The 57,671-nt window shown below is 53.7% G+C and carries 53 protein-coding genes and 2 pseudogenes (1 of these 55 cut by a window edge); 38 read left to right on the top strand and 17 right to left on the bottom strand.

Going from position 1 to position 57,671, the window contains the following annotated elements; translation table 11 throughout:
• The first annotated feature begins 30 nt into the window (after positions 1-30).
• The 7 genes and pseudogenes from C1J02_RS01040 to C1J02_RS01010 all read left to right on the top strand — a co-directional run.
• Positions 31-990: a homocysteine S-methyltransferase family protein gene (locus C1J02_RS01040; protein WP_114876752.1), complete on the top strand. Its 960-nt coding sequence runs from the start codon at positions 31-33 to the stop codon at positions 988-990.
• A 227-nt stretch (positions 991-1,217) separates the two neighbouring features.
• Positions 1,218-2,885 (top strand): ABC transporter substrate-binding protein, encoded by a 1,668-nt coding sequence (locus C1J02_RS01035; RefSeq protein ID WP_114876751.1) that lies wholly within the window; start codon positions 1,218-1,220, stop codon positions 2,883-2,885.
• Between the two features lie 359 nt (positions 2,886-3,244).
• Positions 3,245-4,540 carry an adenylate/guanylate cyclase domain-containing protein gene (locus C1J02_RS01030; RefSeq protein ID WP_114876750.1) on the top strand — a complete coding sequence of 432 codons (1,296 nt, stop codon included), beginning with the start codon at positions 3,245-3,247 and terminating at the stop codon, positions 4,538-4,540.
• Between the two features lie 373 nt (positions 4,541-4,913).
• Positions 4,914-5,039, top strand: a pseudogene (locus C1J02_RS01025) (IS5/IS1182 family transposase); the annotation flags it as partial.
• 145 nt (positions 5,040-5,184) lie between these two features.
• Positions 5,185-5,994, top strand: a complete 810-nt coding sequence (locus C1J02_RS01020; protein ID WP_114876749.1) for a replication-relaxation family protein — start codon at positions 5,185-5,187, stop codon at positions 5,992-5,994.
• Positions 5,995-6,179: 185 nt separating this feature from the next.
• Positions 6,180-6,935, top strand: a complete 756-nt coding sequence (locus C1J02_RS01015) for a glycosyltransferase family 2 protein (protein WP_114876748.1) — start codon at positions 6,180-6,182, stop codon at positions 6,933-6,935.
• Between the two features lie 177 nt (positions 6,936-7,112).
• Positions 7,113-7,398 (top strand): annotated as a pseudogene (locus C1J02_RS01010) (IS3 family transposase); the annotation flags it as partial.
• A gap of 8 nt (positions 7,399-7,406) precedes the next feature.
• On the opposite strand, the gene C1J02_RS01005 reads toward C1J02_RS01010, so the two are convergent.
• The gene (locus C1J02_RS01005; RefSeq protein WP_114876747.1) at positions 7,407-8,159 is read right to left on the bottom strand and encodes a bifunctional 2-polyprenyl-6-hydroxyphenol methylase/3-demethylubiquinol 3-O-methyltransferase UbiG; all 753 of its coding nucleotides are present in this window, start codon (positions 8,157-8,159) and stop codon (positions 7,407-7,409) included.
• A 230-nt stretch (positions 8,160-8,389) separates the two neighbouring features.
• On the opposite strand from C1J02_RS01005, the gene C1J02_RS01000 reads away from it, so the two are divergent.
• The 8 genes from C1J02_RS01000 (at position 8,390) to C1J02_RS00965 (ending at position 17,379) form a co-directional block, all read left to right on the top strand.
• A complete protein-coding gene (locus tag C1J02_RS01000; RefSeq protein WP_114876746.1) occupies positions 8,390-8,980 on the top strand; it encodes a formyltransferase family protein in 591 nt (196 codons plus the stop codon).
• A complete protein-coding gene (locus C1J02_RS00995) occupies positions 8,973-9,944 on the top strand; it encodes a glycosylase (RefSeq protein ID WP_114876745.1) in 972 nt (323 codons plus the stop codon). Before C1J02_RS01000 ends, C1J02_RS00995 begins: the two co-directional genes overlap by 8 nt.
• A complete protein-coding gene (locus C1J02_RS00990) occupies positions 9,944-10,897 on the top strand; it encodes a hypothetical protein (RefSeq protein ID WP_114876744.1) in 954 nt (317 codons plus the stop codon). Before C1J02_RS00995 ends, C1J02_RS00990 begins: the two co-directional genes overlap by 1 nt.
• 451 nt (positions 10,898-11,348) lie before the next feature.
• Positions 11,349-12,062, top strand: coding sequence for an FkbM family methyltransferase (locus C1J02_RS00985; RefSeq protein WP_114876743.1), 714 nt, complete (start codon positions 11,349-11,351; stop codon positions 12,060-12,062).
• Positions 12,063-12,084: 22 nt separating this feature from the next.
• Positions 12,085-13,014: a glycosyltransferase gene (locus tag C1J02_RS00980; protein WP_162798198.1), complete on the top strand. Its 930-nt coding sequence runs from the start codon at positions 12,085-12,087 to the stop codon at positions 13,012-13,014.
• A 206-nt stretch (positions 13,015-13,220) separates the two neighbouring features.
• Positions 13,221-14,330, top strand: coding sequence for a DegT/DnrJ/EryC1/StrS aminotransferase family protein (locus C1J02_RS00975; protein ID WP_114876741.1), 1,110 nt, complete (start codon positions 13,221-13,223; stop codon positions 14,328-14,330).
• 38 nt (positions 14,331-14,368) lie between these two features.
• Entirely contained in the window at positions 14,369-15,076 is a 708-nt protein-coding gene (locus tag C1J02_RS00970; protein ID WP_114876740.1) for a WbqC family protein, read from the top strand.
• Positions 15,077-15,435: 359 nt separating this feature from the next.
• Positions 15,436-17,379, top strand: a complete 1,944-nt coding sequence (locus C1J02_RS00965; protein ID WP_114876739.1) for an acyltransferase family protein — start codon at positions 15,436-15,438, stop codon at positions 17,377-17,379.
• Between the two features lie 29 nt (positions 17,380-17,408).
• Here C1J02_RS00965 and C1J02_RS00960 read toward each other — a convergent pair whose 3' ends face one another.
• Together C1J02_RS00960 and C1J02_RS00955 are read right to left on the bottom strand one after the other, a co-directional pair.
• Positions 17,409-18,428, bottom strand: a complete 1,020-nt coding sequence (locus tag C1J02_RS00960) for a glycosyltransferase (protein ID WP_114876738.1) — start codon at positions 18,426-18,428, stop codon at positions 17,409-17,411.
• 320 nt (positions 18,429-18,748) lie between these two features.
• Positions 18,749-18,937 (bottom strand): AlpA family transcriptional regulator, encoded by a 189-nt coding sequence (locus C1J02_RS00955; RefSeq protein ID WP_114880293.1) that lies wholly within the window; start codon positions 18,935-18,937, stop codon positions 18,749-18,751.
• A gap of 650 nt (positions 18,938-19,587) precedes the next feature.
• Between C1J02_RS00955 and C1J02_RS00950 the strand changes: the two genes are divergently transcribed.
• From C1J02_RS00950 to C1J02_RS00875, 16 genes are all read left to right on the top strand, one after another.
• Positions 19,588-20,679, top strand: coding sequence for a cupin domain-containing protein (locus C1J02_RS00950; protein ID WP_114880292.1), 1,092 nt, complete (start codon positions 19,588-19,590; stop codon positions 20,677-20,679).
• Positions 20,680-20,802: 123 nt separating this feature from the next.
• A complete protein-coding gene (pcaF, locus tag C1J02_RS00945) occupies positions 20,803-22,005 on the top strand; it encodes a 3-oxoadipyl-CoA thiolase (protein WP_114876737.1) in 1,203 nt (400 codons plus the stop codon).
• A 3-nt stretch (positions 22,006-22,008) separates the two neighbouring features.
• On the top strand, positions 22,009-23,001 hold the full coding sequence (gene paaA / locus C1J02_RS00940; protein WP_114876736.1) for a 1,2-phenylacetyl-CoA epoxidase subunit PaaA: 993 nt from the start codon (positions 22,009-22,011) through the stop codon (positions 22,999-23,001).
• Between the two features lie 4 nt (positions 23,002-23,005).
• Positions 23,006-23,350, top strand: a complete 345-nt coding sequence (gene paaB, locus C1J02_RS00935; RefSeq protein WP_254693176.1) for a 1,2-phenylacetyl-CoA epoxidase subunit PaaB — start codon at positions 23,006-23,008, stop codon at positions 23,348-23,350.
• Positions 23,351-23,379: 29 nt separating this feature from the next.
• Entirely contained in the window at positions 23,380-24,102 is a 723-nt protein-coding gene (gene paaC, locus C1J02_RS00930) for a 1,2-phenylacetyl-CoA epoxidase subunit PaaC (protein ID WP_114880290.1), read from the top strand.
• The gene (gene paaD, locus C1J02_RS00925) at positions 24,096-24,563 is read left to right on the top strand and encodes a 1,2-phenylacetyl-CoA epoxidase subunit PaaD (protein WP_114876735.1); all 468 of its coding nucleotides are present in this window, start codon (positions 24,096-24,098) and stop codon (positions 24,561-24,563) included. The genes paaC and paaD overlap by 7 nt, the downstream gene beginning before the upstream one ends.
• Positions 24,564-24,573: 10 nt before the next feature.
• A complete protein-coding gene (locus tag C1J02_RS00920) occupies positions 24,574-25,638 on the top strand; it encodes a ferredoxin--NADP reductase (protein WP_114876734.1) in 1,065 nt (354 codons plus the stop codon).
• Between the two features lie 10 nt (positions 25,639-25,648).
• Positions 25,649-27,673 (top strand): phenylacetic acid degradation bifunctional protein PaaZ, encoded by a 2,025-nt coding sequence (gene paaZ / locus C1J02_RS00915; protein WP_114876733.1) that lies wholly within the window; start codon positions 25,649-25,651, stop codon positions 27,671-27,673.
• Positions 27,663-28,454 (top strand): PaaX family transcriptional regulator C-terminal domain-containing protein, encoded by a 792-nt coding sequence (locus C1J02_RS00910; protein WP_114876732.1) that lies wholly within the window; start codon positions 27,663-27,665, stop codon positions 28,452-28,454. The genes paaZ and C1J02_RS00910 overlap by 11 nt, the downstream gene beginning before the upstream one ends.
• Before the next feature lie 54 nt (positions 28,455-28,508).
• Complete coding sequence (locus tag C1J02_RS00905) at positions 28,509-29,123, top strand: ribonuclease D (protein ID WP_114876731.1); 615 nt, start codon at positions 28,509-28,511, stop codon at positions 29,121-29,123.
• Entirely contained in the window at positions 29,120-30,082 is a 963-nt protein-coding gene (locus C1J02_RS00900) for an SIS domain-containing protein (RefSeq protein WP_114876730.1), read from the top strand. Before C1J02_RS00905 ends, C1J02_RS00900 begins: the two co-directional genes overlap by 4 nt.
• A gap of 7 nt (positions 30,083-30,089) precedes the next feature.
• Entirely contained in the window at positions 30,090-30,698 is a 609-nt protein-coding gene (lptC, locus tag C1J02_RS00895) for an LPS export ABC transporter periplasmic protein LptC (protein WP_114876729.1), read from the top strand.
• A 5-nt stretch (positions 30,699-30,703) separates the two neighbouring features.
• Positions 30,704-31,198: a lipopolysaccharide transport periplasmic protein LptA gene (lptA, locus tag C1J02_RS00890; protein ID WP_114880289.1), complete on the top strand. Its 495-nt coding sequence runs from the start codon at positions 30,704-30,706 to the stop codon at positions 31,196-31,198.
• Positions 31,198-31,959, top strand: a complete 762-nt coding sequence (gene lptB, locus C1J02_RS00885; RefSeq protein ID WP_114876728.1) for an LPS export ABC transporter ATP-binding protein — start codon at positions 31,198-31,200, stop codon at positions 31,957-31,959. The genes lptA and lptB overlap by 1 nt, the downstream gene beginning before the upstream one ends.
• A gap of 249 nt (positions 31,960-32,208) precedes the next feature.
• Entirely contained in the window at positions 32,209-32,775 is a 567-nt protein-coding gene (gene raiA, locus C1J02_RS00880; RefSeq protein ID WP_114876727.1) for a ribosome-associated translation inhibitor RaiA, read from the top strand.
• A 45-nt stretch (positions 32,776-32,820) separates the two neighbouring features.
• Complete coding sequence (locus C1J02_RS00875) at positions 32,821-33,285, top strand: PTS sugar transporter subunit IIA (RefSeq protein WP_114876726.1); 465 nt, start codon at positions 32,821-32,823, stop codon at positions 33,283-33,285.
• A 7-nt stretch (positions 33,286-33,292) separates the two neighbouring features.
• Here the strand turns inward: C1J02_RS00875 and C1J02_RS00870 are convergent, their stop codons facing one another.
• From C1J02_RS00870 to cysQ, 9 genes are all read right to left on the bottom strand, one after another.
• Positions 33,293-34,720 (bottom strand): nodulation protein NodH, encoded by a 1,428-nt coding sequence (locus tag C1J02_RS00870; protein ID WP_114876725.1) that lies wholly within the window; start codon positions 34,718-34,720, stop codon positions 33,293-33,295.
• A gap of 3 nt (positions 34,721-34,723) precedes the next feature.
• A complete protein-coding gene (locus C1J02_RS00865) occupies positions 34,724-36,421 on the bottom strand; it encodes a beta-1,6-N-acetylglucosaminyltransferase (RefSeq protein WP_114876724.1) in 1,698 nt (565 codons plus the stop codon).
• Complete coding sequence (locus tag C1J02_RS00860) at positions 36,418-37,428, bottom strand: glycosyltransferase family 2 protein (RefSeq protein WP_114876723.1); 1,011 nt, start codon at positions 37,426-37,428, stop codon at positions 36,418-36,420. The genes C1J02_RS00865 and C1J02_RS00860 overlap by 4 nt, the downstream gene beginning before the upstream one ends.
• A gap of 46 nt (positions 37,429-37,474) precedes the next feature.
• Positions 37,475-38,671: a glycosyltransferase gene (locus tag C1J02_RS00855; RefSeq protein ID WP_114876722.1), complete on the bottom strand. Its 1,197-nt coding sequence runs from the start codon at positions 38,669-38,671 to the stop codon at positions 37,475-37,477.
• Complete coding sequence (gene galE / locus C1J02_RS00850) at positions 38,672-39,655, bottom strand: UDP-glucose 4-epimerase GalE (protein ID WP_114880288.1); 984 nt, start codon at positions 39,653-39,655, stop codon at positions 38,672-38,674.
• 19 nt (positions 39,656-39,674) lie between these two features.
• Positions 39,675-40,568 (bottom strand): UTP--glucose-1-phosphate uridylyltransferase GalU, encoded by an 894-nt coding sequence (gene galU, locus C1J02_RS00845; RefSeq protein WP_114876721.1) that lies wholly within the window; start codon positions 40,566-40,568, stop codon positions 39,675-39,677.
• Positions 40,569-40,696: 128 nt separating this feature from the next.
• On the bottom strand, positions 40,697-41,932 hold the full coding sequence (locus C1J02_RS00840) for a glycosyltransferase family 2 protein (RefSeq protein WP_114876720.1): 1,236 nt from the start codon (positions 41,930-41,932) through the stop codon (positions 40,697-40,699).
• Positions 41,929-42,729 (bottom strand): manno-octulosonate cytidylyltransferase, encoded by an 801-nt coding sequence (locus C1J02_RS00835; RefSeq protein ID WP_114876719.1) that lies wholly within the window; start codon positions 42,727-42,729, stop codon positions 41,929-41,931. Before C1J02_RS00835 ends, C1J02_RS00840 begins: the two co-directional genes overlap by 4 nt.
• The gene (gene cysQ / locus C1J02_RS00830; RefSeq protein ID WP_114876718.1) at positions 42,729-43,526 is read right to left on the bottom strand and encodes a 3'(2'),5'-bisphosphate nucleotidase CysQ; all 798 of its coding nucleotides are present in this window, start codon (positions 43,524-43,526) and stop codon (positions 42,729-42,731) included. Before cysQ ends, C1J02_RS00835 begins: the two co-directional genes overlap by 1 nt.
• 116 nt (positions 43,527-43,642) lie before the next feature.
• Between cysQ and C1J02_RS00825 the strand changes: the two genes are divergently transcribed.
• Complete coding sequence (locus C1J02_RS00825; protein ID WP_114876717.1) at positions 43,643-44,467, top strand: ABC transporter permease; 825 nt, start codon at positions 43,643-43,645, stop codon at positions 44,465-44,467.
• 131 nt (positions 44,468-44,598) lie between these two features.
• On the opposite strand, the gene C1J02_RS00820 is transcribed toward C1J02_RS00825, so the two are convergent.
• Positions 44,599-45,201, bottom strand: a complete 603-nt coding sequence (locus C1J02_RS00820) for an alpha-ketoglutarate-dependent dioxygenase AlkB (RefSeq protein ID WP_114876716.1) — start codon at positions 45,199-45,201, stop codon at positions 44,599-44,601.
• 211 nt (positions 45,202-45,412) lie between these two features.
• Between C1J02_RS00820 and dnaK the strand changes: the two genes are divergently transcribed.
• Together dnaK and dnaJ are read left to right on the top strand one after the other, a co-directional pair.
• Entirely contained in the window at positions 45,413-47,320 is a 1,908-nt protein-coding gene (dnaK, locus tag C1J02_RS00815) for a molecular chaperone DnaK (RefSeq protein ID WP_114876715.1), read from the top strand.
• Positions 47,321-47,400: 80 nt separating this feature from the next.
• Positions 47,401-48,558 carry a molecular chaperone DnaJ gene (gene dnaJ / locus C1J02_RS00810; RefSeq protein ID WP_114876714.1) on the top strand — a complete coding sequence of 386 codons (1,158 nt, stop codon included), beginning with the start codon at positions 47,401-47,403 and terminating at the stop codon, positions 48,556-48,558.
• Positions 48,559-48,573: 15 nt separating this feature from the next.
• On the opposite strand, the gene C1J02_RS00805 is transcribed toward dnaJ, so the two are convergent.
• Entirely contained in the window at positions 48,574-48,990 is a 417-nt protein-coding gene (locus tag C1J02_RS00805; protein ID WP_114876713.1) for a VOC family protein, read from the bottom strand.
• Between the two features lie 210 nt (positions 48,991-49,200).
• Between C1J02_RS00805 and radC the strand changes: the two genes are divergently transcribed.
• Positions 49,201-49,962, top strand: a complete 762-nt coding sequence (radC, locus tag C1J02_RS00800; RefSeq protein ID WP_114876712.1) for a DNA repair protein RadC — start codon at positions 49,201-49,203, stop codon at positions 49,960-49,962.
• Between the two features lie 38 nt (positions 49,963-50,000).
• On the opposite strand, the gene C1J02_RS00795 is transcribed toward radC, so the two are convergent.
• The 3 genes from C1J02_RS00795 to secA all read right to left on the bottom strand — a co-directional run bounded on the left by C1J02_RS00795 (position 50,001) and on the right by secA (position 55,394).
• A complete protein-coding gene (locus tag C1J02_RS00795; RefSeq protein ID WP_114876711.1) occupies positions 50,001-51,560 on the bottom strand; it encodes a phosphate ABC transporter substrate-binding/OmpA family protein in 1,560 nt (519 codons plus the stop codon).
• Positions 51,561-51,578: 18 nt separating this feature from the next.
• Complete coding sequence (locus C1J02_RS00790; RefSeq protein ID WP_114876710.1) at positions 51,579-52,577, bottom strand: hypothetical protein; 999 nt, start codon at positions 52,575-52,577, stop codon at positions 51,579-51,581.
• Positions 52,578-52,694: 117 nt separating this feature from the next.
• A complete protein-coding gene (gene secA, locus C1J02_RS00785) occupies positions 52,695-55,394 on the bottom strand; it encodes a preprotein translocase subunit SecA (RefSeq protein ID WP_114880287.1) in 2,700 nt (899 codons plus the stop codon).
• A 175-nt stretch (positions 55,395-55,569) separates the two neighbouring features.
• On the opposite strand from secA, the gene C1J02_RS00780 reads away from it, so the two are divergent.
• The 3 genes in view from C1J02_RS00780 to C1J02_RS00770 are tightly spaced (at most 16 nt apart) and all read left to right on the top strand, a layout consistent with a single transcriptional unit that may run on beyond the window.
• Positions 55,570-56,418, top strand: coding sequence for a peptidylprolyl isomerase (locus tag C1J02_RS00780; RefSeq protein ID WP_114876709.1), 849 nt, complete (start codon positions 55,570-55,572; stop codon positions 56,416-56,418).
• A 3-nt stretch (positions 56,419-56,421) separates the two neighbouring features.
• Positions 56,422-57,648: a bifunctional glutamate N-acetyltransferase/amino-acid acetyltransferase ArgJ gene (gene argJ / locus C1J02_RS00775; RefSeq protein ID WP_114876708.1), complete on the top strand. Its 1,227-nt coding sequence runs from the start codon at positions 56,422-56,424 to the stop codon at positions 57,646-57,648.
• 16 nt (positions 57,649-57,664) lie between these two features.
• On the top strand, positions 57,665-57,671 hold the start of the coding sequence (locus C1J02_RS00770; RefSeq protein WP_114880286.1) for a (deoxy)nucleoside triphosphate pyrophosphohydrolase. Its footprint extends 392 nt past the window's final position; only the first 7 of its 399 coding nucleotides appear in the window; its start codon is at positions 57,665-57,667; its stop codon lies off the right edge, out of view.

The raw sequence follows: 57,671 nt of genomic DNA, 5'->3' as shown, positions 1-57,671 counted from the left end.
CCTGCCGGGAAAATCACGGAGGGAAGTGGAATGAGTGATCAGAGCGAACTGCCGCAACTGAACAACCAGCATATGACTTGCGGCGGGGGGTTCGAGACCTGGCTGCAATATGTCGATGGGTTCGAACTTCGCCACTTCTGCGCTTTCGAGCTTCTTAATGATGAGCGCGGCGTCGCTTGCTTAAGGGACTATCAACGCAAGCTTGTTGAGACGGCTGTTGCAAACAAGTTTGGTGTCATCAACGAGGGCCTTCACTACCGCGCCAGCCGGGACTGGGGCGAGCTTATCGGGTTTTCCAGCGAGGCTCTTGAGGAAATCAACATTCGCGGGATCGAGTTTTACAAGGATTTTGCTCGCGAATATGACAGCCCTGATACACCAATGCTCGTCGGCGGTGTCATCGGCCCCCGCGGTGACGCCTACAATGTTGGCCGGACGCCAGACGCGGCGGAAGCCGAAGATTACCATTCCGAACAGATACTGACCTTCAAAAAGGCTGGTGCCGATATTGTAAGCGCCTTGACGTTTTCGAGCACGGAAGAAGCGATCGGTATCGCTCGGGCCGCGAAGGCGGCGGACATTCCCGTCGTGATCTCTTTCTTCGTTGCGAAAGGTGGGAGACTTAACGGCGGAGAGACACTGGAAGAGGCGATCACAAAGGTTGATGTGGCGACTGAGAAAGCTCCTGCTTACTATATGATCAACTGCACTCATCCGACTGAGTTCGAGCCAGCACTCACCGATGGTGCCTGGACAGAGCGACTGGGTGGCTTCATGCCGAATGCCGTCGCTATGGAAACGCTCGACCTATGCAAGCTTGGGCATCTTGAGGACGGCGATCCCGAGGAACTCGGCGGTCAGATGGCCACTTTGGCCAGACGTTTTCCTCACGTCCACGTTTGGGGCGGGTGTTGCGGCACCGACGGACGCCATATTGACCAGATCACGCAACAGGTCCTAGACGTTCGAAACGGGATAGCCGCAGAATAACTTTGTCATCTCAAGCTGACGACGGATTTGTCCCGCGGACCTACGTTTTGGCCGCTAGAATGCTGCACGATCTACGAATGGCCGCTCTGGTGGAGGAGGGGGTTGATTTCAGGCTAGTCAACTACCTTAACATGAGATCAACTCCATCACCCACTGCGGCCTGGCAATAGTCCGGGAGATCGTGACCGCCCAAAACTTTGCTGGCACATCTAACTGAGAGGAAGATCATGAGTTTTTTTACACGCACCGGTAAGCCGCTGCCGCAGTCAATTCTGGGTTCTGCGGAGGCAGCGAAGAAGAATCCTTTGAACCGACGCGAGTTTCTGGCTCTCGCCAGCGCATTTGGTGCCACCGCCGCGACCGCCTACGGGATGCTGGGCATGGCAGCACCCGTCCAAGCCGCAGCCCACAAAGAAGGCGGCACCGTCCGCATGCAGATGGCAGTACGCGCCCTGAAAGACCCACGCACTTATGACTGGTCACAGATTGCAAACTTCAGCCGTGGCTGGCTGGAGTATCTGGCGATCTGGGAAAATGACGGTACATTCACGCCCGCCCTGCTGGAAAGTTGGGAACTCAATGACAACGCCACTGAATACACGCTGAATGTTCGCAAAGGCGTCAAGTGGAACAATGGCGACGACTTCACTGCTAATGACGTGGCTCGCAATATCACTGCATGGTGTGACAAGAACGTTGAAGGCAACTCAATGGCAGGCCGTTTTGCGACCCTGACCGATGAAGCGAGCGGCAAAGTTATCGATGGTGGGATCGTCGTGGTCGATGCCCACACCGTAAAGCTGATGCTGCAGCGTCCCGATATTACGTTAATCCCGGGAATGGCCGATTATCCTGCTGCTATCGTGCATTCGTCTTTTGATCCTGAGACAATGCTGGAAAACCCGATCGGCACTGGTCCTTATCTGCCTGAGTTGCTTGAGGTTGGCGTCAAGGGTGTGCTCGTTCGCAATTCCGACTTCAGGTGGTGGGGAACTGATGTTTACAGCGGTCCCTACATTGATCGGCTGGAATACATTGATTATGGCACAGACCCATCGGCGACTGTCGCAGCAGCCGACGCCGACGAGATCGACGCAACCTATGGCATCGATGGTGAATTCGTTGACATCTTCGGCACATTGGACGGTTGGAATGAAAACAGCATTGCAACCGCTGCAACCATCGTGATCCGGCCAAACCAGCTGGCCGAAGTTGATGGCAAGCGCCCCTACGAAGACCTGCGCGTGCGTCAGGCCATAAGCATGGCGGTGGACAACGCTGTGCTGCTTGAGCTTGGCTATGCTGGGCGCGGACTAGTTGCGGAAAACCACCATGTCGGTCCAATGCACCCGGAGTATGCCGAAATTGCCCCGCGCAAGAGTGATCCCGCTGCAGCTAAGGCACTGATGGAAGAAGCAGGCATGGGTGATTACGAGCATGAGCTGTTCTCCATCGACGACTCATACCGAAAGGACACCACTGATGCGGTGGCAGCCCAGTTGCGTGATGCAGGAATTAAGGTCAAGCGGACAGTCTTGCCTGGGTCGACTTTCTGGAACAACTGGACGAAATATCCGTTCTCCTCGACCAACTGGAATGCACGACCTTTGGGTGTGCAAATCTGGGCGCTAGCCTATCGTTCCGGCGCGGCGTGGAACGAATTTGGCTGGGCCAATCCAGACTTCGACGCGCTATTGGAAAGGGCGCTGGCAACACCTGATGTCGAAGCCCGTCGCAAGCTGATGATGGAAGGCGAAGCCATGATCCAGTCAGAGGGGGTTACGATCCAACCTTACTGGCGGTCGCTTTACAACCATACCAAAGAAGGATTGGTTGGCGCAGAGCACCATATCGGGTTCGAATACCACCCTGCACGGATGGCCTGGACCATGTAGTCTGACAAAATTCATGAAGAAAGGGCCGTGCATGTCGCCACCCTTTCTTGTCTGCTGCTTTTCAATGATGGTCTCGTCACAGCTTTCGGCGCGTGGGTCGGTGTGCCTTGAGATCGACAAGCGCCTCGGATTGTGCGCGGTGCTGACAGATGTCTCGGGGTATTGGGCCGATAGGCGTCACACTGACGGCGCACTTCGGGCCGGGGCCCAAAACAGAGCTGCTGGATCGCGGAAGGGGCGCGACGGGTCAGGCAATCTTACACAGGGGAATTGACGCCTTTTCCACGTCGAGAGCAAGATAGTCACACTTCTTCCGACCGTCTCTGTTTATAAAGGAAGAAGATATCGGAGCAGCGCGGATGCAGGACCGAACAACGGAAGACGAAAATGTCAGCCTGCGAGCTGAAGTCGATAGGTTGCGTGAGCGGGAAGCCGCAAGTCGGGAAATTCTTGCAGTTATCAGCCAGAACCGACACGACGAACAGCCGGTACTGGATGCTATAACTCAGAATTCCGTCAAATTGTGCGATGCAGCAGGCGCTGGATTATGGCTGTTGAATTCTGCAGGCGACGCCACGAGGCTGGCAAGCATTGCCCAAAACCAAGACCAAAAGGGCGAAGCTCTGGTCTCTGTTGGTTTAGAATTTCCGCGGGAAAACGTTTCGGCCATGGGTCAGTGTTATCGAGACTCGCGCACGATGAATATTGCCGACAATCGGGATGACCCATATTACTTGAATGGCGACCCCACAGCTAAAAAGTTGGTGGACAAGGTCGGAATGCGCAGTCGGTTGATTGTGCCGCTGCTGGAGAACGGAATTGCTTTTGGGTGTATCAGTCTGCACCGTAAAGAAGTGCGGGCGTTCTCCGACGAGGAAGTCACTTTGATCGAGTCTTTTGGCAGGCAAGCGGTGATCGCCATTGAGAACGTGCGACAGTTCAAAGCACTGGAAATCTTGAATGATGAACTCAGCGAGCGGGTCAGCGAACAGGTGGGCGAAATCGAACGTGTGGGACGGCTCAAGCAGTTCTTGCCAGCGGCCGTGGCAGAGACAGTGATAAGTCAGGGCGCGGACAAGATGTTGTCCAGCCATCGTGCGTTACTGGGCGTATTATTCTGCGACATCCGCGGCTTTACCGCCTTCTGCGAAACTGCCGAGCCCGAAGAAACCATCGAGGTGCTGCAAACCTACCACGAAGAAATGGGCAAGCTGATCAACGCCCATGGCGCAGGAGTCGATCACCGCATGGGCGACGGGATAATGGTACTTTTCAACGACCCTATCCCCTGCGACGACCCGGCAGGCGATGCCGTGCGCCTCGCCATCGCCATGCGCGCCCGCATGACCGAGCTTGGCAAGGACTGGAAGCGCATGGGCTTCCGACTGGGCTTTGGCGTTGGGGTAACATTGGGCTACGCCACCGTCGGCATCGTGGGCTACGAGGGCCGGTCTGACTATACCGCTTCCGGCACCGCCATCAACGTCGCCTCCCGCCTGTGCGAAATGGCTGAAGACGGTGAGATACTGCTCAGCACCCGCGCGGCTATCGCCGTCGAGGACGACTTCACCTCCGTCTCGACAGGAGAAGTCACGCTCAAGGGCATCCGCGAACCGGTGGAGGTCTTCAGATTGGCTGACGGCGCTACGGCATAGGAAGGAGACGTTGGTGATGACTACTGCAGCGGCTACTCCGGGCTCGAAGCCGCCTTGCGGCGGCGCAGTGGGTCGTGATTGAACCGCGCCCCGAAAGCACCGGCTGGGCGAAAATAACCGACCGGCCGCTTCGTCCACAATTTGGTCATAGGCCCTCAAGATTTCGCTGCGCCTTCAACGAATGGCCGCTTTTCTTTCTGCGACGCAGATAATGACACCGGACGTTTTCATGCTGCATCTGCTCGCTCGGCAATCGGGACATGTCTGCATCGGGCTCGGAGCGGTCATCTGACGATTTTTGTCGGATGACTGGTTCGCGATGGATAGCGGACCTTGTAAGGGCCGTTTCCATTCCCCCATCCCACATGTCACCAAGATTTATCGAAGCCGCCACAAGGTTGAGAACATGTTTGGACGGTTGAAGGATTGGCGCAGGGTCGCGACCCGCTATGATAGTTGCCCTGTCATCTTCATGTCTGCCATCGCCCTGGCGGCCAGCCGTGCGAGCTACGCCGAACCATGGGAGCGCACTGAAGAACATTGCGAAACACCTGAAACTGAACCAAAAGATCCAGCTGAAGAAACCGACCCAGAAGACCCAACTGCACCTTCGCCGGAGCTCTAAAAATGGCTAATTTGGAGCCATGTCTAGATCTGCGCCAACCATCAGAACAAACATTCGTCCAACTGCCCGCGAATTGCGCTGGTTTGCGCATATTGATCGGCATGGTCCGCAATCATCTGAATTCCTGATTGAGCTGACCCGTGACACCCACCGCTGCAAAGATACCGCCCTGCGCCGCCTACAGGCCCTCAGAGGGGCAGGGTACTTGTTCCTACCGCCGCAACAAAAGCAAATCGCCAAGGCTGACTTCCATCCGTTTGTCTATGATCTGACACCCATAGGTTCCGAGTATCTCAGCTATGAGCAACCACTGGAACGGCACTGCCGCCCAGCTGGTCACTGGTGGCATGGATTTTGGACCTCGTCTGTTTCCAGCGCGATTGAGATCAATGCGATGCAAACTGGGCTGGAATACATTCCAGCAGCGCGGATATTGAGCATCAAGGATAGCTCACTTGCCATCCCGCTCAGTACAGGTTCGGTGATTCCGGATCAGCTTTTTGCTATCAAGTATCTAGACGGTTATCGCGCGTATGCATTGGAGGTTGATCGAGGAACGGAGCCGATGCGCTCCAATGCTGCGCGGAAATCTTTGCAGCGGTCTTTGTTGCAGTATCGTGAGGTATTGGATCAGAAGCTGCATCAAAAGCACTATGGGCTGAAGTGTAATTTGATGGTGTCGTGGGTGTTTTTGAGCAAAGCTCGTGAGCGCCAGTTTGCCGAGCTTTTTGAAAATGTTGATAAGACCATGGTTTCAAAGATTTTCGAAAAGCAGTTCCCAGTAATCGACGCTTTAATCTCTACTATCACCGACAGCGATGTTCTTTGAAAAAGTGCTGAAAGTTTGATCTTCACTGTCGCATACAGGCAACTAACACAATTTTTCTTGAGGCGACACTACCTCCGGTAGTGTCGGATTGGAAACACTTCGTAATATCAGTTACTCAATGCTGCTTGGCACGTCGGTTCCCAGTCGCTTTGCGTCTTCGCCCCAGAAATATATCGGTAGTATAAATGGATAGCTCATTAAGTTTAAGTGTTTGTATCCCAGCATATTCTATGGATGGGATGGGTGCGAAATATTTACGAGTATCACTGGACATCCTTGCGAAACAAAACTTTCCTAATTTCGAAGTGGTTGTCGCCGATCAATCGGACGACAGGAACATTGCTGATCTCTGTTCGAGCTATGCCGATATGACTGTCCGCCATTTAGATACACGGCACCTGAAAAGACAAGGTTCCGCAAATACAAACGCTGCGATCAATGCCGCACAGAACGAGATTGTGAAAATCCTGTTTCAAGATGATTTCCTGAACGGTGATGATGCGCTCACAAAAATTGCTCATGCCTTTGGCGACCCTGAAGTTAAGTGGATCGTAACCGGATCTGAGCACACCCGCGACGGCCATACTCTGATCCGCCCCTTCGTCCCAAAGTTTCACGACCGTATCCAGTTCGGAAAGAACACAATCAGCAGCCCTTCTGTGCTGGCCTTGCACCGCGAGAATGCGCCTAGATTTGATGAAGATCTGATTTGGCTGATGGACGTCGATTATTACAAGCAGTGTTCGCTCCGCTTTGGACTGCCAAAAGTACTATGCGAGCCACTGGTCGTTAACAGGCAGCACTCCGGTCAAGTTAGCGAGAGCGTCCGCCGCGCGCGCGTACGTCAGGAACTGCGCCATGTTCGTCAGAAATACGCCACACATATGAGTTGGGGAGATTGGATGCACTATGTCGGTCGGCTGCGAAGAAGTTTTTTGTAATGTTAAAAACCCTCTGCTCTGCTCAGTTTGAGAATCGCCCGCCAGAAATAATATAGCCAGTAGCGACGATGTCGACTTATCTGACGCATAGAACATGAGCTCGTCTTTGTATCAAGTTGCCCTTTCTTGTTTCTTTCATAGCAAACATCGCTAGGAAGAGAACAGATCTAAGGCCGCATTCATCATACGGAACGCGGCAGCCCAGTATTGTTCGCATGAATATCAGAAGATCCTGCGCCAGCACGCGTTTAAAGCGTCGCTGAGTGGAAAAGGAAATTGCTATGATAATGCGGCGGTTAAGACGTTCTTTAAGACAATCAAGGCAGAACTGATCTGGCGGCGATCATGGAAAACGCGAAAACAAGCTGAGATGTCGATCTTTGAATATGTCAACGAGCTCTACAATCCACGGCGACGCCATTCAGCACTCGGCTGGAAAAGCCCGGTCGCCTTCGAACGGAAAGGGCTTTGTCAGCCCCTTCCTTCACCAGCCTCACAGACGAGGAATATGCTCGAGCACAGATCGGGGTATTGCTGGCCCAGCATGAAGCACCCATCGAGGTACTCATCCGAGATGATGTCGGTGTTCAGCAGCTGATCCCATTGAAAATTCGCCAATGCCTTGAAGAAAATACCGGAGCGGTGCACGATCTTGAGGCCTGCCGCCGCCGCATCGCGCTCCAATGTATCTAGGCTATAGGTAATTCGGTGGCCATGGGCCTCTTCGGCGGGGGTGATGGCCGCATTATGCGTGATCAGGCCCATCTTTACGGCAATTTGACGCGACGGCGCATTGGCGTTTGGACAGATCAGAAAGAATCGCCCCCCTGGTGCCAGCCATTCAGTATTGATGCGCTGCATGACATGGACAGGGTCGTCAAGATGCTCGAGGACATGGGTCAGTACGATATTGTCGTAGCGTCTTGGCAAGTCGATCGTTTCAAAAAGTCCCTGATGAAGTTCAACCGTGTCAGGCAGTGTAGCACGTGATTTTGTCACAGCCTCGCGTGAGGCTTCAACGCAGGTGACGTCATCGAAACGCGAGACCAGGCGGCGGGTAAAATCACCCATATAGCTGCCCAATTCCAACACGGACCCCGGCCTGAAAAACGGCTCACAGGAGCGCACCATGTATTTATGCATTACATCCAGATCAAAGTTATATGCGTAGCGATGATCTGCCGTGTCCTTGAGTTCTGCGTCATAGTCACGTTCTACGGCCATTTTCTTCTCCTTGGTAGTTAGGGCACGGCGATGTGCGGATGTTTCATTAAACTGTGCTTAACAACTCTTGGTGGTTTGAAAAACCCTCAAAAACGACCTGAAATGGCACAATCGACTGAACTCTTGCAGACGCATGAACAACGCGTTTAGTATTTCCGTTCATGTCGTGTCTGAGGTAGGAGACGTGGGTGCGTGCCTCTTCGGCACTCACGTTCAATTGAGAGTGGCGTATGGGAAAAACATTCAAAGTATGTGTGTGTTGTTCAGGTGGTGGTGGTAATTTCCAGGCACTTATCGACAGCCAGAAGAGTGTCGGTTTCACGATCACCAAGTTGATTGTGGATCGCGATTGCAAAGCTCTTGAACGCGCCCGAGATAATGACATTCCCCGGATCGTTCTTGAAAAGTCGCGCTTGCAGCGTAGCTTCTTTGAAGCCTTTGATCGCGAAGTTCCCGAAGATACGGATTTGATTGTGCTTGCGGGCTTCATGCCTGTAATCCCTCAGGACATTTGCGCCAAATATCACATGAAGATGATTAATACCCATCCATCGCTACTTCCAGCATACGGGGGCAAAGGCATGTATGGGGTGCGTGTTCAGGAAGCGGTGCTTACAAATCACGAAGAATTTGCTGGATGTTCGGTACATTTTGTATCGCCTGTCGTGGATGGTGGGGAATTAATCTTGCAGCATAAAATAAGAACCAGAAAGAACGAGACGGCTTGGGATTTGGGGGGGCGCGTCTTTCTGGCCGAGAACGCGCTTTTGCCACAAGCAATTGGAAAAATAATGCGCGAACGAGGATATCTTGATGTTTGAATGGGAAAAGCTGGGCCTGGTCATTGATGTGGAATCCCTGAAGGATCGCCCTGAATGGTTCTGGGAGTACGCCCAGGCTCCCAATGTGATCGTTCATGATGACTTCGTCCGAGTTTATTTCTGCTGCCGTCCCAAACCTGATGCCGAAGGACAGTTTGTCAGTTACGGCAATTACGCTGATTTGAATCGCAAAGACCTTTTTGAAATCGTTGAATTGGCCGAAAAACCGATCATGCTTCTCGGAGATCTGGGGACGTTCGATGAGTTCGGTACATATCCGATTTCAACAATCAGGGATGAGGATAGCACGGTTTATGCCTATTATGGGGGATGGTCGCGATGTGAATCCGTGCCCTTCAATGTTTCGATCGGTCGTTCCCGAAGTAATGATGGCGGCAAGACGTTCGAAAAAGAGGGCAAAGGGCCCGTTTTGGGTCACTCTCTGAACGATCCCTTCGTGGTCACCTCGCCCAAGATCCGGAAATATGATAATATTTGGTACCTTATATACACGGCTGGCGTGAAGTGGTTCATCTCGGAGGACCGCCCGGAGATCATCTATAAACTGCGGCTCGCCCGCTCGCAGGATGGGCTGAACTGGGACCGACTTGATCAAAACATCATTCCTGACAAACTGGGAGAGGATGAGGCCCAAGCCTGTGGTGATGTCTTGCTGAGAAACGGTGTATATCACATGTTCTTCTGCTATCGCGAAGCCACGGACTTCAGGTTTGCAAAAGATAGAACATACCGCATTGGCTACGCAAGATCAGAGGATATGGTTCACTGGGAGCGAGACGATTCAAAGGTAGGGATTGATGTGTCGACCACGGGTTGGGATGCCGATATGGTCGCGTACCCGACCGTTTTCGAGTTGGATGAGCAAATTTATATGCTCTATCTCGGAAATCAGGTGGGGCGCCATGGTATCGGGCTTGCCCGCCTGAAGGGGGATTTGACCTGATGCAATGGCGCAAGCTGGGACATCTCTTCAACCCGGATGAGTGGGATTTGGGTGATGAAATCATCGGGTTCGCCCAAGGTCCTCAGGCACTGGTTTTTGATGATTTTATCCGTGTATTCTTTTCTACGAGAAAGAGATCTCAAAATGGTAAATTCATCAGCACGATCAGATATGCCGATTTTGACGAGTCCTTCAGCCGGGTGCTGAGGGTGAAAAAAACGGACATTATTTCGGACGGGGCTCTGGGTGCTTTCGATGAGCATGGAATATTTCCGATGAATATCCTTCGTGTTGATGACCTAGTGTACGGTTACACCAGCGGGTGGAGCAGGAAAATCAGCGTCGACATCGACATGGCCATTGGCCTTGCCATCAGCAAGGATGATGGCGACAGCTTTGAGAGAACGGGCTCTGGTCCAGTTCTGGCAGCCGGGCTCCACGAACCCTTTCTGGTGGGCGATGCCTTCGTTCAGCGCTTCGCAAGCACTTATCACATGTGGTATATTTTCGGTACCAAATGGGAAAAATTCACTCCCGAGGATCCTCCGGACCGCGTCTATAAGATCGCGCATGCCACATCACGTGACGGCATCAACTGGCAGCGGGATGGCCGTCAGATCATCACGGATCGGCTCAACCCGGACGAATGTCAGGCTCTGCCAACAGTCATTGAGGTGAATGGCCGGTATCTCATGCTGTTCTGTTACCGGGAGGCTCACGGGTTTCGCACGGACAGTACGCGGGGGTACCGTATCGGCGCTGCCTGGTCTGATGATCTGGAGACTTGGGAGCGCGATGATATGGCCGCAATTGAGTCCTCAGCGCCCGGTGCCTGGGACAGTGAGATGCTGTGCTATCCTCATATGTTTCGCCTCATGGATACGGTATATTTGCTGTATAACGGCAATGCCTTTGGGCGCGAGGGGTTCGGCATCGCCGTGCTCGATCCCTGATCGGGCGGCTCAGTCCACCAGCTCGTATTCTGCAAGCATCCTGCATGCGGTAACGTCGCGCGCATCGTCAACTGGGACTGTTGCGTTTATCAGAGGCAGGATGGGCGTAGTCGTAGAATTCTATTGTTGAAATTAATTTCTCAAACCGTCTAGTATTTCGAGCATTTTCTAGCTAATTAATCTCCGATACGTTGGCCAAGGGGTAAGCTAATCGAAGCGTCAAACTAAAACGCTTTTGAGCGGATATTTTGCGCCGGAGATCAGATGAAATTCTTAATAAGATCGTTTTGCAAAGATTGAATGGTCAGTTTTTTGCATATTCCAGCGTTGGCGAAGGAAGTTTCCAACCCTTGACTTCACAACGCAACCACGACACTAGTTGCGGGCTTGTTCACTTACAAAGCCCGGCCCACATGCTGGCAACGGCACAACCAAAAATAGAACGAAATATATGGCTTTTCTCTTTAAACGCCGGAAACCCAAGAGTTTGATATCTGGGGCGTCGCCGACTGTACATTTGTTTAGCACACTCAAATCCTTGGGTTTTTCACCTGTTCACATTGTTGATGTGGGTGGTAATCACGGCAATTGGACACGTGCGGCAATGGTCGCATTTCCATCCGCCAAGTTTAGTATGTTTGAGCCACAGAAAAAACTTGCAGAAAAACACACCGATCTTGCTCAAAATGAGCATGTTGAGATCTACTACGATGGGGTCGGGGATTTCGACGGTACGGCACCTTTCACATTCCACGAACGCGACGACAGTTCCAGCTTTATCTACTCCGCACCTGAAGCGAAAGCACAGGGTTTAACGCAAGGTGAGGTCAAGATATGTAAGCTCGATACTGCTATGGCCGCCTCCGAATTCGGGATGCCTGATGTCGTAAAAATTGATGCAGAGGGTCTGGATCTGAAGGTCGTTGACGGCGCGCCTGAAACACTCTCCCATGCTCAAGTCGTTCTGATAGAGGCAACGGTTGCGTGCACAGAATATCCCAATACCGCGATCTCAGTCTTTCAGAAGATGGACGAACTGGGCTTCCGGCTTTTTGACGTTACTGACTTGAACAGAACGCCTGGAAGAGGTGTCCTCTGGCTGATCGAAGCGGTATTCGTTCGAAAAGGCTCACGGCTAGACGTGGCCTCATCTCTTCTTGATTGATCTTTCAGAAAAAGGGCCGCTGATGACACTCGCCCTGCGCGACAAAGAGTTTACAGATAGTGAAGCAGTAACCCTTTCCATTTGTTCGATTACATTCAATCATTCATTGTTCATTGAGGAATGCCTCGAAGGCTTCTTAGATCAGATATGTGATTTTCGCGTTGAAATTGTAATCCATGACGACGCATCGACAGATGACACAGCAAGCATTTTGCGAAAATATGCAAAACTTTATCCAACTATTTTTCGCCTAATTCTACAAACAGAAAACCAATTTTCGAAAGGCGTGAATCCTTATTACGCATATGTTATGCCAGCTGCTCGCGGTGACTACATCGCATTTTGTGACGGTGACGATTTCTGGAGTGACCCAGAGAAACTTGCACGTCAGGTGGCCATCCTTGAAGCAGAGCCAGACATCGCATTGACGTATGGCCGCGTTCGGGCAATTACTGAAACTGGGGTGATTTCGCAATACAGAGCGGGTGCTGAACATGACTTAACACCATCCGATCTAAAAAATGCCCCTTCGATCAACACGCTTACAGCTTGCTTCAGAAACGTTTTTCGTGACGGCTCGCCGTCTCTATTTGTGAGCACCTCTACCATCGGAGATCTAACGGTTTGGGGAATACTGGGATATCATGGTGGGGGTCGTTTTCTGCCGGATATGCCACCAGCAAATTATCGAATTCACGCAAACGGTCTACTTTCAATGCAGAGCCGCGAGCGCAAATTGCTTTTGACAGCGATTACACATTTTCACATGGCAGCGTTCCACGATGAGAACTCTGATAGAGCAGCATTTCGAGCGTCGATCAAATCAATGCTTCGATTCTACAATGAACTCGGTGTTCTGCCGCTCGCGGAGGCAAAATTGACTGATATGCCTTTCAAGACCGTGATGAAAAACTGGAGGCGCGCGATCAAGCGCTATCTGAAAAACCGATGAAAAGTAATATCTGCAACAGAATTTAGCGCAGATTGGATCGAACATGTGCATCGCTTAATCAAGCCAATGGCTGACCAATACAAAATTGACTTAGTAGGCACGTACAAAGTCCATGTACACTATCCAGAGAGCAATCTACATTATGGAGCCAGTACTTGGTAATATGAGGCCGGTACTTGGTAAACTTTGGAAAGTAGGATTTTGACATGAGCGATGATATTTTCGTCACCAAGCCGTTTCTGCCACCGCTCGAGGATTTTACCCCATACCTAAAGCAGATCTGGGATAGCGGAGTCCTTTCAAATTGCGGACCCTTTCACGTAGAGCTTGAGCGGCAACTGGCAGATTATCTGGAGGTCCCTTTTTTGTCCTTGTTCAACAACGGGACGATTGCCCTTGTGACTGCACTGCAAGCCCTTGAATTGGAGGGTGAGGTGATCACAACGCCGTTCTCTTTTGTTGCTACTTCCCACGCTGTTCTTTGGAACCGTCAAACGCCTGTCTTCGCAGATATAGCACCTGACAGCCTGAATTTGGACCCTGAAAGGGTTGAAGCGGCGATTACTAAGCGTACAACGGCAATTCTACCCGTCCACTGCTATGGAAACCCGGCCGACGTCGCTGCTTTTGGGGACATTGCGAAACGCCACAATCTCAAACTCATTTATGACGCCTCTCATTCTTTTGGCGTGCGGGATACGCAGGGCAGCATACTAAGGCATGGTGATCTGTCCACTCTCAGCCTGCACGCAACTAAGGTGTTCAATACGTTTGAAGGTGGAGCCATTATCAGCCAAAGCGCAAAAATGAAAGATCATATTGATAAGCTCAAAAACTTCGGACATGAGGGCGAAACTAGTGTTGTGGCCACAGGCATCAACGGCAAAATGAGCGAGATCAACTGTGCCTTTGGTCTATTACAGCTCAAGCATATTGATGATGCCATTCGAAGGCGTGGTGAGATCAGTCTAGCATATCGAACTGCAATCGATATGATTGATGGCCTTGACTACCTTGATCCGGCGTTAGGCGGAGCCCGAAAAAACTATGCCTACTTTCCGATACTGGTTCGTCCTGAATTTGCTGTCTCGCGGGATGATTTGTACCATAAGATGAAAGCCAAAGGAGTGCACCCCAGACGTTACTTTTATCCACTGATCACTGAGTTCGATATGTACAAGAATCTTCCGTCCGCAAATTCTACCCTGCTGCCCGTCGCAAAAAAACTGGCAGATCAGGTCCTATGCCTCCCCATCTATCCCGACCTTGATGAGGGTGGAGTTACGCGAGTCATTGACTTGCTGCGTCCAAAATAGGCTGTATGTCGAGCTCTAGAGAATCAATAGGTCAACCAATGAAAACCGCAATCATGCAACCCTACTTCCTGCCATACTTAGGTTATTTCCAGCTGATTGAGGCCGCTGATATCTTCGTTGTTTACGACACGGTCCAGTATACGAAAAAGGGGTGGATAAATCGCAACCGCATGTTGCGTAATGGTGAAGCGGTGATGTTCACTGTTCCACTAAAAAAAGAATCCGACTACTTGAACGTCTCAGAAAGACATTTGTCTGATACGTTTGATCCCCATAAACTGTGCAGCCAAATTGAAGGGGCTTATAGGAAGGCCCCTGAGTTTGGGAAAACTATGCCTTTGATAGACACAATTTTGCATTTTCAAGCAGAGACCCTTTTTGATTTCGTCCACCATTCTATTTCTAAATGCTGTGATCATATGGGCATCGCAACACCTGTTCGGATTTCATCACAGATTGAAGATAGTCTTCCTGATTTGCATGGTGTGCAACGGGTCATCGACATCTGCGAACGGGTAGGCGCAACCGGCTATATCAATCTACCCGGCGGTAGAGACCTTTACGCGCCAGCAGATTTCCAGACACATGGACTCAAGTTAGAATTTCTCCAACCAAGTCTCTCGGCCTATCCGCAAATTGGCGCTGACTTTGTATCTTCTCTCTCCATTCTGGATGTTATGATGTTCAATTCCGTCGATCACATCGCCAGCACATTGCTAAGGGAATGGGATCTTGTCGATTGTTGATGCGCAAACCATTTTCAATGGAAAAAATGGGCAACTTTTGATTTAACCTACCCCCTAGGCTCCCTCATTCATAACGAGAGTTTGCGGGTTTGTGCTGTGCTACCCAAAGTGTCCCCATTCAGAGCTGGATTTTCCGCACTTTTGCTAAAGTTTTCTGTGCGGAAAAATGAAGTGGTCCAGCGGATTCAGAGCGCCATTATTGAACCGAAGCTACAGTTCGAGCTAAATTTCGCGAACGACACTTCTGGCCCTTTGCCAGAAATTCTGTATACCCAACGGTATTGACGCCGCAAATCCGGAACGTCATTTCGAAAAAATGATGACACACGGATTTCGGAACGCAAAATGAAACAACTTTCATGAAGTACCGTCCGGAAATAGACGGACTACGTGCCTTGGCAGTCCTTCCTGTTGTGCTTTATCACGCTGGCTATGAGGTCTTCAGTGGTGGTTTCATCGGCGTTGACGTTTTTTTCGTCATCAGTGGCTTTCTGATTACCACCTTGATCGCCAACGATTTGGATAAAAGCCGATTCAGTATTGCTCGGTTTTATGAACGCCGGGCGCGGCGCATTTTACCCGCACTATTTCTTGTCATGCTTGTCACCATTCCATTCGCTTGGATGTGGATGATGCCCAATGACCTGAGCGAGTTCTTAGAGAGCTTGCTTGCCACTATCCTGTTTGTATCAAATTTTTTCTTCTGGGATCAAACAGACTATTTCGATATGGCTGCAGACCTCAAACCAATGCTGCACACTTGGAGTCTTGCAGTTGAGGAGCAATTCTACATCATCTTTCCGCTTGTTCTCATCTCATTGTGGCGCTTCGGTCGACCGATGGTATTGTGGACGTTAGTCAGTCTTTTCCTGATCAGCTTTTGGTTAGCTCAGTGGGGCGTTCGGAATGATCAACCTACGGCTTTTTTCCTCCTTCCCGCGAGGGCTTGGGAACTAATTGCGGGTGCATTCGCCGGGCTTTATTTTCGCGCTAGGCCACATTTTGTCATGCCTCGATTAGGCGGTTTTTTTGCCGCAATCGGTCTTTTTCTCATTATATTACCTGTATTCACATATGACGATCAGACGCCATTTCCCGGCGCGAGCGCGGTTCCTCCGGTGCTTGGTTCTATGCTTGTTATTGTCTTTGCAAATGACAAAAGTATGATTGGCAAAGTGCTATCTATGCGATTGCTGGTATCTGTAGGACTGATTTCCTATAGCCTATACCTATGGCACCAACCGGTCTTTGCTTTAGTTCGTCACAGGTTTGGAAACCAATCTTTCGACGATCATGCGGTTTGGCTGATTTTTCTTTCATTTGGGTTGGCTGTCGCCAGCCTGTGGGTTTTCGAAAGACCGTTTAGATATTGGGCAAACCTACGGCAATTATATCTGTCTATGGGTGCTTTGGTAGTTTTTATGGTTGTGGCGGGACTATGGATTGACGCTGCAATTGACCGTGACCTGACTAAAATCCCGTCGTACGCACGCGCACTGAAATTCGCTCCTGCGGACGTGATTGCATACAGCGAAGGTCGCGATACGCACATGCCCTGCAGTGGAAATGCTCAAAGTTTTGGTTTTAACTACTGCGACTTCGGGGATGTTTCGGCAGAAAAGTCACTCGTTGTGTGGGGAGATAGCCTTTCCGGTGCACTCCTCTATGGCATCAATGAAGTTTCAAAAGAGCATGGGCTGCAAGGTACATTGTATACAGCGAATGGTTGCCCGCCGATTATAGGTCTGAAAAATACCGCAGTTGCTCAATGTTCCGAAAAAACTCACGCAGAAATTCTGAACCGAATATTACAACTTCCAAACGTTCGGAATGTAATAATTATAGGAAATTTCGAAGGAGCAGTAACTGCCGAAAACGTCAAAGTTAACGGTCAGCCGACCTCGATTACTGCGGCCAGACAACAAATCTTCCGTGCGGTTTCCGAAATTCATTCGACAACTGCTGCAATGGTATATCTTGTAGAACAAGGATTGACGTTTCCAGAACCGGTAGCAATTAATTATATCCAGAATTCAAACCGTGATGGTTTCAAGCCACAAGAAACCCCCCGGGAACGACATTTGGCGATGGTTGAGAAACAGAAGTTTTTGGCCGAGGTCACAGACGGATTTCTAACAACGATTGATTTTTTCTGTAATGCAAAGACTTGCCCGTCAGTTGATGACGACGGAAAAATGGTGATCTACGACCGCAACCACTTAACAAAGGCGTATTCAGTCCAAATGGCGCGGGAGTTATTGGATCAAGTTAACTTAAAATCTAGTGGGCGGAGCCGTAAATAATATGGTTGTTATAAGCGGTCAAGACAAGATTAAACGATTTTGTTGGCTTGCCGTAAACGCTTTTTCTGGCGGCTCGGCGTAGCCCTTCTGATGCGGTTGAGAAGTGAAAGCAACGCCTTGAGTTTTCGCATTGAAAACGCCGCTTGATATGCAGTGAGAAAAGAGCTTTCAAATAGGCCTAGCATATATTCTTTTACTGCTAGCCGCTCACGCAAAACTTGAAGCACATCACTACACTCCGGGCGGGCATTTCGGCAGTCCTTCAATCTCTGCCTGTAGGTATCAACTGCCCTCTGGCAATTCTTGCGTTCCTGAGCAACCCTCCCTTGGAAACTGGTAGCCTTCGGCCTAGAAAGCCCGGCTCCAAGCCTGTAATCTACCAGTGCCTTGGGAACATGCGCCATGCGATCAAGCAACATTGCTCGAAAAAAGAAAATCAAGTCGTCAAAAGTTTCTTTGCCTTCTACAGGCCCGAACCTATCTTGTATTTCTGGGTTCCATGCGCAGCTAGCACCGACACCTAGTACCAGAGAATTTGCGGCATCCTTTAAGTCCATGCCTGCCAGAACGCTTTGGCGCGATGTAGCCACACCCGTAAGATTTCCTTTCTCGTCCATGTTGTTCACATCGGAATGCACCAGTAAGGGGCGGTCTTCTCGGAAAGCTTGATAAAGTTCTGCAGCACGTTCCGCGTGTGAAATGTCATCCCCCGGAGCATAAACGATCAGCACCCCTTCGCAGAGATCAAATATGCTATTAAGATGCCCTACGAAACCAAGGTTTTCATGGTTTCGGTTCAAGCGCACTTGATGTGGGCCTTGGTACTCTGCAGCAAGCCGCTCCATGATTTCATAGGTGCCATCGGAGGAACAATCATCTGACAAAATAATTTCGAGATTATCATATGTCTGGGCAAATGCAGATCTGACTGTAGCCGCTATAAAATTGACTTGATTGTAGGCCATCACGAACATGGAAACGAGCTCTTGTCCAGTTGCGCTGGCAGCAGATGGATTAGTTTTTACGTTGATATTTTTGGCCTTGGTCATACGGCACAATCTCCATCCGTAGCACAGCAACTTACTTAAGAATTTACGATATCTTTCATTTTACTGGATGGCCATCGCATTAGGTGAAGAGAGCGGTTTTACAGCATCGGAAGCTTAGAACATGCCTTCGCAAGCAACTAAACTGAGTTTTTCAAGCACCAACTCAAAAGCTATAGTTAACGGATCGAACGGGACATAGCAAAATCAGTATTAGCAAGGTTGTTGAAGAGCTGAGTTTCATCAAAAGGCTAAAACTAGGCCTGAGGATGTGGGCGACCAGATAGTGCACATCCAGTCGCCCACGCTCCTTTTCAGGAGTTTCAGTTTGGCTCTTCGCGCCGCGCAAGCCGAACTTCAAGCCAATCCAGCACTTCGCGCTCAACCCAACCAACCCGGTTCGAGCCCAGCTGTACCCGTTTGGGGAATTGGCCTGCTTTTTCCAGTCTGGCTATGTGTTGCGGTGAATACAGGACCATCTCCTTGACCTGGCGTTTTGAAAGTAACCTCATCACGATCTCTCCTTGAATGAAGAGCATCGCGATGCTCGGGTTTAGACAAATCTCCCGAGAGGGTTGCAGTCTAGCTGCTCGGCGATGTGGATCAAGCCACAGATTTGCGTTGGCACGACGTCATCGTTAGATTGAACGAAATGGCGTGCTCTGCTATGTTCAGTTAAGGCGTTGAATGGTGATCTAGTGAGTCCTTGCTCCGCACCCGAACCTCCAAACGCTACCCACCCTGTGGGTATCAATGGGGGTATCGAGCAAAACCACACGCGACTTAACTTTTTGAAATCAAATGATTAAGTTGAGTATGTGAGTCCTCTCCTGGCACCAATCCCTTAGAAGAATTTCTTTTAATTATATGAATTTGTGCTGTTGGAAATTACCACAGTCCCGTCAGAATAATTAGATGTTCCTTCATTCCCACATGTTCCGCAGCAAACTTGTAACGTGACCGTTGTGTTAATCGGGCGCGCCCTATGAGCGCGAAGAAAGCCCATTGGATCATGCGGCACAACCAATCCGCGTTGCCCGACAGTTGGCACTGTCAGATGGATTGCGCCCTGACTTGTTCGCAAAAGCAAAAACGGCATACTGCGGCCACCTGCATATTTCAGCCCTATCGTCGCCGTCCAATAACCAACAAGGATCACAGGATGAGTTCATCTGACATCAAAGCGGAATTCCTTTTGCCAACCGAGGAATTGCGCAATGATCTGCCGTTTTTCACAAGGACGCTGGGCATGCGGCTTGAGAATATTTTCCCGGCCGATGATCCCTCAGTGGCCAGTTTTTCAGGTCATGGTGTCCGGATCCGGATTGAAAAAGGTGCCGCTGTCCCGCCGGGCCACCTGCGGATTTTGACCGACGATCCAGACAGTTTTGCCGATGGAAAGCGGTCATTGACTGCGCCCAATGGCACCAAGGTTGAAATTGTGCCGCTGTCACCAACCGTTGAACAGCCCGCAACACAGCATGAATTTGCCGTCCGCCGGTTGCGCGATGAGGCACCTTGGGTCATCGGCCGAGCAGGGATGCATTACCGCGATCTTATCCCGACACGCCTTGGCGGGTCGATCATTGCCAGTCACATCCGCATCCCTGATGGCGGCCCGGTGCCGGATATGGTGCACTATCATACGGTCGGATTTCAGCTCATTTTCTGCTACAAAGGCTGGGTTGATGTTCTCTATGAGGACCAGGGTGAAGCGATCCGCCTGCATGCAGGCGATTGTGTGACCCAACCCCCCGGCATCCGTCACCGGGTGGTCGAAGCCTCTGCCGAGATTGAGGTCATCGAAATTGGTGTCCCCGCCGAACATGTCACCACCATTGATCATGAATTCACGCTGCCCAATGGCACGGGCGACCCCGATCGCGAATGGGACGGGCAGACCTTTGTCCATCACATCAAGGACAAGGCAGATTGGGCCCCTTTTCGGATTCCGGGGTTCACGATGCGCGACACGGGTATCGCCGCAGGAACCAAAGGTGTGGCAGGGATTCAGGTCGCTCGATTTGAGAAGGGGGCCCCGCCAGCCAGCACGCATGATGCAGACATCCATTTTACCTTTGTCATGGATGGCACAATGACGCTTTCTGCCGAGGGCCAAGAGGATCGCGATTTGCAACCCGGTGATGCCTTTGTCATCCCACCCGATATGATGGCGCAGTACAAGGATTGTTCTGAAGATCTGGAACTGTTGGAGGTCGCGTTAAGAGGGGACTTTTCCACGAAAATCGTGTAAAATTGGGTAGAGGTTCGCTCAACGTGTTACTGAATATAGAGATGTTCTAAAGATTAGTAACATTAATCTTGCTCTGTTATCCCTGATCGGCTAGCTTTCGGCACGGCAAAGGGGGAAATCCGTTTGGAAGCCTTGATATGTGATGCGATACGCACTCCAATTGGACGTTACGGCGGTGCCCTGGCAAGTGTGCGGCCCGACGATCTTGCCGCCATTCCAATCGCCGCATTGATGGCGCGAAACCCGAACGTGGATTGGTCGCAGGTCGATGATGTGATCCTCGGGTGCGCCAATCAGGCAGGCGAGGATAACAGAAATGTCGCCCGTATGGCCGCCCTTTTGGCCGGGCTTCCAGTGGATGTGCCCGGTGCCACCATCAACCGGCTCTGCGCCTCTGGCATGGATGCCGTCGGTGCCGCCGCCCGCGCCATCCGCGCAGGCGATATGGATCTGGCAATCGCGGGCGGTGTCGAAAGCATGACGCGCGCGCCCTTCGTGATGCCCAAGGCCGAAACGGCCTATTCCCGTGGCAATGCTGTCTATGACACGACGATCGGCTGGCGGTTCGTCAATCCATTGATGAAAGCGCAGTATGGTGTCGATTCAATGCCTGAAACGGCCGACAATGTCGCTGAGGACCACAGTGTGACCCGCGCCGATCAGGATGCCTTTGCCCTGCGCAGTCAGCAACGCTGGGCTGCGGCGGATGCCGCTGGCATCTTTGCCGAAGAAATCACGCCGGTATCTATCCCGCAGCGCAAGGGTGACCCCATCATCGTGGATAGCGACGAACACCCGCGCCCAGACACAACGGCCGACAAACTGGCAAAGTTACGCGGCATCAACGGTGCTGACCTGACCGTCACGGCAGGTAATGCGTCTGGCGTGAACGACGGTGCCGCGGCGCTTTTGATAGCGTCAGAGCAGGCGGCGAACGACCACAATTTGACACCGATTGCACGCGTTGTTGCGATGTCGGCCGCAGGGGTGGAACCGCGTGTCATGGGCATCGGCCCGATCCCGGCCTGTCAAAAGGTTCTCGCCCGCGCGGGCCTCACCATCGACCAGATGGATGTGATTGAGCTTAATGAGGCCTTCGCATCCCAAGGCCTCGCCACCCTACGTGCTTTGGGCGTTGCAGATGATGCGCCCTATGTGAACGCCAACGGCGGGGCCATCGCCCTTGGCCATCCGCTTGGCATGTCTGGCGCACGGCTGGTGATGACCGCCGCCTTGCAACTCAAACGCACCGGTGGCCGCTATGCCCTTTGCACGATGTGTGTGGGTGTTGGGCAAGGTGTTGCCATGATCCTAGAAAGGACCTGAACGATGTACGCACAGATGATCCAGTCCACCGGCAAAGGCGTCAAATCCCTGGACGAGATGGAGCCGGACGAACGCGCCTTTCAGGAACGTATCAACGCAGGTGGCAAGATTGAGCCGAAGGATTGGATGCCTGATGGCTATCGCAAAAACCTGATCCGGCAAATCGGTCAGCACGCCCATTCCGAGATCGTCGGCCAACTGCCCGAAGGCAACTGGGTGACCCGCGCGCCGACGCTCGAACGCAAAGCGATCCTGCTGGCCAAGGTTCAGGATGAGGCCGGGCATGGTCTGTACCTTTACTGCGCTGCTGAAACGCTCGGCGTGACCCGCGATCAGATGACGCGTGACCTGCTGTCAGGCAAGATGAAATACTCTTCGATCTTCAATTATCCGACCCTAACATGGGCAGATATGGGTGCCGTTGGTTGGTTGGTCGATGGTGCCGCAATCATGAATCAGGTGCCCCTGCAACGCACATCATACGGTCCCTATGCCCGTGCGATGGTGCGCATCTGCAAAGAGGAATCCTTTCACCAGCGCCAGGGGTTCGACATCATGATGAAGATGGCGAACGGTACCGAGGCACAGCGTAAGATGGCTCAGGATGCGTTGAACAGGTTCTGGTATCCGTCTTTGATGATGTTCGGACCCTCAGATGCTGAATCGGTCCATTCCGCACAAAGCATGGCGTGGAAAATCAAGATGAACACCAATGACGAGCTGCGCCAGAAATTCGTCGATCAAACCGCCCCGCAAGCCGCATACCTTGGCCTGACAATTCCCGACGACAAGCTGAAGCTTAACGAGGAAACCGGGCATTACGAATTCAGCGAACCTGATTGGGACGAATTCTTTGACGTTCTGCGCGGCAACGGCCCTTGCAACACCGAACGGCTGGAGGCCCGCAACAAAGCATGGGACGACGGGCGTTGGGTGCGTGAAGGATTGCTGGCCCACGCCGAAAAGAAACGCGCAAGCGCATTAGCAGCGGAGTAAAATCATGAGCAGCCCTGAATCCAGCGAATATGACGGCACCGAGGCCGTGCCACACGGCAAAGCCCGCGCAACCGAATGGCCCTTGTGGGAAATCTTTATCCGGGGGCAGCACGGGCTTAGCCATAGACACGTTGGCTCGCTCCATGCTCCTGATGCGGAAATGGCCATCAAAAATGCCCGCGATGTCTACACACGCCGCAACGAAGGGGTCAGCATCTGGGCCGTTCAGGCGATGGATATTGCCGCCTCCTCGCCCGAGGATAAGGGCGCGCTTTATGAGCCTGCCAATGACAAGGTTTACCGCCACCCCACATTCTTTGACATCCCGGACGAAGTGGGGGCGATGTGACCCAACCGCTCTTTGAATTTCTGTGCCGCATGGGCGATAACACCCTTGTTTTAGGGCACCGCGTCTCTGAATGGTGTGGCGTTGCCCCGGTCCTTGAAGAAGACATCGCTTTGGCCAACACGGCGCTCGACATGATCGGGCAGACTCAGCTTTGGCTTGGTCTGGCTGGCCAGATCGAAGGCAAATCGCGCGATGCAGATACGCTGGCGTTTCACCGTGACGTTTGGGATTTTCGGAACGTCCTGTTGGTTGAACAGCCAAATGGCGATTTTGGCCACACCATGATGCGTCAGTTCCTGTTTGATGGCTGGCATCTGGCGCAATTGAAGGCCCTGATGGGGTCATCCAATGCCGAGATTGCCGCAATAGCGGAAAAATCGACCAAGGAAGTGACCTATCACCTTGAACGATCCTCTGACACGGTGATCGGCCTTGGGGACGGCACCGAAGAAAGCCACAACCGGATGCAAAAAGCGCTTGATCGGTTGTGGCCCTATGTCGGGGAAATGTTTGTGTCTGATGCCGTTGATGAACAAATGGTCAAAGACGGCATTGCACCAGATCCTGCATCTTTGCGCGAGGGGTATGATGCCTTGTTAAGTGATGTGTTTACCGCCGCAACCTTGGTCCGACCGACCACCGACTTTGCGCACAAAGGCGGAAAATCCGGCGTTCGACATTCTGAACATCTGGGGCACATGCTGACGCAGATGCAATGGCTCCAACGCGCCTATCCGGATGCGTCATGGTGATCGAAAAGCCTTCGTTAGACACTGTTTGGGATTGGCTGGCGCAGGTGCCCGACCCGGAAATTCCTGTGATCTCGCTGACTGATCTGGGCATCATCCGCGACATTCAGTGGCATGGTGATACGCTTGAAGTCACCGTCACCCCGACCTATTCCGGCTGTCCCGCGACCAGCATCATCAATCTTGATATCGAAACGGCCCTTAGGGCCAAGGGCATCGAAAAACTGGCTCTAAAAAGGCAATTATCACCCGCCTGGACCACCGATTGGCTGTCTGACGCGGGCCGCGAAAAACTGGAACGCTATGGGATTGCCCCACCCCAACCCGCAGGCGGTCCAAAGGCATGTCCGCATTGTAAGTCCAGTCAGGTCGAGAGGATCAGCCAATTCGGTTCAACCCCCTGCAAAGCGCAATGGCGTTGTAAGGACTGTCTGGAACCCTTTGACTATTTCAAGTGCATTTGAGGCCCCCGAAATGAACCAATTTCTTCCCCTTACCGTGACAGATATTCACCATACCATCCGTGATGCAGTTGTCCTGACGCTTGAACCTGCGGACCCTGCGGCGTTTGCGTTTACCCAGGGCCAGTATCTGACCTTCAAACAGGATTTTGACGGCACCGAGTTGCGCCGTAACTATTCGATTTGCGCCGGACTTGATGACGATGTCTTGCAGATTGGCATCAAACGGGTTGATGGTGGCGCATTCTCAACCTTTGCGAATACCCGCCTGAAAGTGGGCGACACACTTCATGCGATGCCCCCTCAGGGCAAGTTTTTCACCAAGTTAGAGCCTGATAAGGCCAAAAATTATCTCGGTTTTGCAGGGGGATCGGGCATTACGCCTGTCTTGTCGATCCTTAAAACAGTGCTGAAGCGCGAACCGCATTCAACTTTCACACTGGTCTATGCAAACCGCGCCGTGAACACGGTCATGTTTCGCGAAGAACTTGAGGACCTCAAGAACCGCTATATGGGTCGCCTGACCATCATTCACATGCTGGAATCCGGGCAGGATATTGATCTGTTTACCGGTCGCGTCGATCAGGAAAAATGCGCGATGCTGTTCAAGCATTGGATTGACGTGAAAAATATGGATACCGCGTTCATCTGCGGGCCGGAACCGATGATGCTGGCCGTCTCAGAATCCCTGAAAAAGCACGGGTTAGAGCCTGATCAGATCAAATTTGAGCTCTTTAGTGAAAGCCAGCAAGGGCAATTGGCGAAACAGGAAATGGCCAAGCGCAGCGAAGGTCAAAGAGGCACCCAAGTCACTGTGATCATCGAAGGGGCCCAGCGCACGTTTGAGATGACCAAGGGACAATCTGTATTGGAGGCTGCCTTGGCAAACGGCCAGGACGCACCTTTTGCCTGCAAGGCGGGCGTTTGTTCGACCTGCATGGGGAAGGTTATTGAAGGCGAAGTTGAAATGCTGAGCAATCATGCCCTTGAGGACTATGAGGTTGAACGCGGCTATGTGCTGACCTGTCAGAGCTATCCGCTCAGTGACGCGCTCATCATAGACTACGATACGCACTAGGAGCATCTTGATGTTGGACGTACAAAGCTTTGCCGCAGGGCAATGGGTTTCATCTGGCGCAGGTGCCCGCAATATCGCCAGCGCGATTACCGGTGACGTCATTGCGCAGGCGGGCAATGATGCCCTCGATGTTCAGGGAATGCTGGGTTTCGCCCGTGATACCGGCGGGCCTACATTAAGGAAAATGACGTTTCATGACCGTGCGCGCATGCTCAAGGCGCTGGCCCTTCATCTGCGCGAGCATCGGCAGACGCTGTATGACCTGTCCTATGACACCGGCGCGACCCTGAGCGATCACAAGATCGATGTGGACGGTGGCATTGGCACAATGTTGGTGTTTGCGTCGAAAGGACGGCGCGAGATGCCCGATGCTCATGTGTATCTTGATGGCCCACCAGAACAATTGGGCCGCGCAGGGCAATTCATGGGTCGCCATATTTGCACGCCGTTGCAGGGCGTCGCCGTCCATATCAACGCCTTCAACTTCCCCGTTTGGGGGATGCTGGAAAAGCTTGCACCGACCCTCCTGGCTGGCGTTCCTGCCATTGTAAAACCTGCCACCGCGACCTGTTACGTCACCGAGGCGTGCGTGCGTATCATGTTAAACTCCGGCATTATGCCCAAAGGTGCGCTGCAACTGGTCAGTGGTGGACTGGGCGACATGCTGGATCATCTCGATTGTCAGGATGCGGTGGCCTTTACGGGTTCCGCACATACCGCGCTCAAACTGCGCCGCAACCCAGTGTTGCTGGAACGCTCTGTGCGCTTCGCCTCGGAACAAGACAGCCTGAACGCGTCTGTCCTTGGCCAAGATGCAGAGCCTAATACGGCAGAATTCGAACTTTTTGTGAAAGAAGTCCACCGCGAGATGACCGCCAAAGCAGGTCAGAAATGCACAGCAATCCGGCGCATCATCGTGCCAGAAGCCCGGATTGATGCAGTGATTGCGGCGATCAGTGCCCGTCTTTCCAACACCACAATCGGTGACCCGCGCAACGAGGCGACAGGCATGGGGGCGCTGGTATCGGCCAGTCAGAAACATGACGTATTGAAAAAAACCGCATTGATCGGGGCGGAGGCGGAGCGTGTTTTTGGCAACCCCGATGATTTCAGCATCGAAGGGGCCGACAAGGACAAGGGCGCGTTTGTCCCGCCAATGCTGTTTCACTGCGCAAACCCGGACACCGCGCAGCGCGTACATGACACCGAAGCGTTTGGCCCCGTTTCAACAATCATGCCCTATCGCGATCTCGATCACGCCATTGCCCTGCTCAACAAAGGCAAGGGGTCGCTGGTCGCGTCGGTTTTTACCAATGACGGTAATGTTGCGCGGGATATCACGCTGGGGGCGGCCGCGTTCCATGGCCGGCTCTATTTCAACAACCGATCATCAATGGCCGAAGCGACAGGGCACGGCGCGCCCTTGCCCCATATGGTCCATGGCGGCCCCGGTCGCGCGGGCGGCGGCGAAGAATTGGGCGGCATCCGCGGTGTCATGCATTATATGCAGCGCACGGCGGTTCAAGGTAGCCCCGACATCTTGACCGCGATCGGCCAACAATGGGTGCCCGGCGCGACCGAGAAAACAGACAAGCCGCATCCTTTCACCCGCAGCTTTACCGCGCTTGAGATTGGCGAGACGTTCCACAGCGACAGCCGCCAGGTGACGCTGGAGGACATCGAAACCTTTGCCCATTTCACGGGTGACACGTTTTATGCGCATATGGATGACGAAGCGGCGCGCGCAAATCCGTTTTTCCCGGGCCGGGTCGCCCATGGATATCTGCTGCTCAGTTTCGCGGCAGGGCTGTTTGTGCAACCTGACCCCGGCCCCGTTTTGGCCAATACCGGCCTTGATAACTTGCGTTTCATGGCACCGGTTGAGGCAGGCGACAGCATCAAGGTGCGGCTGAGCGTCAAACACAAAACCCCTCGTAATGATGAATACGGCGAGGTACGGTGGCACGTAACTCTGACCAATCAGAAAGAAGAGGCTGTGGCCGAATATGAGCTTTTGACGATGAATGCAGTCTGACGATTTCATACGTTTCACCGCAGGCCTGCGTGATCTGGGCGGGCAACGGGTCTGGTCATTGATGATCAGCCTCTTTGGCGATCTGGCTCAGGGCAAGGATGACGTCATTGATGGTCCTGTCCTCACCGCAATCATGAACATGCTGCAGGTCAAGCCCGAGGCAGCACGTGTTGCGTTGCACCGTCTGCGCAACGATGGATGGATCTCGTCGCAGAAATTCGGCCGGATCAGCCAGCATGGCTTGACCCCAAAAGGTCGGACAGAAAGCGCTGCGGCCAGCCCAAAAATCTATGCTCTGCCCAGCGCGTCCGATCAGGACTGGCAACTGGTTCTGCTTGAAGACAGCAACGCGGACACACACGCCCATATGCTGGCCAAAGGCTTTATTTCCCTCACCAATCGGGTGTTTTTGGGCCCCTTGGATGCCCCAGCATCTGACGGTGCCCTTGGCCTGAAAGGTGGGAACGTTCCGAAGTGGTTGCCAAGACAGATCGAACCAGAGGGGCTGCGCGATCATTACGCTGACTTGCTGGAAACCTTGACTGATCTTAATGCCGCCTTGCCCGACCCGGCACATGTATCGCCATTGCAAACCGCGGTCCTGCGGTGCCTTATTGTGCACAACTGGCGTCGATTGGTTCTGAAACACCCCAGCTTACCAAGGGCTTTGATCTCGCCGGATTGGCCAGGGTTGGCCTGCCATGCGCTGGTGGCCGATATGCTGGCCCAATTTCCCCGACCCGCGCTTACCGACATCATGCGGCAGCAAACTGTTGCTTAACCACCTCAAAACGCGCGCTTTCCCATGACGCACAAGCGCGATATAGGGTGATGCATGACAAATTATCTGTATCAGAACGACCTGCCCGACGACCTTGATCTGGGTCCCGTTGTTGCCATTGATTGCGAAACGATGGGGCTGCATCCGCACCGGGATCGTCTTTGTGTTGTGCAATTGTCGGGGGGCGACGGCAATGCGCATCTCGTTCAGGTTGCCAAGGGCCAGACTGAGGCACCAAACCTTTGCGCGCTGTTGACCGATCCAGATACGCTCAAGCTGTTTCATTTCGGGCGCTTTGACATCGCCGCGATGGAAAATGCCTTTGGGGCCGTCACGGCACCTGTCTATTGCACCAAAATCGCGAGCCGGTTGATCCGGACATTTACCGACCGGCATGGGTTGGCCAAGCTGTTGCAGGAACTGTTGGGTGTCGACATCTCAAAGCAACAGCAATCCAGCGATTGGGGCTCTGAAACCCTGACCGAGGCGCAGATCGAATATGCAGCGTCTGATGTTTTATACCTGCACGAACTGCGCGACGAGCTGAACAAGCGCCTTGTCCGCGAGGGCCGGATGGAAATCGCACAGGCCTGCTTTGATTTTCTGCCCATGCGTGCCCACCTTGACTTAGAAGGCTGGCCCGAAACGGATATATTTGCACACGCATGAACACCCCATATCTAGATACCGCCCGGCGGGTGATCCGCACCGAGGCGAAGGCGTTAAACTCCTTAGCTGAAGGGCTGGATGCCCGGTTCCGCGATGCGATTGACATGATCATGGCCACCAAAGGCCGGGTGATCGTCACTGGGATCGGAAAATCGGGCCACATCGCCAACAAGATCGCCGCAACCTTTGCCAGCACCGGCACCCCGGCCCAATTTGTGCATCCCGCAGAGGCCAGTCATGGCGATCTGGGCATGATCACCACTGCGGATGTAATATTGGCCATCTCGAACTCCGGCGAGGCACCTGAGCTTGGCAATCTGATTGCCTATTCACGACGTTTCTCGATTCCGCTGATCGGGATTACCAGCCGTGAAACCAGCAGTCTGGGCAGTCAATGTGATGTGATACTGCTCTTGCCACAATTGGGCGAAGCTTGCGGGACAGGGATTGTGCCCACCACGTCAACCACCCTGACCCTTGCGATGGGTGACGCCTTGGCCGTTGCATTGATGGAAAACCGTCAATTCACAGCCGAACATTTCCGCGACTTTCACCCCGGTGGTAAACTTGGTGCGCGGCTGTCGCGGGTGGGGGACCTGATGCATACGGGTTCCGGCATTCCTTTGACGACGGTTGATGCGACAATGGCAGACGTCTTGCGGGAAATTGGCGGCAAGGGATTTGGCGTTGTCTGTGTGACGGACAATAACGGCCACATACAAGGGATCATCACCAATGGTGATCTCAGCCGTCATATGGACGGGCTGGCATCCAAAACTGCCAAGGATGTGATGACGGCATCGCCTGTTACCATTGATCCAAACGCACTGGCGGAAAAAGCGGTTGGGATCATGAACAACCGCAAGATCACCTGCCTCCTTGTTGTCGATCCGGATCAGCCCACCATTCCTGTTGGACTTCTTCATATCCACGACTGTTTGCGGGTTGGGCTGGGGTAACGTTGCCATGCACGCAGACAGCTATTCAAGGTGGGTGTCCTGGCTCAAGGTTCTGCTGCCGCTGGCTGCGTTGGCTTTGTTGTCGACCCTCTTTCTGCTGTCACGGGCCATTGATCCTGAAACGGTAATCCCTTTCGCGGACAGGGAAATCCAGGACCGGCTGCGCAATCAGCAGGTAACAGGCCCGTTTTTCTCTGGCACAACGGCCTCTGGCGATCTGATTTCATTTTCGGCTGAAACGCTCAAGACACCCGATGGCCAGGTGGCGTCCAACCGGGCCGAGGATGTCGAACTTGTCGTCAATATCGTGGACGGGTCCAAAGTGACGGTCACAGCCGAGATCGCTGAATTTGACATTGCAAAAGACATCGCTGAGCTGGTCGGGGATGTCGTGATAACAACTTCAACACAGTTTCGCATTATTTCCGACAAATTGATCTCGCAACTATCTGTTCTGAACCTGAAATCACCCGGCCCGGTTGAAGCAACAGGCCCTGCCGGCAACTTAAACGCAGGTAGCATGGTGATGACATCGTCAGACAAGGGAAAACCCGCCCAATTGATTTTCACAAATGGGGTGAAACTGATATACACGCCAAAACAGGTAAAAGAGTGACCACCGTGAAACATTTGCGAATTCTACTGCTGCCGATTTTTCTGGCTGTTCAAACTGTACCTGTTTTCGCACAAGGGACGAGCGTGGCCTTTGGCACAATCCGGCAGGACACCAACCAACCGGTTGAAGTCACCGCCGACAACCTTTCCGTCGATCAATCAACAGGCACGGCGATTTTTACCGGTAATGTCCTGATTGGTCAGGGTGAAATGCGCCTGTCTGCGGCCCGCGTGCTGGTCGTTTACCGGGCCGAAAATCAGGGCATTGCAAGGCTGGAGGCGACAGGCGGGGTCACATTGGTCTCTGGCCCGGACGCCGCCGAATCAGAGCGCGCGGATTATGACATTGATGATGGCACTATCGTGATGTCCGGGAATGTTCTGCTTGCCCAGGGGGCGAGTGCGTTAAGCGCCGACAAGATGTCTGTGCGGTTGTCAGACGGGACAGCGCAGATGTCTGGCCGCGTAAAAACCATTTTGCAGACTGGCAGCAAAAACTGATGCCTTCCCCGCCCGATCTTAAGATTGCACAGGGCTCTTTGGGCCTGAAGATTGAGCATCTGCGCAAATCTTACCGCAAAAAGATCGTGATCAGAGACTTTTCGATGCATCTCGACAGAGGAGAGGTTGTCGCACTTCTGGGCCCCAACGGGTCGGGAAAGACCACAACATTTTACGCCATCGCGGGCCTTGTCACACCAGAGGGCGGCACTGTCACCGTGGACGGCAAAGATGTCACGACATTGCCTATGTACCGGCGGGCACAGCTTGGCATCGGATATTTACCGCAGGAAATGAGCATCTTTCGCGGCCTGTCCGTTCAGGACAACATCAGCGCCATTCTGGATATCTCTGTTCCCATTCGGCACCAACGGCGCGAGCGGCTCGAGGAATTGCTGTCAGAATTCTCTATCGAACACCTGCGCCGCGCGCCCGCGCTGGCCCTGTCAGGCGGAGAGCGTCGCCGCGTTGAAATTGCGCGGTGTTTGGCGGCCGATCCCAAATATCTGCTTCTCGATGAACCTTTTGCGGGCGTCGATCCGATCTCTGTCGGCGACATTCGCCACTTGGTTGCTGATCTCAAGAACCGGGGCATCGGCGTGCTGATCACCGATCATAACGTACGAGAAACACTGGAAATTGTGGACCGCGCCTATATTTTGCATGAAGGCAAGGTCCTGATGTCCGGAACGCCGAGCGAGGTCGTTCAGAATGAAAACGTCCGTCGGGTTTATCTTGGTGACAATTTCCGTATTTCTTAACATTTCGTTAACGTCGCAAGTATAATTCCGCTCAGGTTGCGCCTGCTTGCCATTGACTTTTCACACAATTCTTGGCCTCATAGACCTATGGTAACAATTCGTTCCTGTTTGACCCCGCACCGGCCTACCTGCCAAGGCAGGGTCAAAAATTATCCGAACGAAAAGCCATTTTTCCGCATCTGAGTTGATCAAACACCACGCCCGTGGACCGTTTGCTGATCCTCAGACCCATAATAACAAGGAGACCATATGCGGTACCAAATCACCGGCAAACAGATCGACATTGGCGAAGCCCTTCAAATCCACGTGAAACAAGAGCTGGATGTATCAGTCAAAAAGTATTCAGAGCGTCCAACAGATGCGATGGTCATATTTTCAAAGTCGGCCCATGAATTTGTCTGCGAGGCGACCGTACATCTGTCAACTGGGCTGACCGCGTCTGCCAAGGCACATAACACTGATATCTATGGCGCATTTGATGATTGTAACGAAAAGATGGAAAAGCAACTTCGCCGTTACAAGCGACGGTTGAAAGATCATCACAAGGACCGGGCGGAACCTGTTGAACTTCTTGGCGCGTCCACTTATATCCTCGCATCAGATAGCGATTCAGACGCACAGGAACCCGAAACCCTCCAACCTATGATTATTGCGGAAATGCAGACAAAGATTGCAACCTTGTCTGTCGGCGAAGCAGTTATGCAGATGGAATTGGCGGGCGCACCTGTGCTGGTGTTTCGAAAAGAGAACAAAGAAGGCTTGAACGTCGTCTACCGTCGTGAAGACGGGAACATCGGCTGGATTGACCCGTCATAAACAAACTGGAAGGGCCAAGCCCATCCGCAAAGCAGAGCGAGCGAAATGGATTTTGCGAAACTCCTCAAGCCGGAGGCAGTCAAGGTACTGACGTCTGCCTCCAGCAAAAAACGCCTGATGCATGACATTGGTGATCTTGTTTCCAATGCGTATGGCTTGAATGCCAGCGAAGTCGTCGAGGCGTTGATCGCCCGCGAATCTCTGGGGCCAACCGGTGTCGGGCATGGCGTTGCATTGCCTCATGCTCGGTTGGACGGTCTGGAAGAAGTCATTGGTGCGTTTGTTTTGCTCGACAAGCCGATTGATTTTTCGTCCGTTGACCGTCAGCCCGTTGATGTCGCTTTTGCCTTGTTCGCGCCAGAAAATGCTGGTGTTGAACACCTCAAAGCGTTGGCTTTGGTCGCGCGCACTCTGCGTGATACTGCAATCTGCACCAAACTGCGCGCGAACCCAGAGGCCGGAACGCTTTATACAATTCTGACTGAGGACAAGTCAGTACAGGCCGCATAGCCGCCTCTCAGGCCCAGCGCGCAAATCCAAACATGACATAGTCGCGCTGGTACGCCTCAGCCGTCAGTTTCTCTATCTCGTCGTCGTAAATCATGGCCAACTCAAAAGGCTGGTCCAGTTGACTCGCGCCCAGTTCAGGCGCGTCCGCGCGCCCCAAGGCCTGTGCGATCTCTCGCAATTCCCCGGCCATATCGGCCTCACGGATGATCCGGTCTGGCAAGCATAGTTCGCCAAATCCCATGATCGCCTGCGCCTGCGTACACCACGCCGGATCAACACGGATCGCGGTTTGCCCTGACAGATTCCCTTTCAGAAAGGTCAGAAACGCCGCAAAAGCAGCGCGGTGCGCCGCAAGGTCATAGGTCTCATCCGGTGCACCCGCTGGCAACGGCATCTTGTAGCGCCGCACCAGGGTGTTGCGCAGCTGCAGGTAGCTGCCCTTGCCGGTGGTCAGAATATGACGGCAAAACGCATCATGCGCCCGCTGCACCGGATGCCGCAATACCGTAAAGCTGCGGTGTCCGGGGTGTTTGCGTTTCCACTGTCGCAAATCCTTTTGCGACAGTTTGGTCTGCAACTCACTCTTTGAAACGCCGTCCAGTGCCGCCATCCACTCCAGCACCTGGGCCTGCGGACCACTGCGCAGGGGCATATAGACCAAAGAGGATTCAGCGGCGACAACATAGGACGGCACATTTGGCCCGCGCCGTGGTTCGAAGTTCGGCGTGCGTGTCAGGTCAAACCGATCCAGACGCGACAGCGCCCGTACCATATGGTCGTAATTGCTGACCTTGGCGGAAACCGGACTTGGATTTTGCTTTTTCAGGTTCTTGTCAAGCGACTCCAGTGTTTCATCCAAACCCAGATACTTGGCCAACCCGTTCATGACCTCGACGCTCTGCAAATCCTCATACGCCACGTAAAACGCGGTCTGGCCAGTGGTTTGCAATCTGTTCAGTAAAAGCAACTGAAATGCCTGAAGCGCCTCAAGGTGGGCTTCAAATTCGCCACTGTCAAACACCGCCTGCGCCGACTTATGTGCCTTCATATCGGTCAATTTCCATTGTCCCGTTGCCTGGGCAATCTTCCAGCTCACATAGCTGTCAACGGGATTTCGGGTCAGAACGATCTTGGCACAACGCGGATCATCGACAATCGCATCAAGCACCCTTGGATCATGATCATGGAAATACCGAAATCCGCTAAGAGCTGTGGGATCATCGCGAATTGCACTTAACAACGCACCCGGATCAGCATCTCGTTTGGCCAGATCGACGCCCAGAATCGGCTCATTCTGCGGATACCCTAAAAAATGCGGGTTAAACGCCTCACCATGACAGGCGATGCCAGCAAAGGCGTTCAGGTTGGCCTCAAGAAAGTTCGACCCCGTGCGCATTTCTGCAAACACCACGAATGAATCAAATCTGGCGCTCATCCGTTACTGCACCATGTAAGGTTTGCGCGTCGTCTTTCGCGGCGTATCAATCCCCCGTTCGGCCGGAAAGTCGCCCATCAGATACGGGTGCATACCCTGATTCTTGAGGTTCTGCAGGAATTGACCAAATCCGTTGAGATCGGCCATTCTGGGGGCCTCTGACAGCCGACGCAGCTTCATGCGCCCGATCTCGTCAAGGATACCCTGCAAAGGCTCCATTGGGGCCTCGATAAACTCTGCCATGGTCCAGATGCGCACACGGGCCTTGGTGTAAGGCGACCGCAAAACATCCATATGTTCGCTTTCAATCTTCTGCAGTTTTGCCGCGGTGCTTCTGATTTCAGCAAAATCAAGGTTCGACCGGAACAAGGGCACCGCCCAGGCACCCGTGATCACCGACACTTGCGCGTTCGGGTCCTTGGCCACACGCCAGTTGATGTCCTGATTATCGGCCGGACCAAACTGAAAGCATTGCCGTTCCCCGCGGGTGTTCCAGATCAGGTTGGTCAGAAATCCCTTGTTGTTATAGTCGCGCAAGGTCGCGGAACTTGCCAGCGCACCATTAATCGCCGACTGTCCATCAGCGTAATAGACTGCGTCCTTGGCAAATAAATGGCCATGCACCCGCGCACCCGTTGCCTTGGCCAGCCACGGTTCAAAATTCTCAAACAGATCGGTAAAGCCCTGGAACATGGAATAGGGTGCCGCCGTAACGCCGTTTTCCCAATCTTCATTTGGAAATCTGCTTTGCATATACAAACCAGACCGCCCCCGCGTCCGACGTTCGACCGCCTTGGCAAAAATGCGGTCAATCTTGCCGGGGTTCGGTTCGGTCTTCTTCATCGCACCGGCAGCATCGGTCAAAAACGCCTCATACAGACGATCCGCATAGGGCCATATCTTGCGCGCGACAAAGCAATCTGACCGACGCAAAAGTTGCAGGTGATCATCGTAGAAAATATGCGGTTTGCCCTGAAAGTCGAATTTGGACAATGTCAAAGACCGGCTTTCAATTTTGGTTGAATATTGCCGTGCCAGCGTCTGAAAATACGATTCATCAGGGATCCAGACCTGTTTGAAAAACTTGTCGTAGGTTGATCGTTCCGGGTCTTGAAGGATCGCGGAAAGCGTTTGCCGGGACAAACACCACCATTGTGACCCCATGTGGGGCACAATTCCGTTTGGCATTTTGCGGCGCAGACCCAGACGTCGCTGAAGCTCCACAATGCGATCAAAAAAGAAGCGGTTCTTTTTCCATGACACCGGGAATCTTAAGGTAAACCGTTCCTCATCCAACCCGCCAACAGTCCAGGGGACATCGGAGGTCGTGGCGCTTTCGATAAAGTCAGTGCGGGGGCGTTGATCCAGATAATCAATCAGTTCTTCGACTGGCCGAAGCGGCAGACACGACCCTGATGCCAGATACACATGCCGAACCTGTGGAAAGCTGGCGAGCATCATCTCTGACGCCGCCTGAGACGCCGCAACGATGCCCCATGTGCCCCATTCACAACGGTATCGTTTTGAATATTCGATCGCGTCCAAATCGGACAACGCCGATATGAATGCATCATGGGTCCGGCGCGGCACGCTTTTGTCGATGTGGATCACAACCGGGCAACCCGCCGCTGCCCAATGTCGGGCGACCTGTTCGGCGCGCCCCAGCGCAGTGTGGACGAGCATGACAATACCGACGCTCATGCCCAGTTTCCTTTGGACATCAGACCCAGAATCTCAAGCTGCCGCCAGTTGATATAGCGTTCTGACCACTTGCACCAAAGCTGCGGATCATCCTTTAGCCGCTCTGCATAGGCCTTATATTCAACCGAACTTGCATAGTGCTGACCGCGTTCCAGCTCTTCTGCGGCTTTGCTGCCAAAGGTATCCAGAAATTTTGTGTGCAGCAGGACACCCGAAGCTTTTTCGCCGCCCCATTCATCATAGACCTGGTTCAAACCCCGCGGAAGCAGCATGTGTGTCGAACTCACGTAGGTGTACCGCTTGTCCCACTTGACCAGAGGAACCTTGTTCAAGGCGGGTGCCTTGGCAGGCTCATCAGGAAAAAACACCCGCGCCCGCGGCCCACCCTGAATCCAAAGGTTCGTAAACAGATGATTTCGCGTGATCGTGTAATTGCCGCTGTCAAACCAGGACGCGATATCAACCGGGTTTTGCCCTTCTCGATAAGGCTGTTCGTCCAGCCGTCCCTTTGGATACATGTCCAACAGCATCGCCGAGAATGATTTGATCGACGACGCATCCAGCCAATCGGTCAGGGCCCGCAATGGCCGCGTGTCACAAAAGGGGTAAACCAGAAATTCGTCAGGATCGACGGTAAGCGCCCAATGTCCATGGGCATACTTCATCTGCAGCCAGTTCAGCCAATCAACGCCAAACCGCGCGCTCTTATAGCTCGACTTTGTCCGCCAAACCGACACATCCGGCTGATCCGCCAGATAATCCAGCGATCCATCCGTGCTGTCATTGTCGACAAAAAAGAAATGGCCGACGCCCATCTCGCGATAATAATCCAGAAAATAAGGCAGCCTGATCCGTTCATTCCGCTGCGTGCAAAACAACAGAAGATCGTCCGTTCGGATTTGCCCGGTTCGGTTCACAACACGTTTCAGTTCCCGACGTTTTCGGAACGCACGAATACGCCACCGCTTCCGTTGAAGCCTCAGTCGATATGACTGGATTAATCCCAAAACCGCCCTCTATCTTCAGGGAATTACCGCTCGTACTCATGCGCTATCATCTTAACCTTAACACGGTCTTGAAGTGATCGGACCAACTTGGTCCGACAAAGAGATCAACATTTTGCGCCTGTGGCGGGCTTTCTTCCCAATTCTTTATCGTATTTATCCACAAATACCGGTCCGATACAGGTGCGTAAACGGGTCTATTGCCTAAAATTTCCCCGAAAACCGGTAAATCGTTGCATAAAACACGCGATCCAAGGGCCAAAGCTTCGAGTGGGGGAAATCCGTAACCCTCAGCAAGGCTGGGAAACAGGGCTCCGGCACATCCTTGGACAAGTGCGGCAAGCGCCTGATCGCTCAAGCCGGACAATTCATAAACGTTGTTTTCAACCAGTGGTTGGTCCAGTCGCGCAAACACACCCTCATTATTCCAACCCCGGCTTCCACAGATAAACAACGGCGGGGCCGCAGCACCCAGTTCATCCCAAATATCCAAAAGGAACGCGTGATTTTTTCTAGGCTCAATCGTGCCAACAGTAACGAAATAGGGCCCTTCAAGCGCCAGACCTTTTGGCAACTGGCTGGCATCAGCACGCGGCACCTCAGAACCCAGATGCGCCACGATGGCGGGTGGCACACGTCCCCAACCTTCCATGAATTTTTCAGCGCGCTCGCGCGTATCATTCGAATTGTATATTACCCAATCGGCGCTGGCGCTGATCCGGCGCATTTTGTCACGAAAGGGTTCAATGATTTCAGCGCGCTGAAACGCGGGATGCTCCAGCGGGATCAGATCATGCACCATCGCGGCGATGCGACCGTCGCTTCCATGTATGGCACCCAGAACCCGGTCCGTCAGATTGCTATGCCCAACGTTGAAGTAGACATATCCCTCCGGCAAAACCTCGGACAGCATCTTGGGCAATCGGCTCGGCAACACCTGCGCCCTTGCCAACCGCCGAACATCACTTTCTGCGCGTTGGTGCGCGATGCTGCGCCGTCGCGGCAATCGCGACAGAAGATCAACCTCGCCCCAGGGGACCCTTGCATCGATCCGGTCCAGGAAATCCTGCATGCCGTTCTGATCCAGCAGAATGTATCCATAAGGCGTCCGCACCAGCCCGAAAAGAGGAACATCATCCGCCAAAAACTGCTCTAAATAGGCGTGTTCGACCCTATCCACGCCTGTCGCAATCCGCCCGGCCCGCCGCAAACTGCGTGTCAGATCAAGCAGCCGCGCGCCGGGCATCTAGCTGTCGTAATGGCCTGTCTGGTGCCATCTCCATGCATCCGTGATCATCTGCCGAAGCGTTGAACGCTCCGGCTTCCACCCCAGTTCATCAATCGCCCGTTGCGACCCGGAAACCAGTTTGACGCAGTCCCCCGCGCGTCTGGGACCTTCATTGTAAGGGACAGCGCGGTTGGTAACTTCGCGGCTGTGATCAATCACTTCACGCACCGAAAACCCCGAACCAGTGCCGAGGTTAAACACCCGGCTCCCCTTGCCATCCTTGAGCCATTTCAGACCCAGAACATGCGCATCCACCAAGTCGCAGACATGCACATAGTCTCTGACGCAGGTGCCATCGGGCGTGTCATAATCCGTTCCAAAGATCGTCAACGCGTCGCGTTTTCCGTCAATCGCATCCAACATCAACGGCACCAGATGGGTTTCTGGCTGGTGGAATTCGCCCACCTCGCCATCGGGGTCTGCGCCTGCCACATTAAAGTAGCGAAAAATCACATGGCGCAGATCATTTGACGCCTCGAAATCCCGCAGAATTTCTTCGATCGCACGTTTGGAAGCACCGTAGGCGTTGATTGGAAACTGCGCGCTGTTCTCGTCCAGCACGACATTGTCCTGATCGCCATAGGTCGCGCAGGTTGATGAAAAAACAAAGTTCAAACACCCTGCCGCAACCGCAGCTTCAATCAACGTGAGCGACCCCATGACATTGTTTCGCCAGTATTTTCCTGGCTCCGCCATGCTCTCGGGCACTTGGCTGAGTGCTGCAAAATGCATCACGGCAACGGGTTGATACTGTGCAAAAACCTGATCCAATCGCGCTCGATCCAGCAAATCGCCCCTCTCGAACGGGCCGAATTTGACCGAGTCCTGCCAGCCCGTGATCAGATTGTCATAGGTGATTGGTGTGAATCCGGCGGCCTTTAACGCCTTACAGGCATGCGACCCGATATATCCCGCCCCGCCCGTGACAAGAATATTACTCATCATTGCGTCCTTGCCTGTACTACTGCGCAGCTTTGTCGATCTGCATGATGCTGCGCAGATACGCGCTCAGGTCGTCGCGCAATTCCTCACGTGCCAGACCAAAGGCAACAGTTGCCTGCAAAAACCCTGATTTAGAGCCACAATCAAACCGCTGACCCCGGAACCGATAGCCATAGACGTTTCTGCTCTGTTCAATCTCGCGCGCAATGGCGTCGGTCAGTTGAATTTCACCACCTGAGCCTGATTTCAGTTGGTTCAGGTTCTGCAAAACATTTGGTGTCAGGATATAGCGCCCGATCACGGCCAGATTTGACGGGGCCTTGTCGGCGGCTGGCTTTTCAACCATGCCTTTGACCTTAACCAACTGACCCAGATCCTCGGCCACATCCAGCATACCGTAGGAAGACGAGCGTTCCGGCTCCACCTCCATCGCGGCAACCATGTTACCGCCGGTTTCCGCATAGGCTTCGACCATCTGCTGCAAACATGGCTTTTCCGCCGCGATCACATCGTCTGGCAGGATCACCGCAAAAGGCTCGTTGGCGATCAGTCGACGCGCACACCAGACCGCATGCCCCAGACCCAGCGCCCGGTGCTGCCGGATATAGGCAATCGCACCACTTTCCATGTTGGTGTTTTTCAGGATCTGAAGAAGCTCGCTCTTTTTCTTCTTTTTCAACTCCTGCTCCAACTGTGGCGCATGGTCAAAATAGTCCTCAAGCGCACCCTTGCCGCGAGATGTCACAAAGATGAATTCCTTGATCCCGGCTGCCCGCGCCTCATCAATTGCATACTGAATGAGGGGGCGATCGACCAAAGTCATGATCTCTTTTGGTACCGACTTGGTTGCCGGCAAAAACCGGGTTCCCATGCCTGCCACGGGAAAAATTGCTTTCGTTACTTTCCTACGCATCTCTATCCTTACAAACTCTTGTTAGGTTGCCTCAGCTATCGGTGATCATCCAATCGACATCATCTTCAGATATTGGTCTTTCTTCGATATCTAACGCATTTTTCCGTTACAGTATGATACTATTCTTCTCAATCTTCGCTTAATCCTCGCTGAGAAGCAACGCGCGCCCGTTCCTTTGCGATGCGCCGCGCCCTTGCCGTAATGCAAACCAAGCTATCTTTTCGATCTGCCTTCCCGTAAATGCCACCACTTTGAATCCAGATGCCGCCACGATCAAACTTTAGCTTATGATAGATCGCCGTCCGCGACAGATTCAGCAAAGTTACAATTTCACCATTCTTCGTCCGTTCGACAGCCATAGCGTAGTCTTTCTTGAAGCGCATCGGACGTGTCGGCACAAAGGAACTTTTCCGCCGACCAGCCGGAAACGCCTCGAACGGCGCGGCAGGATGTTTCGGCAGCGTCCCTTTTTCAAAACCCCGCTGCTGACCGTCAAGATAACCCTGATCAAGACAGCGCATCAGCCGCGGCACATCACGCGGCTCCAACCCGCCACCTACCATATGCTGCAACAACCGATGCCGCTCTTGCCTGCGCAGCCGGTCCCACTGATCCTTGTGCAGACTTTCGGCAATGTGCTTATGCTGAAAGACAGCCCAGCTTGCCCCGATATCAAAGAGATCAAGGGGCACACGTGCTTTCGTGCGCATCGGATTGGCCGCAAACCCATGATGAACCTCGGCCATTGGCACAATCGCCGTTGTATGACCTGCGCTTGCCAACCTCATGTTGAGGTCCGTTTCATCCAAAAAATAGTGAAACGCAGGGTCGAACCCACCAAGCTCAATCAGGACACTTCGGCGAAAGGCCATATTCGTGCCTTCTGTCTTGATTGCGCGGCCCTTCGGGGGCTTTAGAATGCTGGCCTGCTGCATGTTCACATCCAGATCATGCGCCTCGCCCAGCGCGTCCAGACTGCGGGCCTTCCATTGGTACGATATCCCGTTGCGCCCCCGGACAAAGCCACTCATCGCCGCGACGTATGATTGCGCGCTGGGGGCTACCAGATAGCGCAGCCATTGTGGTTCCGGCACAGCGTCATCGTCAATAAACGCAACAACTTCTCCGGCCGCATGGACCAAACCCAGATTGCGCGCCGCAGAAATATTTGGCTCATCAAAGGACAGCACCTTCAGACCATCTGCAAAAGGCATATTCTGTGCTGCCCGAACCCCGTCAGGGTCCGCGACAACAACCACCTCAAACATCGAATACTGAAGCTGCGAGACACCCAAAAGGCAGCGCTGAAGTTCCTCCGGCCGACCCCGGCTGACGATAACAACGCTGACCGGCAATTGGGTCATTCAATGCCCATTTTTGCCATCATAGACTCTATTTTTGGCACATCTTCGGGGTTGTTCAGCTCCCAAAAAGCCCGGCCTCTGGCGTCAACTTCAACGCACAAGACCGAACGCCCACTTTCCATAAAGCGCAATTGCTCCAACCCCTCAAGCTGTTCCAGCGTTCCTGCGGGCCAGGTTGGATAGGCGGCCAGTGCATCCGTGCGATAGGCGTAAACACCAACATGATGGAAAACAGGCGTCATTTCAGTGTCTGCATAAGGCTTTGAGGTGAATGGCACGACTTCTTTTGAAAAATACATCGCACGATGATCCGAGGCAAAAACCGCAGTTGTCCCGCCCACACGATTCGCTTTGCGATCTGCCAAAAGACTGTTCAGCGTTGCCCCGTCACAGCGCAGAACCGGCGTTGCGATCTCTGCCTGCGGTGCGTCCCGCAACCCCTGAACCAAGCCCTCAACAAACCAGTGCGGCGTCAGCGGTGCGTCACCTTGCAGGTTCACGACAATCTCAAACCCACCACCCAGTACGGCATACGCTTCTGCACAACGTTCTGTCCCGTTCCCACAGGCAACTGAGGTCATGACCACCTCGGCACCAAATGCCTCTGCTGCTTCTTTGATCCGGTCATCATCTGTGGCAACCACCACCTTGTCCACACCCTGCACCTCGCACGCCGCGCGCCAAGATCGTTCAATCAAGCTGCGCGAGACGCCGCTGGCACCCTTTAGTGTTGCCAAGGGTTTGCCGGGATACCGACTTGATGCAAAGCGGGCGGGGATGACAATCAGAACAGACATCAGGCGGGCTTCAATGCGACGCCGGGGGCATGGGCGATAAAGAAGGGATTGGCAAAGTCACTCTTGCCGTAGGTCAATGGGGTCAGATCGTCGAACCGCACAACGGCACCACCGGCACCGGCCAGCACAGCATGCCCTGCGGCGGTATCCCATTCCATCGTCCGGCCCAGACGCGGATACAGATCTGCCTCTCCCGTCGCCACCAAACAGAACTTCAGTGACGATCCGGCACTCTTCATGTCCTGGACGTTGTAATTTGCGATGTAATCGTCTGTCGCCTGATCCCGGTGGGATTTTGACGCCACCACCATTAATGCATTATTGTCCGCATCAGAGACTGTTATTGGCGCGACACTGCCCACTTCATCCTTTGCAAAGGCCCCCGTTTCTTCGACCGATTGACCGTCTGCCTGCGTAAAGAACATGCGCGATTTGGCCGGTGCATAGACCACGCCCCGCGTTGGAACACCGCCTTCGACAAGCGCAATGTTCACGGTAAAATCGCCCCGGCGGTGAATAAACTCCTTGGTCCCGTCAAGTGGATCGACAATCAAAAATGTATCGCCCTGCGCCGTATGGGTTGCGGCCTGTTCTTCTGTCACCAGCATCACATCGGGAAATGCCACGCGCAGACCTGCAGAAATAATCGCATCGGCGGCCTCGTCGGCAGCGGTTACCGGACTATCGTCAGACTTGGCTTTGACGTCAAAATCGTCCTGACTATAGATCTCCATAATCCTGTCGCCCGCCTCAAGCGACAGCTTGCGCATCACCCTTACCAACTTGTCGTAATCCATCTGCTCGGGCCCCTTCGGCTTTCGTTGATTAGTACATCGTTTCCTCTTATGATGCCGAGCTAACGGAACAGCAAGAATTCCGTGCAAGCCTAGGGCATATGTGAAAGCAGCAGAACATGTTCCAATCCAGACGAAAGCCCACTGGCTCCTTTGCCTCGGCTGCGGCGATGGCCGAACTGATATACCACTCAGTTGTGCGCAGCGTGCGCAAACAGCACAACAATGCTTTTGTCGCCATCTTCATGAACATGATGCAAGCGGTCATGTTTGTGGGTGCCTTTTACATTATGTTCTCGGTGCTGGGCCTACGACGCTCTGCCGTCCGTGGCGACTTTCTGATCTATATCATGTCGGGGATTTTTCTCTACATGACCCATTCCAAGGCCGTTGGTGCGGTCTCCGGCTCGGAAGGGCCTGCCAGCCCGATGATGCAACACGCGCCGATGACCACCGTTATTGCCATTACCTCGGCTGCTATGGGCGCGCTTTATATTCAGGTGCTGTCATTGTGTGTGATTCTCGCGGCCTATCACGTGGCCTTTGCACCTCTCCAAATTGAACAACCTATTGCCGCTTTCGGCATGTTGTTGATCGCCTGGTTTACAGGCTGCGCGCTGGGCATGGTGCTTTTGGCACTAAAGCCATGGTTCCCGACATTCGTCGGCCTCTTTTCGACGATCTACCAGCGCGCCAATATGATTGCGTCTGGCAAAATGTTCCTGGCCAATACTTTGCCAAGCTTCATGCTGGCGATGTTTGACTGGAACCCGCTGTTTCACGCCATTGATCAGGCGCGCGGCTTTGCCTTCATCAATTACAATCCACGCTACAGCAATTGGGAATACCCCCTTTGGGTCGGATTGGTGTTGCTCATGATCGGGCTGATGGGCGAATTCTATACCCGCAAACATGCATCCATCAGCTGGAATGCCCGCCGATAGAGATCGCTCACTCGCTCCTGCTCATTTCACCCTTTTTCAAATACCGTCCAGACCCTCAGCCAGCGCTGCCATCCGTGTTGCACGCCTGCACGGTGCAAAATCACCCCTCTCACCTCTTTCAATGAATTGCCTCACTCCACCACGCGCAGCGTCAGGTTGATGCGCCCACCGCCGCGCAACAATGTTGATGACTGTGCCCTGATCCGGTCCACCCCATGATAGGTCAGGCGCGCATCGCCGCCCATCACAACCACGTCCCCTGACTGCAGCCAAACCGATTCCGTCTTGCCTCCGCGCGTCACATTTCCCATGCGAAACAAGCCCTCATCGCCCAAAGAGATCGACACGACTGGCCATCGAAAATCAGCCTCATCTTTGTCTTGATGCAAGCCCATCCGCGCATCTGCATCATAATAGTTGATCAGACAGCATTCCGGTCGCCGATCCAACCCGGTTAACGCATCCCACACTTCCATCACTTCGACTGGGATCGACGGCCAGGGTTTGCCATTGGGATGCGCGGTCACATACCGATAGCCGGTCATGTCCGAAAACCAGCCGTATTTACCCGCCGCCGACATCCTGACCGACATCTGCTTGCCATAAGGCGTATCGGGCCGGAACAGAGGGGCCGCCTGAACGACGTCGCGGATGGCTGACAGCAGCTGTGACTGGGCCGATTGGTCCAAGAACCCTTTGTGGATTTCAAAGCCTCTGACCCGCAAAACCGTCATAAATTTACCCTTCCTGTCACAATTTCGCAAAAATCATCTCAGATTCCCGGTTTCCTTGCCCTCGCAATGGTTGCAGGGTCCAATTCCGCTCCTTATATACCCTCCGAACCGCCGCGGGCCTAAGCCCAAAGCATCATCAGATCGGGACAATGGTGCCGCAACGGGCCTTTGTCTCGTGTCATCGCCTTGAACTCAAAAAGGGATCGAAAACATGGCCAAAGTAATTGGTATTGACCTCGGAACGACAAACAGCTGCATCGCCATTATGGACGGCAGCCAGCCTCGCGTGATTGAAAACGCAGAAGGCGCACGCACAACCCCCTCAATCGTCGCTTTTACGGATGATGAACGTCTTGTTGGTCAGCCTGCCAAACGGCAAGCCGTCACAAACCCGGACAACACGATTTTTGGCGTCAAACGACTGATTGGCCGCCGCAATGACGATGCGAACCTGGCCAAGGACAAGAAAAACCTGCCCTTCAACGTGATTGACGGCGGCAACGGTGACGCATGGGTCGAAGCCAAGGGTGAGAAATATTCCCCTTCACAGATCTCTGCCTTCATCCTCGGCAAGATGAAAGAAACCGCTGAATCCTACCTTGGCGAAGAAGTCACACAGGCCGTGATCACTGTCCCTGCCTATTTCAACGACGCCCAGCGTCAGGCCACCAAAGACGCCGGCAAAATTGCTGGCCTCGAAGTGCTGCGGATCATCAACGAACCAACAGCCGCCGCACTTGCCTATGGCCTCGACAAGGAAAACACACAGACAATCGCGGTCTATGACCTTGGTGGTGGTACATTCGACGTGACCATCCTTGAGATCGACGATGGCCTGTTCGAGGTTAAATCCACCAATGGCGATACCTTCCTGGGTGGTGAAGACTTTGACATGCGCATCGTCAACTACCTCGCGGATGAGTTCAAAAAGTCGAATGGCGTGGACCTGACCAAAGACAAGATGGCGCTCCAGCGCCTGAAAGAAGCCGCCGAGAAAGCCAAGATTGAACTTTCCTCGTCTTCACAGACCGAGATCAACCAGCCATTTATTTCTATGGGCAAAGATGGCTCACCACTGCACATGGTGATGAAGCTGACCCGCGCCAAGCTGGAAAGCCTTGTTGGTGACCTGATCAAAGCCTCGATGAAACCTTGTGCCGCCGCGTTGAAAGATGCTGGTCTGACCGCCAAGGACATCGACGAAGTCGTGCTTGTGGGCGGTATGACCCGGATGCCGAAAGTCGTTGAAGAAGTGACCAAGTTCTTTGGCAAAGAGCCTCATAAAGGTGTGAACCCGGACGAAGTTGTGGCCCTCGGTGCCGCGATTCAGGCTGGTGTTCTGCAAGGTGACGTCAAAGACGTTGTTCTGCTCGACGTCACACCATTGTCCTTGGGCATTGAAACTCTTGGCGGCGTGTTCACACGTCTGATCGACCGCAACACAACGATCCCCACCAAGAAGTCTCAGGTGTTTTCCACAGCCGAAGACAACCAGAACGCTGTGACAATCCGCTGTTTCCAGGGTGAACGCGAAATGGCCGCCGACAACAAGATCCTCGGTGCCTTTAACCTCGAAAACATCCCGCCTGCCCCACGTGGCATGCCGCAGATCGAAGTGACCTTTGACATCGACGCCAACGGCATCGTGTCCGTGGGTGCTTTGGACAAAGGCACAGGCAAGGAACAAAAGATCACGATCCAGGCCTCTGGTGGTTTGTCCGATGAGGACATCGAAAAGATGGTGAAAGACGCCGAAGAGAATGCGGAATCGGATAAAGAACGCCGCACGCTGATCGAGGCGCGCAACCAAGCGGAAAGCCTGATCCATTCGACTGAAAAGTCTGTGGAAGAGCATTCTGACAAGGTTGATCCAACCACCGTTGAAGCGATCGAACTGGCCATCGCCGCGCTGAAAGACGAACTGGAAAACGACAATGCCGACAAGATCAAATCCGGCATCCAGAACGTAACCGAAGCGGCAATGAAACTGGGCGAAGCGATCTACAAGGCCGCTCAGGAAGATGATGACGATGTCGCCACCGCTGCGGATGCCGCACATGGCGACGACGACATCGTCGATGCCGAATTCGAAGATCTGGACGACGACAAGCGCGCGTAAGCGTGTCCTAGGAACCCTTAGACTGGGCCGGTCCGTCAGGCGGGCCGGCCCATCTCGTTCCATAAGCAGGAGCTTATCCCATGGCAAAACGGTGTTATTACGAGGTGCTTGGCGTTGCCAAAGGGGCCTCTGCCGATGAAATCAAAAAAGGCTATCGCACCAAAGCGAAAGAGCTGCACCCGGACCGCAATGCCGACAATCCGAAAGCCGAGGCACAGTTTAAAGAAGCAAACGAGGCCTATGAGGTCTTGAAAAGCGCTGACAAAAAGGCCGCTTACGACCGTTATGGCCATGCGGCGTTTGAAGGCGGCATGGGCGGCGGCGGCCGGCCCGGCGGCGGCTTTGGCGGCGGTCAGGGTGATTTTTCCTCCGCATTCTCAGACGTATTTGATGACCTGTTTGGCGATTTCATGGGCGGGCGCGGTGGCGCTCAGGGGGGCGGACGACGTGCCGCTCGTGGCGCGGACCTGCGCTATAACCTGCGGATATCGCTCGAACATGCATTTGCTGGCCTGCAAAAATCCATCAACGTTCCAACCTCGATCCAATGTGATGGCTGCAACGGCTCTGGTGCCGAAGGCGGTGCAGAACCCACCACATGCCCCACCTGTTCGGGCATGGGCAAGGTCCGCGCACAGCAGGGTTTTTTCACCGTTGAACGCACCTGCCCAACCTGTTCGGGCATGGGCCAGATCGTCAAAAACCCTTGCAAGACCTGCCGCGGTGCAGGCCGGGTTGAAAAAGACCGCTCCCTGTCCGTAAACATTCCCGCCGGCGTCGAAACCGGGACCCGCATCCGTTTGGCCGGAGAAGGCGAAGCCGGCATGCGCGGTGGGCCATCCGGCGATCTCTACATCTTTATCGAGGTTGCCGATCACGAACTCTTTGAGCGCGACGGGGCCAACCTGTTTTGCCGCGTTCCAGTTTCCATGAGCACCGCAGCGCTTGGCGGCAACATCGAAGTTCCCACCATCGACGGGGGCCGTGGTCGCGTGCAGATTCCGTCAGGCAGCCAATCTGGCCGACAAATGCGCCTGCGCGGCAAAGGCATGCCACCACTCAGGGGCGGCGGCACCGGCGACATGATCATCGAACTTGCCGTCGAGACGCCGGTAAACCTGACCAGCCGTCAGAAAGAGTTGCTGAAAGAATTCGAGGGCGAAGCCCAAAACAACAACCCCGAAAGCAGCAGCTTCTTCTCAAGCGTCAAAACCTTCTGGGATTCGATGAAGGGCTGATCAGCGACACCCGTATTATCCGTCTCGACCGGGTTCATTTGGATTGCTGCAAAACAAGGCGATTTTGTTGCCCTGAGGGTCGCGAAGGTAGCCAACGTAAAAATGAGGTCCATATGACGCGCGAAAACTCGGCGGGCCTTCGTCAGATCCGCCTGCGGCAAGTGCTGCGGCGTGAAGGTCACGAACCTGGCTCTGACTCTGCGCCTCGAATGCGACCATAGACCCGTTCCCAGCCGAGGCGGCGCGCCCATCAAAGGTTGGTTTCACGTAGAAATCCGGCAAAACCGGCGACTGGCCCGGCACGACGGGCAGCGCATAACTCAAACCCTCAGGACCTTCCCTCAATCCGTAATCAAGCGCTGGCAGAAACGCAGAATAAAATCGCTTCGCGCGCGCGATGTCATCAGCACCGACCGTAACGTAGGCAATCATGCGGCGTGTTCCTTTCCAGACGTTTGGGTGTGACGACGGCTCCACCGGCTTAGGTTAGGCCGATACGCAAGTCGCCTCAATAACCGCTGGATGAAACACCAAAGTGCACGGCGCGCGCTGGCACAACCCAAATCACCCTGCAAAACCATTTCAGCCTACGCTGTTCGATTTTTAACCATTTCCTAACCATCCGTGCGCAGTCTCAAGGATATGGATAAAAGCACTTCGTCATTCGCCGAAAAACCGCTGCCCTTTCTGCTGGATGAGGCACCTGTCGCCCCACTCCCTTCTGGCAAACAACCCTCTTACCTGATCGACCATCGCCAACGCCTGCGCGCGCGGTTCATGCAGGGCGGGCCAGCGGCCATGCCGGATTACGAATTGCTCGAACTGGTGCTGTTCCGTGCGATCCCCCGGCGTGATGTCAAACCGCTCGCCCACGCCCTGATGGCCCGGTTCGGTGATTTCAACCGGGTGATCACCGCGCCCGAGGCGCGTCTGCGCGACATTTCCGGCGTGGGCGACGCCGTGATCATCGAATTCAAGATTGTTGAGGCATCGGCCCACCGAATGGCCCGGTCCCGTGTCCTTCAGCAACATGTCGTCTCCAGTTGGGATGCGCTGCTTGATTATTGTCACACCACCATGGCACACCGCGAAACAGAACAATTTCGGGTGCTGTATCTTAACCGCAAAAACGTGCTGATCGCGGATGAGGAACAGGCAAAAGGCACCGTCGATCATGTCCCAGTCTATCCGCGCGAGGTCGCCAAACGCGCGCTTGAACTCAACGCCAGCGCGCTCATTCTGGTGCACAATCACCCCTCGGGTGACCCCACGCCGTCCACATCAGACATTGAAATGACCAAGCAGGTTGCGGCCGCATGCGACGCGTTGGGGCTGGAACTACATGATCATCTGATCATCGGCACATCGCGTGAACTCAGCTTTCGGTCCGAAGGATATCTCTGACCCAAAGACGCAGAACCGACAAAATACCGACGCGCATTTCAGCGTACCCATACCTCGACCCGGCGGTTCACCTGACGACCCCAGTCGCTGTCATCACAAGCCATCGGCATCGCCTCGCCAAAGGCATCCACACCCAGATTGACCCGGTCCAGATTCGCCGTCACCGCCGCCGCACTGACCGCCCGCAGCACCGCTTCGGCCCGGCGCAGGGCGATGTCCCGGTTCGACTTGGCCGCCCCATCCCCGTCACTGAAACCAACGAATAAAAGCTGCCGGGCATCATAGGTGCCCTGCTCCAGCGCGCGGGCCAACTGCTGCACATTTGATCGCGATTGCGCATCCAGCCGGATGGACCCCGCCTCAAATCTGAACGACGTCGTCAAACGCGCCATCGGGCTAAGCGTCGCGGTCATGCGCTGCAGCTCCTCCAACGACGTCTCCGGCCCGGCAACGGTAATCGCATTGGCAAATCGGTTGCCTTGATCTTCGATGGCAATCTCTTCTGGGGTTTGATCAACAAAACCGGCCCGACGGATCACATTCTGCGCGTCAGGGCTTCGGGTGAAAGCAAGAAACTCGCGCGCGATTAGCGGCAGCCGCCGGGCCGGAAAATACATGAACATCGGCGCGGTCAGTGGATAATCCTCGGTCTTGATCGTCCGACGCGACGCATCAAGCGCAAAACCGCAGGTCCCGCCGAGCGTCAGCACCTGGGTATTGCTCCGTTCAGCATAGCTGGTGATTCCGAGGGCAAAGGTATCCTTGGCGACAGCTTCGGCCAGTTCAGATGGCAGGGCATGACGGATGATCGCATCGGTCAGATCCAATTTTGCGGGGGTCATGACCTGATCAACAATTGCCTGGTTAAGCCCGCTGGCATCGCTTGGCAGGTGCAGATCAATCGGCGCATCCGGGCCACCGAACGCCTGCCAATTGGTGATCTTTCCAGCAAATACCTGAGCCAGATCAAAGGGCGAAATGCGTTTGATCGGGTTAGAAAGGGACACGATCGGCACAACAGCGTCCAAAGACAGAACGCGACTGCGGTTCGCGCCTGTCAGATCTCCCATACCCGCCTCACGGGCATTAATCCGTTCTTCTTTGCGGATCTCACGCAAAGCCATGACGATGTCCGCCTCATCCGCCAACAGATCGGCGAAACCCTCATCTGTATTCGTCGCGCGAAAACCGAACCGGGCGGCAAGTTTGCCGGTGTCGAGCCGGGTCAGCAGATAGGCAAACCGCGTAAGGTCAGCCTCTTCCCGGGTCACGCTGTACCCATTGCGCTGGGCAAAGGCGTCAATCAGGGCCGGCATGAGGACCGCGCCCATGCTGGCAGAACCAGACATCTGGATTTCCGCGACAAAGTCCTGAAGGTTGGGACAACCCGGTCCCGCACAGGACACACCGGATCCATCAACCGTTAACTCACCGTAATCTGTCGACAGCCTGTAAAATTCACCATCAAAACCCAACAAGGTCCCGCTCAACTCCACCTTGCCGTCACGCGAAGTCAGCGAGACGTCTTGCGCAAAAAGCGGCAGGCCGAAAAATAGAAAAAGTGCAGCGAAAACCGCCGCACGTTTTACGATGATCATAGGACCTCAAGTGTTGCGTTAGTTACGCGCGACTTTCAGGTCTTGGAGCAGATTATTCAACACCAGAAAGTTGCCAATCGCATCGCAATCAGGAACGGACAGTGTCAGGTTCTGCGTTTTCATCCGCCCACCGGCACTGACTTCCAACGATTGCGCCTCAATTTCCTGGCCGCAATTCATTGCATTGACCTCTGTCTCGACACTCAGCACGATCTCGCCGCCCTGTGATGCCGCTAGTTTGGGAAAGCTGTAGACCTCGGCAAAAAGAGCGTCCGGCACGTCGCTGTTGCCCAGTTCAACGATCATACCACTTCTTCCGGTCACCGCATCGGCCAAGTCACCGGGTGCGTCTGCCCAAATATGTCCGTTTGAGCCATAATCAGCCCCAAATTCACGGGCATGTATCTGAAAACCGGTTTGGCCCCGCCACTGCAGCACAACCCGGTCAAAATCTTCAAGTTCTTCAACTTTAGTTTGTGCGACAGCGCCCTCTCCATTTGAAAAGGCGATAATGAAAACTGCCTCTTCTGCCAGCGCAGGCACTGTGATGTCCAATGTGCCGGTGTCAGAAGTTGTTTCCGTAAAAATCATTCCGTTGTGATGAACTGTCATGCGTTCATCTGGCAGGCAAGATGCGTTCAGGCTCAAGTTCACCATGGCTGCTGCAACTGCGCGCGCTTGTGCTGTGACAGCGCAGGCAGTGCTGACAGAAGGTTCTGGTACATTGGGTTCTGCCAGCTTGGGCGCGGAACCTGTGGTGACCTGACTGTCTGCCGCCGGCACGATCACGTTTGTTTCAAACTCTGCTGAGGTCAATTCGATCTCTTGGACATCCAGCAATGCGTCATTGGGATCAACCGCATCAGCCTCTGCAACCGCCGGGCTCGACCCCTCAATTGCCTTCTCACTGTTTCCGTACCGACTTTGCGCGGCATCCGAACTTTGCATGACAAAGCCAATGCCAATAGCACATCCCAGCGTCCCTACAACGGTCAGCATTTCTTTAATATGCCGCATTTGCCCATCCCCTCCACGGAATCGTTCGTGTAAAGGTATCGCGCAAAATCAGGGCCGGGTTATGGCCCTGAAAAGGGGAGTTTGAGGCAAAAAGAAGGCAAAAGCCACTTTCAGACCTTAGGCAAGGCGCCCGTGACAGTGCTTGAATTTCTTTCCGGACCCGCAGGGGCAGGCATCATTCCGGCCCGGATTACCCCATGTTGCGGGGTCACCTTCGTCAAATCCTTCGACCAGCGGTTCAGCACCTGCCTGATCAGGCGCGGCTTCATTTGCATCCGCCTGCATCGCCGATTGACGCGCCATCATTTCCTCAATCATTGCGCGCTGCTCTTCTGGGGACATCGGTTGGACCTGCCCCAATTTTTGGGTCACATCCTGCCGCAAACTGTCGAGCATGCTTTCAAACAGCTGAAAGGACTCGTTCTTATACTCGTTGAGCGGATCACGCTGTGCGTACCCACGGAACCCAACGACAGATCGCAGATGTTCCAGCGTCATCAAGTGATCACGCCATTTGCCATCGATGGATTGCAGCAACAGCTGCTTTTCGATGTTGCGCATGTTTTCGTCGCCAAACGCCTGGGCCTTGTCCGTCATCATCTTGTCGGTCGCCTCAATCAAGCGTTCGCGGATAACCTCATCATCCACACCTTCTTCTTCACACCATGCAATCACCGGCAGGTCCATGTTCAACTGCTCAATCACCGCAGCATAGAACCCTTGGGTGTCCCATTGATCAGCATATGTCTTGGGCGGCATATAGGTGTCTATCAGGTCATCAATGACCTGATGACGCATGTCCGTCACAATCTCGTTCAGGTCCTGCGCTTCCATAATGTCGCGGCGCTGACCAAAGATGACTTTGCGCTGTTCATTCATCACGTCATCGAATTTCAACAGCTGTTTACGAATGTCAAAGTTGCGGCCTTCGACCTTGGCCTGCGCGCGCTCAAGCGATTTGTTGACCCATGGGTGAATGATCGCTTCGCCCTCTTTCAGGCCAAGCGTGGTCAACACTTTTTCCAGACGTTCAGAACCAAAGATGCGCATCAGATCATCTTCGAGCGACAGAAAGAACGAGGTGCGCCCCGGATCACCCTGACGGCCAGAGCGGCCACGCAGCTGGTTATCGATGCGGCGGCTTTCGTGGCGTTCTGACGCAAGAACATAAAGACCACCAGCCTCTATCACCTTCTTCTTTTCGTCGGCATGTTCGGCTTCGATCCTGCTGCGCACGGCGACCGGATCGGCATCCGGGTCCGCATCAAGCGCTTCAAGCACCTTCAGCTCGACGTTGCCGCCCAGCTGAATATCGGTGCCGCGACCGGCCATGTTCGTGGCAATGGTTACCGCAGAATACTTACCGGCATCGGCGATGATCTGGGCTTCCTGCTCGTGCTGCCGCGCGTTCAGAACATTGTGCTCAATCCCGGCGGCTGTCAGCATCGTGCTCAATTGTTCAGATTTTTCGATCGAGGTCGTACCGACAAGACAAGGTTGTCCTTTGGCATTCGCCACTTTGACCTTTTCAATCATCGCCTCATATTTTTCGCGGACTGTGCGGTAAACCGCATCGTCTTCGTCCACACGGGCAACCGGCACGTTTGTCGGCACTTCGACCACGCCCAATCCGTAAATCTCGGCAAATTCATCAGCTTCGGTCAGGGCTGTGCCCGTCATGCCAGCCAGTTTTTCATAAAGCCGGAAGTAATTCTGGAACGTCACAGAAGCCAACGTCACGTTTTCAGGTTTGATATCGACGCCTTCCTTGGCTTCGATCGCCTGATGCAAACCGTCAGACAGACGACGGCCCTGCATCATCCGCCCGGTGAATTCATCAATCAGCATCACCTCGCCGTCGCGCACGATATAATCTTTGTCACGTTGAAACAGCTTATGCGCGCGCAGGCCCTGGTTGACGTGATGCACCACTGTGGTGCTTTCAGGGTCATATAACGTTGCATCTTCTTCGAGCAGACCATGGGCACGAAGCTGCGCCTCAAGAAACTCATTCCCGTCATCGGTAAATGTTACGTTGCGGGTTTTCTCATCCAATTCGAAATGCGCGTCTTCCAAGGACGGGATCAACTTGTCGACGATCTGGTACATCTCTGAACGGTCCTGCGACGGACCGGAAATGATAAGCGGCGTCCGCGCCTCGTCAATCAGGATACTATCCACCTCATCGACGATCGCATAATGATGCTCTTTTTGAAAAATGTCGGCCAGGTTCGATTTCATATTATCGCGCAGGTAATCAAAGCCGAGTTCGTTGTTGGTGGCGTAAGTGACGTCACATGCATAGGCCGCACGTTTTTCATCCTCAGGCATATTCGACACAGCGGCACCCGTGGTCAGGCCAAGTGCGCCAAATACCTTGCCCATCCAATCTGCGTCACGCTTCACCAGATATTCGTTGACCGTCACGATATGTACGCCCTTGCCCGTCAGCGCGTTCAGATACGCGGCAAGTGACGCCGTCAGTGTTTTACCTTCACCAGTCTTCTGCTCTGAGATATTGCCCTGATGCAGAAAAATCGCAGCAAGCAGCTGCGTATCAAACGCACGCAAGCCCAATGTACGGCGGGCAGCCTCGCGGCAATTGGCAAACGCTTCAGGCAACAGGTCATCAAGGCTCTCGCCATCCAACGCACGCTTGCGGAATTCCTCAGTCTTTTCTATCAGACCTTCATCGCTCAGCTTTTCAAACTCTGGCTCAAGCGCGTTGATCTTTTCGACCAGCGGGCGCGTCGCCTTGATTTTGCGGTCATTGGGTGTGCCAAAGACCTTTTTGGCGATTGTTCCGATACCCAGCATGTAATCTCCAGCCGAAGTTGTGATGTTTGCGCCGATCTGCTTGCTCAGACCTTCATCAGCCCATAGATAGTCGGGTGAATAAAGCACACGAGCGGCACCCATAGGGCGATTTAAGGGCCGCACCAAACACTGTCAATGTAGCAGCCCCCTTCACGGGGAAACGATAGGACATTCCATGCATAAAACCCGCACTTTTCTGGCATCTGTGGCAATGGCAGCCGTTTTTGCCCTTCCTGCAACAGCACAGGACGAGACAACGTTTGACACTGTTGTCGCCACCGTGAACGGCAAGAATATCACCGTTGGTCATATGATCGTTGCGCGCGCCACTCTGCCTGAGCAGTATCAGCAACTGCCGGATGAGGTCTTGTTTTCCGGCATCCTCGACCAATTGATCCAGCAAACGGCGCTGGCCGACACCTTTAGCGGCGAATTGCCTGCCCGTGCCAGACTGTCACTTGAAAATGAAACCCGATCGCTCACCGCAGCCGAAGTGATCGAAAGTGTGATGTCTCAGCCGATAACAGAAGAAGCCATTCAAGCGGCCTATGACGAACAATACGCCGATGCTGATCTGGGCGAGGAATTCAATGCGTCACATATTCTGGTCGAAACAGAAGAAGAGGCGAAAGCCATTGTTGAAGAGTTGAGCGGTGGGGCTGACTTTGCCGAACTGGCAAAGGAAAAATCAACCGGTCCATCAGGCCCCAGCGGCGGGTCATTGGGATGGTTTGGTGCCGGTATGATGGTTCCGGAATTTGAAACTGCGGTTGCCGGCATGGAAGCGGGCAGTGTTTCAGACCCGGTGAAAACACAATTTGGCTGGCATGTGATCAAGCTGAACGAAAAACGTATCACCGAGGCACCCATGTTGGACTCCGTGCGCGAGGAACTGGATTTGCAAGTCCGACAGACCCTTGTTCAGGCTGAGATCGAAAAGGTAACAGCCGCGGCAGACGTCAACAAAGACGCGGCCGCAACGATTGATCCGGCAGTCACCAAGAACGTTGAGTGGCTGGAATAGAGCATGGGTAAGATTACTGCTGTATCGCCACTGGCCCCGGCAAAATTCCCCGACCTGCCGATTATTGACGGTGTGCAATTTGCCACCTGTGCTGCAGGCGTCCGGTATCAGGGTCGCACTGACGTCATGTTGGCCCAACTGGCCCCCGGAACAGCAATTGCCGGGGCATTTACCCGGTCCGCAACACGCGCGGCACCTGTTCTGGACTGTCAGGCAAAAATCGGTGGCGCATCTGATCAAGGTGCGGCGATTTTGGTCAACTCGGGCAACGCGAATGCCTTTACCGGGCGCGGTGGCGTAACTGCGGTCGAGGCGATCACCACGGCGGTTGCGGCTGCCTGTGGCGTTCCGCAATCGCGGGTCTTTACCTCATCAACCGGGGTGATCGGTGAACCCTTGCCCCATGATCGCATTACCTCGGTCTTGGGTGATCTGACCAAACTGCTTGACGCAGGCGGCATTGCGGCAGCCGCCAAGGCCATCATGACAACCGATACCTTCCCCAAAGGGGCGACTGCCGAGGTCATGATCAACGACAAACCCGTAAAGATCGCGGGTATTGCCAAGGGGTCCGGGATGATCGCGCCGGATATGGCGACGATGCTGGTCTATATTTTTACCGACGCGTTGGTCGATCAATCGGCGCTGCAAGCCATGGTGTCGGAGCATACCGACAAGACATTTAACTGCATTACCGTTGATAGCGATACCTCCACCTCGGACAGCTTGATCATGGCCGCGACGGGCGCGTCTGGTGTTGACGCCACAAACAGCGATGTATTCAAAACCGCGCTTTTTGATCTGATGCTCGACCTTGCGCATCAGGTTGTGCAGGACGGTGAGGGGGCAACAAAGTTTGTAGAGATTTCTGTGACCGGTGCTGCAAATGATGCCGATGCCAAGGTCCATGCAATGGCGATTGCCAATTCACCATTGATCAAGACGGCGATCGCAGGGCAGGATCCGAACTGGGGCAGGGTGGTGATGGCCATCGGTAAATCAGGTGCCGCCGCAGATCGGGATCTTTTGTCAATTCGGTTCGGCGATGTTGAAGTCGCCAAGGACGGCTGGCGCAGCCCGGATTATTCGGAAGAGGCCGCAGCGGAACATATGAAGGGTCAGAACATCGTGATTGGCGTCAGCCTTGGTTTGGGAACCGGTGCCGCAACCGTCTGGACCTGTGATTTGACCCATGGATACATTGAGATCAACGCCGATTACCGATCATGATGCAGGTCCTGTTGGGATGAAAG

The organism is Sulfitobacter sp. SK011, assembly GCF_003352065.1.
Taxonomy (GTDB): domain Bacteria; phylum Pseudomonadota; class Alphaproteobacteria; order Rhodobacterales; family Rhodobacteraceae; genus Sulfitobacter.
This window is presented reverse-complemented; position numbering and strand designations above follow the sequence as displayed.

Excerpts from the sequence above, each read along its gene's own strand:
- C1J02_RS00990 (WP_114876744.1), top strand. The coding sequence starts at position 9,944 with ATGCAATGGCGCAAGCTGGGACATCTCTTCAACCCGGATGAGTGGGAT.
- C1J02_RS00835 (WP_114876719.1), bottom strand. The coding sequence starts at position 42,729 with ATGTCTGTTCTGATTGTCATCCCCGCCCGCTTTGCATCAAGTCGGTAT.
- C1J02_RS01040 (WP_114876752.1), top strand. The coding sequence starts at position 31 with ATGAGTGATCAGAGCGAACTGCCGCAACTGAACAACCAGCATATGACT.
- C1J02_RS01030 (WP_114876750.1), top strand. The coding sequence starts at position 3,245 with ATGCAGGACCGAACAACGGAAGACGAAAATGTCAGCCTGCGAGCTGAA.
- dnaK (WP_114876715.1), top strand. The coding sequence starts at position 45,413 with ATGGCCAAAGTAATTGGTATTGACCTCGGAACGACAAACAGCTGCATC.
- paaD (WP_114876735.1), top strand. The coding sequence starts at position 24,096 with ATGGTGATCGAAAAGCCTTCGTTAGACACTGTTTGGGATTGGCTGGCG.
- C1J02_RS00985 (WP_114876743.1), top strand. The coding sequence starts at position 11,349 with ATGGCTTTTCTCTTTAAACGCCGGAAACCCAAGAGTTTGATATCTGGG.
- C1J02_RS00950 (WP_114880292.1), top strand. The coding sequence starts at position 19,588 with ATGAGTTCATCTGACATCAAAGCGGAATTCCTTTTGCCAACCGAGGAA.
- C1J02_RS00910 (WP_114876732.1), top strand. The coding sequence starts at position 27,663 with ATGCAGTCTGACGATTTCATACGTTTCACCGCAGGCCTGCGTGATCTG.
- C1J02_RS00965 (WP_114876739.1), top strand. The coding sequence starts at position 15,436 with ATGAAGTACCGTCCGGAAATAGACGGACTACGTGCCTTGGCAGTCCTT.
- C1J02_RS00870 (WP_114876725.1), bottom strand. The coding sequence starts at position 34,720 with ATGAGCGCCAGATTTGATTCATTCGTGGTGTTTGCAGAAATGCGCACG.
- galE (WP_114880288.1), bottom strand. The coding sequence starts at position 39,655 with ATGAGTAATATTCTTGTCACGGGCGGGGCGGGATATATCGGGTCGCAT.
- C1J02_RS01020 (WP_114876749.1), top strand. The coding sequence starts at position 5,185 with ATGTCTAGATCTGCGCCAACCATCAGAACAAACATTCGTCCAACTGCC.
- dnaJ (WP_114876714.1), top strand. The coding sequence starts at position 47,401 with ATGGCAAAACGGTGTTATTACGAGGTGCTTGGCGTTGCCAAAGGGGCC.
- paaZ (WP_114876733.1), top strand. The coding sequence starts at position 25,649 with ATGTTGGACGTACAAAGCTTTGCCGCAGGGCAATGGGTTTCATCTGGC.
- galU (WP_114876721.1), bottom strand. The coding sequence starts at position 40,568 with ATGCGTAGGAAAGTAACGAAAGCAATTTTTCCCGTGGCAGGCATGGGA.
- C1J02_RS00820 (WP_114876716.1), bottom strand. The coding sequence starts at position 45,201 with ATGACGGTTTTGCGGGTCAGAGGCTTTGAAATCCACAAAGGGTTCTTG.
- C1J02_RS00865 (WP_114876724.1), bottom strand. The coding sequence starts at position 36,421 with ATGAGCGTCGGTATTGTCATGCTCGTCCACACTGCGCTGGGGCGCGCC.
- C1J02_RS01035 (WP_114876751.1), top strand. The coding sequence starts at position 1,218 with ATGAGTTTTTTTACACGCACCGGTAAGCCGCTGCCGCAGTCAATTCTG.
- raiA (WP_114876727.1), top strand. The coding sequence starts at position 32,209 with ATGCGGTACCAAATCACCGGCAAACAGATCGACATTGGCGAAGCCCTT.
- C1J02_RS00875 (WP_114876726.1), top strand. The coding sequence starts at position 32,821 with ATGGATTTTGCGAAACTCCTCAAGCCGGAGGCAGTCAAGGTACTGACG.
- paaA (WP_114876736.1), top strand. The coding sequence starts at position 22,009 with ATGTACGCACAGATGATCCAGTCCACCGGCAAAGGCGTCAAATCCCTG.
- cysQ (WP_114876718.1), bottom strand. The coding sequence starts at position 43,526 with ATGGATTACGACAAGTTGGTAAGGGTGATGCGCAAGCTGTCGCTTGAG.
- C1J02_RS00795 (WP_114876711.1), bottom strand. The coding sequence starts at position 51,560 with ATGATCATCGTAAAACGTGCGGCGGTTTTCGCTGCACTTTTTCTATTT.
- C1J02_RS00900 (WP_114876730.1), top strand. The coding sequence starts at position 29,120 with ATGAACACCCCATATCTAGATACCGCCCGGCGGGTGATCCGCACCGAG.
- secA (WP_114880287.1), bottom strand. The coding sequence starts at position 55,394 with ATGCTGGGTATCGGAACAATCGCCAAAAAGGTCTTTGGCACACCCAAT.
- C1J02_RS01005 (WP_114876747.1), bottom strand. The coding sequence starts at position 8,159 with ATGGCCGTAGAACGTGACTATGACGCAGAACTCAAGGACACGGCAGAT.
- paaB (WP_254693176.1), top strand. The coding sequence starts at position 23,006 with ATGAGCAGCCCTGAATCCAGCGAATATGACGGCACCGAGGCCGTGCCA.
- C1J02_RS00970 (WP_114876740.1), top strand. The coding sequence starts at position 14,369 with ATGAAAACCGCAATCATGCAACCCTACTTCCTGCCATACTTAGGTTAT.
- C1J02_RS01015 (WP_114876748.1), top strand. The coding sequence starts at position 6,180 with ATGGATAGCTCATTAAGTTTAAGTGTTTGTATCCCAGCATATTCTATG.
- paaC (WP_114880290.1), top strand. The coding sequence starts at position 23,380 with ATGGGCGATAACACCCTTGTTTTAGGGCACCGCGTCTCTGAATGGTGT.
- C1J02_RS00980 (WP_162798198.1), top strand. The coding sequence starts at position 12,085 with ATGACACTCGCCCTGCGCGACAAAGAGTTTACAGATAGTGAAGCAGTA.
- C1J02_RS00995 (WP_114876745.1), top strand. The coding sequence starts at position 8,973 with ATGTTTGAATGGGAAAAGCTGGGCCTGGTCATTGATGTGGAATCCCTG.
- C1J02_RS00960 (WP_114876738.1), bottom strand. The coding sequence starts at position 18,428 with ATGACCAAGGCCAAAAATATCAACGTAAAAACTAATCCATCTGCTGCC.
- lptC (WP_114876729.1), top strand. The coding sequence starts at position 30,090 with ATGCACGCAGACAGCTATTCAAGGTGGGTGTCCTGGCTCAAGGTTCTG.
- C1J02_RS00955 (WP_114880293.1), bottom strand. The coding sequence starts at position 18,937 with ATGAGGTTACTTTCAAAACGCCAGGTCAAGGAGATGGTCCTGTATTCA.
- C1J02_RS00805 (WP_114876713.1), bottom strand. The coding sequence starts at position 48,990 with ATGATTGCCTACGTTACGGTCGGTGCTGATGACATCGCGCGCGCGAAG.
- C1J02_RS00855 (WP_114876722.1), bottom strand. The coding sequence starts at position 38,671 with ATGCCCGGCGCGCGGCTGCTTGATCTGACACGCAGTTTGCGGCGGGCC.
- C1J02_RS00905 (WP_114876731.1), top strand. The coding sequence starts at position 28,509 with ATGACAAATTATCTGTATCAGAACGACCTGCCCGACGACCTTGATCTG.
- C1J02_RS00790 (WP_114876710.1), bottom strand. The coding sequence starts at position 52,577 with ATGCGGCATATTAAAGAAATGCTGACCGTTGTAGGGACGCTGGGATGT.
- C1J02_RS00780 (WP_114876709.1), top strand. The coding sequence starts at position 55,570 with ATGCATAAAACCCGCACTTTTCTGGCATCTGTGGCAATGGCAGCCGTT.
- lptB (WP_114876728.1), top strand. The coding sequence starts at position 31,198 with ATGCCTTCCCCGCCCGATCTTAAGATTGCACAGGGCTCTTTGGGCCTG.
- radC (WP_114876712.1), top strand. The coding sequence starts at position 49,201 with ATGGATAAAAGCACTTCGTCATTCGCCGAAAAACCGCTGCCCTTTCTG.
- argJ (WP_114876708.1), top strand. The coding sequence starts at position 56,422 with ATGGGTAAGATTACTGCTGTATCGCCACTGGCCCCGGCAAAATTCCCC.
- C1J02_RS00825 (WP_114876717.1), top strand. The coding sequence starts at position 43,643 with ATGTTCCAATCCAGACGAAAGCCCACTGGCTCCTTTGCCTCGGCTGCG.
- C1J02_RS00920 (WP_114876734.1), top strand. The coding sequence starts at position 24,574 with ATGAACCAATTTCTTCCCCTTACCGTGACAGATATTCACCATACCATC.
- C1J02_RS01000 (WP_114876746.1), top strand. The coding sequence starts at position 8,390 with ATGGGAAAAACATTCAAAGTATGTGTGTGTTGTTCAGGTGGTGGTGGT.
- C1J02_RS00840 (WP_114876720.1), bottom strand. The coding sequence starts at position 41,932 with ATGACCCAATTGCCGGTCAGCGTTGTTATCGTCAGCCGGGGTCGGCCG.
- C1J02_RS00975 (WP_114876741.1), top strand. The coding sequence starts at position 13,221 with ATGAGCGATGATATTTTCGTCACCAAGCCGTTTCTGCCACCGCTCGAG.